The 57,671-nt window shown below is 51.0% G+C and carries 48 protein-coding genes, 1 tRNA gene, 1 pseudogene and 1 riboswitch; of the genes and pseudogenes, 17 read left to right on the top strand and 33 right to left on the bottom strand.

Going from position 1 to position 57,671, the window contains the following annotated elements:
- Positions 1 to 448 precede the first annotated feature (448 nt).
- The 10 genes from JK198_RS07870 to prfC all read right to left on the bottom strand — a co-directional run bounded on the left by JK198_RS07870 (position 449) and on the right by prfC (position 11,070).
- A tRNA-Phe gene (locus JK198_RS07870) sits at positions 449 to 524 on the bottom strand.
- Positions 525 to 686: 162 nt separating this feature from the next.
- Positions 687 to 2,624, bottom strand: coding sequence for a penicillin-binding protein 2 (mrdA, locus tag JK198_RS07865; RefSeq protein WP_212710343.1), 1,938 nt, complete (start codon positions 2,622 to 2,624; stop codon positions 687 to 689).
- Between the two features lie 184 nt (positions 2,625 to 2,808).
- On the bottom strand, positions 2,809 to 3,528 hold the full coding sequence (deoD, locus tag JK198_RS07860; protein ID WP_212710342.1) for a purine-nucleoside phosphorylase: 720 nt from the start codon (positions 3,526 to 3,528) through the stop codon (positions 2,809 to 2,811).
- A gap of 68 nt (positions 3,529 to 3,596) precedes the next feature.
- Positions 3,597 to 4,820, bottom strand: coding sequence for a phosphopentomutase (gene deoB / locus JK198_RS07855; protein ID WP_212709434.1), 1,224 nt, complete (start codon positions 4,818 to 4,820; stop codon positions 3,597 to 3,599).
- 59 nt (positions 4,821 to 4,879) lie between these two features.
- Complete coding sequence (deoA, locus tag JK198_RS07850) at positions 4,880 to 6,199, bottom strand: thymidine phosphorylase (RefSeq protein ID WP_212710368.1); 1,320 nt, start codon at positions 6,197 to 6,199, stop codon at positions 4,880 to 4,882.
- 37 nt (positions 6,200 to 6,236) lie between these two features.
- Positions 6,237 to 7,016 carry a deoxyribose-phosphate aldolase gene (gene deoC / locus JK198_RS07845; RefSeq protein ID WP_212709435.1) on the bottom strand — a complete coding sequence of 260 codons (780 nt, stop codon included), beginning with the start codon at positions 7,014 to 7,016 and terminating at the stop codon, positions 6,237 to 6,239.
- Between the two features lie 245 nt (positions 7,017 to 7,261).
- On the bottom strand, positions 7,262 to 8,050 hold the full coding sequence (locus JK198_RS07840; protein WP_249213119.1) for a TatD family hydrolase: 789 nt from the start codon (positions 8,048 to 8,050) through the stop codon (positions 7,262 to 7,264).
- A 122-nt stretch (positions 8,051 to 8,172) separates the two neighbouring features.
- Positions 8,173 to 8,334 carry a DUF1328 domain-containing protein gene (locus JK198_RS07835; protein ID WP_212709437.1) on the bottom strand — a complete coding sequence of 54 codons (162 nt, stop codon included), beginning with the start codon at positions 8,332 to 8,334 and terminating at the stop codon, positions 8,173 to 8,175.
- 122 nt (positions 8,335 to 8,456) lie between these two features.
- On the bottom strand, positions 8,457 to 9,050 hold the full coding sequence (gene osmY / locus JK198_RS07830; RefSeq protein WP_212709438.1) for a molecular chaperone OsmY: 594 nt from the start codon (positions 9,048 to 9,050) through the stop codon (positions 8,457 to 8,459).
- Between the two features lie 430 nt (positions 9,051 to 9,480).
- A complete protein-coding gene (gene prfC / locus JK198_RS07825) occupies positions 9,481 to 11,070 on the bottom strand; it encodes a peptide chain release factor 3 (protein ID WP_212709439.1) in 1,590 nt (529 codons plus the stop codon).
- Between the two features lie 519 nt (positions 11,071 to 11,589).
- Here prfC and ftnA point away from each other — a divergent pair.
- Both ftnA and JK198_RS07815 read left to right on the top strand, forming a co-directional pair.
- The gene (gene ftnA / locus JK198_RS07820; RefSeq protein WP_212709440.1) at positions 11,590 to 12,102 is read left to right on the top strand and encodes a non-heme ferritin; all 513 of its coding nucleotides are present in this window, start codon (positions 11,590 to 11,592) and stop codon (positions 12,100 to 12,102) included.
- A 258-nt stretch (positions 12,103 to 12,360) separates the two neighbouring features.
- Positions 12,361 to 12,843, top strand: coding sequence for a YlaC family protein (locus JK198_RS07815; protein ID WP_212709441.1), 483 nt, complete (start codon positions 12,361 to 12,363; stop codon positions 12,841 to 12,843).
- A 5-nt stretch (positions 12,844 to 12,848) separates the two neighbouring features.
- Here the strand turns inward: JK198_RS07815 and JK198_RS07810 are convergent, their stop codons facing one another.
- The 5 genes from JK198_RS07810 to exbB all read right to left on the bottom strand — a co-directional run bounded on the left by JK198_RS07810 (position 12,849) and on the right by exbB (position 19,514).
- Entirely contained in the window at positions 12,849 to 14,246 is a 1,398-nt protein-coding gene (locus JK198_RS07810; RefSeq protein ID WP_212710340.1) for a PLP-dependent aminotransferase family protein, read from the bottom strand.
- A gap of 65 nt (positions 14,247 to 14,311) precedes the next feature.
- On the bottom strand, positions 14,312 to 16,429 hold the full coding sequence (locus tag JK198_RS07805) for a bifunctional diguanylate cyclase/phosphodiesterase (RefSeq protein WP_212710339.1): 2,118 nt from the start codon (positions 16,427 to 16,429) through the stop codon (positions 14,312 to 14,314).
- Between the two features lie 385 nt (positions 16,430 to 16,814).
- Positions 16,815 to 18,137, bottom strand: coding sequence for an MFS transporter (locus tag JK198_RS07800; RefSeq protein WP_212708521.1), 1,323 nt, complete (start codon positions 18,135 to 18,137; stop codon positions 16,815 to 16,817).
- A gap of 223 nt (positions 18,138 to 18,360) precedes the next feature.
- Positions 18,361 to 18,783, bottom strand: coding sequence for a TonB system transport protein ExbD (exbD, locus tag JK198_RS07795; protein WP_212708522.1), 423 nt, complete (start codon positions 18,781 to 18,783; stop codon positions 18,361 to 18,363).
- A 5-nt stretch (positions 18,784 to 18,788) separates the two neighbouring features.
- On the bottom strand, positions 18,789 to 19,514 hold the full coding sequence (gene exbB, locus JK198_RS07790) for a tol-pal system-associated acyl-CoA thioesterase (protein ID WP_212708582.1): 726 nt from the start codon (positions 19,512 to 19,514) through the stop codon (positions 18,789 to 18,791).
- 292 nt (positions 19,515 to 19,806) lie between these two features.
- On the opposite strand from exbB, the gene metC reads away from it, so the two are divergent.
- The 3 genes from metC to dkgA all read left to right on the top strand — a co-directional run bounded on the left by metC (position 19,807) and on the right by dkgA (position 22,741).
- Positions 19,807 to 21,018, top strand: coding sequence for a cystathionine beta-lyase (gene metC / locus JK198_RS07785; RefSeq protein ID WP_249213118.1), 1,212 nt, complete (start codon positions 19,807 to 19,809; stop codon positions 21,016 to 21,018).
- A 75-nt stretch (positions 21,019 to 21,093) separates the two neighbouring features.
- The gene (locus JK198_RS07780; RefSeq protein ID WP_212708524.1) at positions 21,094 to 21,756 is read left to right on the top strand and encodes a DedA family protein; all 663 of its coding nucleotides are present in this window, start codon (positions 21,094 to 21,096) and stop codon (positions 21,754 to 21,756) included.
- A 154-nt stretch (positions 21,757 to 21,910) separates the two neighbouring features.
- The gene (dkgA, locus tag JK198_RS07775) at positions 21,911 to 22,741 is read left to right on the top strand and encodes a 2,5-didehydrogluconate reductase DkgA (RefSeq protein WP_212708525.1); all 831 of its coding nucleotides are present in this window, start codon (positions 21,911 to 21,913) and stop codon (positions 22,739 to 22,741) included.
- A gap of 34 nt (positions 22,742 to 22,775) precedes the next feature.
- On the opposite strand, the gene JK198_RS07770 is transcribed toward dkgA, so the two are convergent.
- The 4 genes from JK198_RS07770 to parC all read right to left on the bottom strand — a co-directional run bounded on the left by JK198_RS07770 (position 22,776) and on the right by parC (position 28,213).
- Positions 22,776 to 23,300, bottom strand: a complete 525-nt coding sequence (locus tag JK198_RS07770) for a GNAT family N-acetyltransferase (RefSeq protein WP_212710338.1) — start codon at positions 23,298 to 23,300, stop codon at positions 22,776 to 22,778.
- 228 nt (positions 23,301 to 23,528) lie between these two features.
- Positions 23,529 to 24,950 carry a cell division protein FtsP gene (ftsP, locus tag JK198_RS07765; RefSeq protein WP_212708528.1) on the bottom strand — a complete coding sequence of 474 codons (1,422 nt, stop codon included), beginning with the start codon at positions 24,948 to 24,950 and terminating at the stop codon, positions 23,529 to 23,531.
- A 94-nt stretch (positions 24,951 to 25,044) separates the two neighbouring features.
- Positions 25,045 to 25,776, bottom strand: a complete 732-nt coding sequence (locus JK198_RS07760) for a 1-acylglycerol-3-phosphate O-acyltransferase (RefSeq protein ID WP_212708529.1) — start codon at positions 25,774 to 25,776, stop codon at positions 25,045 to 25,047.
- A gap of 160 nt (positions 25,777 to 25,936) precedes the next feature.
- Positions 25,937 to 28,213 (bottom strand): DNA topoisomerase IV subunit A, encoded by a 2,277-nt coding sequence (gene parC / locus JK198_RS07755; RefSeq protein ID WP_212710337.1) that lies wholly within the window; start codon positions 28,211 to 28,213, stop codon positions 25,937 to 25,939.
- 355 nt (positions 28,214 to 28,568) lie between these two features.
- Here parC and JK198_RS07750 point away from each other — a divergent pair, with 355 nt between their 5' ends.
- Positions 28,569 to 29,150, top strand: a complete 582-nt coding sequence (locus JK198_RS07750; RefSeq protein ID WP_212708531.1) for an NAD(P)H-dependent oxidoreductase — start codon at positions 28,569 to 28,571, stop codon at positions 29,148 to 29,150.
- Here the strand turns inward: JK198_RS07750 and JK198_RS07745 are convergent.
- The gene (locus tag JK198_RS07745) at positions 29,147 to 30,073 is read right to left on the bottom strand and encodes a LysR substrate-binding domain-containing protein (RefSeq protein WP_212708532.1); all 927 of its coding nucleotides are present in this window, start codon (positions 30,071 to 30,073) and stop codon (positions 29,147 to 29,149) included. The two genes, JK198_RS07750 and JK198_RS07745, sit on opposite strands and share 4 nt — an antisense overlap.
- Before the next feature lie 241 nt (positions 30,074 to 30,314).
- Between JK198_RS07745 and JK198_RS07740 the strand changes: the two are divergent.
- A pseudogene (locus JK198_RS07740) lies at positions 30,315 to 31,235 on the top strand (DMT family transporter).
- 82 nt (positions 31,236 to 31,317) lie between these two features.
- Here JK198_RS07740 and parE read toward each other — a convergent pair.
- Genes parE through nudF form a run of 5 tightly spaced genes read right to left on the bottom strand, consistent with a single transcriptional unit; the run spans position 31,318 to position 35,761 of the window.
- Positions 31,318 to 33,213, bottom strand: a complete 1,896-nt coding sequence (gene parE / locus JK198_RS07735) for a DNA topoisomerase IV subunit B (protein ID WP_212710336.1) — start codon at positions 33,211 to 33,213, stop codon at positions 31,318 to 31,320.
- Positions 33,214 to 33,259: 46 nt separating this feature from the next.
- Positions 33,260 to 33,841, bottom strand: a complete 582-nt coding sequence (yqiA, locus tag JK198_RS07730; protein WP_212710335.1) for an esterase YqiA — start codon at positions 33,839 to 33,841, stop codon at positions 33,260 to 33,262.
- Positions 33,842 to 33,844: 3 nt separating this feature from the next.
- Positions 33,845 to 34,672 (bottom strand): 3',5'-cyclic-AMP phosphodiesterase, encoded by an 828-nt coding sequence (gene cpdA / locus JK198_RS07725; RefSeq protein ID WP_212708536.1) that lies wholly within the window; start codon positions 34,670 to 34,672, stop codon positions 33,845 to 33,847.
- A gap of 31 nt (positions 34,673 to 34,703) precedes the next feature.
- On the bottom strand, positions 34,704 to 35,129 hold the full coding sequence (locus JK198_RS07720; protein ID WP_212708537.1) for a DUF1249 family protein: 426 nt from the start codon (positions 35,127 to 35,129) through the stop codon (positions 34,704 to 34,706).
- Complete coding sequence (gene nudF, locus JK198_RS07715; protein ID WP_212708538.1) at positions 35,126 to 35,761, bottom strand: ADP-ribose diphosphatase; 636 nt, start codon at positions 35,759 to 35,761, stop codon at positions 35,126 to 35,128. The genes JK198_RS07720 and nudF overlap by 4 nt, the downstream gene beginning before the upstream one ends.
- 222 nt (positions 35,762 to 35,983) lie before the next feature.
- On the opposite strand from nudF, the gene tolC reads away from it, so the two are divergent.
- The 3 genes from tolC to JK198_RS07700 all read left to right on the top strand — a co-directional run bounded on the left by tolC (position 35,984) and on the right by JK198_RS07700 (position 39,436).
- Positions 35,984 to 37,456, top strand: coding sequence for an outer membrane channel protein TolC (gene tolC, locus JK198_RS07710; protein WP_212708539.1), 1,473 nt, complete (start codon positions 35,984 to 35,986; stop codon positions 37,454 to 37,456).
- Between the two features lie 136 nt (positions 37,457 to 37,592).
- A complete protein-coding gene (locus JK198_RS07705) occupies positions 37,593 to 38,267 on the top strand; it encodes a DUF1190 family protein (protein ID WP_212708540.1) in 675 nt (224 codons plus the stop codon).
- Positions 38,268 to 38,275: 8 nt separating this feature from the next.
- On the top strand, positions 38,276 to 39,436 hold the full coding sequence (locus JK198_RS07700; RefSeq protein WP_212708541.1) for a glutathionylspermidine synthase family protein: 1,161 nt from the start codon (positions 38,276 to 38,278) through the stop codon (positions 39,434 to 39,436).
- 42 nt (positions 39,437 to 39,478) lie between these two features.
- Here JK198_RS07700 and ygiD read toward each other — a convergent pair whose 3' ends face one another.
- A complete protein-coding gene (ygiD, locus tag JK198_RS07695; protein WP_212710334.1) occupies positions 39,479 to 40,267 on the bottom strand; it encodes a 4,5-DOPA dioxygenase extradiol in 789 nt (262 codons plus the stop codon).
- Positions 40,268 to 40,460: 193 nt separating this feature from the next.
- A complete protein-coding gene (gene ribB / locus JK198_RS07690) occupies positions 40,461 to 41,117 on the bottom strand; it encodes a 3,4-dihydroxy-2-butanone-4-phosphate synthase (RefSeq protein WP_212708543.1) in 657 nt (218 codons plus the stop codon).
- A gap of 105 nt (positions 41,118 to 41,222) precedes the next feature.
- Positions 41,223 to 41,371, bottom strand: a riboswitch (FMN riboswitch).
- Between the two features lie 183 nt (positions 41,372 to 41,554).
- Between ribB and JK198_RS07685 the strand changes: the two genes are divergently transcribed.
- Positions 41,555 to 41,839, top strand: coding sequence for an accessory factor UbiK family protein (locus JK198_RS07685; RefSeq protein ID WP_212708544.1), 285 nt, complete (start codon positions 41,555 to 41,557; stop codon positions 41,837 to 41,839).
- Positions 41,840 to 41,886: 47 nt separating this feature from the next.
- Here the strand turns inward: JK198_RS07685 and hldE are convergent, their stop codons facing one another.
- The 3 genes from hldE to JK198_RS07670 form a co-directional block, all read right to left on the bottom strand.
- A complete protein-coding gene (gene hldE / locus JK198_RS07680) occupies positions 41,887 to 43,317 on the bottom strand; it encodes a bifunctional D-glycero-beta-D-manno-heptose-7-phosphate kinase/D-glycero-beta-D-manno-heptose 1-phosphate adenylyltransferase HldE (RefSeq protein ID WP_212708545.1) in 1,431 nt (476 codons plus the stop codon).
- Between the two features lie 164 nt (positions 43,318 to 43,481).
- Positions 43,482 to 46,271 carry a bifunctional [glutamate--ammonia ligase]-adenylyl-L-tyrosine phosphorylase/[glutamate--ammonia-ligase] adenylyltransferase gene (gene glnE / locus JK198_RS07675; protein ID WP_249213284.1) on the bottom strand — a complete coding sequence of 930 codons (2,790 nt, stop codon included), beginning with the start codon at positions 46,269 to 46,271 and terminating at the stop codon, positions 43,482 to 43,484.
- Between the two features lie 89 nt (positions 46,272 to 46,360).
- Complete coding sequence (locus JK198_RS07670; protein ID WP_212710333.1) at positions 46,361 to 47,677, bottom strand: inorganic triphosphatase; 1,317 nt, start codon at positions 47,675 to 47,677, stop codon at positions 46,361 to 46,363.
- Positions 47,678 to 47,877: 200 nt separating this feature from the next.
- On the opposite strand from JK198_RS07670, the gene JK198_RS07665 reads away from it, so the two are divergent.
- On the top strand, positions 47,878 to 48,501 hold the full coding sequence (locus JK198_RS07665; protein WP_212708548.1) for a TIGR04211 family SH3 domain-containing protein: 624 nt from the start codon (positions 47,878 to 47,880) through the stop codon (positions 48,499 to 48,501).
- A gap of 102 nt (positions 48,502 to 48,603) precedes the next feature.
- Positions 48,604 to 49,821: a multifunctional CCA addition/repair protein gene (locus tag JK198_RS07660; protein ID WP_212710332.1), complete on the top strand. Its 1,218-nt coding sequence runs from the start codon at positions 48,604 to 48,606 to the stop codon at positions 49,819 to 49,821.
- 74 nt (positions 49,822 to 49,895) lie between these two features.
- On the opposite strand, the gene bacA is transcribed toward JK198_RS07660, so the two are convergent.
- Together bacA and folB are read right to left on the bottom strand one after the other, a co-directional pair.
- A complete protein-coding gene (bacA, locus tag JK198_RS07655) occupies positions 49,896 to 50,714 on the bottom strand; it encodes an undecaprenyl-diphosphate phosphatase (RefSeq protein ID WP_212710331.1) in 819 nt (272 codons plus the stop codon).
- Positions 50,715 to 50,926: 212 nt separating this feature from the next.
- Positions 50,927 to 51,286, bottom strand: coding sequence for a bifunctional dihydroneopterin aldolase/7,8-dihydroneopterin epimerase (gene folB / locus JK198_RS07650; protein WP_212708551.1), 360 nt, complete (start codon positions 51,284 to 51,286; stop codon positions 50,927 to 50,929).
- Between the two features lie 103 nt (positions 51,287 to 51,389).
- On the opposite strand from folB, the gene plsY reads away from it, so the two are divergent.
- Complete coding sequence (gene plsY / locus JK198_RS07645; RefSeq protein ID WP_212708583.1) at positions 51,390 to 52,007, top strand: glycerol-3-phosphate 1-O-acyltransferase PlsY; 618 nt, start codon at positions 51,390 to 51,392, stop codon at positions 52,005 to 52,007.
- A 32-nt stretch (positions 52,008 to 52,039) separates the two neighbouring features.
- Here plsY and tsaD read toward each other — a convergent pair whose 3' ends face one another.
- A complete protein-coding gene (tsaD, locus tag JK198_RS07640) occupies positions 52,040 to 53,059 on the bottom strand; it encodes a tRNA (adenosine(37)-N6)-threonylcarbamoyltransferase complex transferase subunit TsaD (RefSeq protein ID WP_212708552.1) in 1,020 nt (339 codons plus the stop codon).
- A 282-nt stretch (positions 53,060 to 53,341) separates the two neighbouring features.
- Here tsaD and rpsU point away from each other — a divergent pair, with 282 nt between their 5' ends.
- From rpsU to rpoD, 3 genes are all read left to right on the top strand, one after another.
- Positions 53,342 to 53,557 (top strand): 30S ribosomal protein S21, encoded by a 216-nt coding sequence (gene rpsU / locus JK198_RS07635; protein WP_001144069.1) that lies wholly within the window; start codon positions 53,342 to 53,344, stop codon positions 53,555 to 53,557.
- Positions 53,558 to 53,673: 116 nt separating this feature from the next.
- Positions 53,674 to 55,419, top strand: a complete 1,746-nt coding sequence (gene dnaG, locus JK198_RS07630; protein WP_212708553.1) for a DNA primase — start codon at positions 53,674 to 53,676, stop codon at positions 55,417 to 55,419.
- A 275-nt stretch (positions 55,420 to 55,694) separates the two neighbouring features.
- On the top strand, positions 55,695 to 57,536 hold the full coding sequence (gene rpoD / locus JK198_RS07625) for an RNA polymerase sigma factor RpoD (protein WP_212708554.1): 1,842 nt from the start codon (positions 55,695 to 55,697) through the stop codon (positions 57,534 to 57,536).
- Positions 57,537 to 57,671: the final 135 nt, after the last annotated feature.

The following is a 57,671-nucleotide window of genomic DNA, read 5'->3' as shown; positions in this document are numbered from 1 at the left end:
TGACTTTGCGGTCGGCGTTTTTTTATCTGCGGAAAATCAGTTATTAATTGAATCAATACGGGGCACGGTTCAGGAACCGGAGTACCCGCTTCCGCCAGCTTAAGAATGGCGATGATCTGGCTGTCAGTAAAACGTGATCATTGAGATCCGCTACCCTTCCGGTCATAGAAATCCCCCCTGAATTCAGGTGAGTAGAAAATGCTGCTTATAAAAATACCGGTTTTTCGGGCGGATTACCATGTACCGGAACTGTCAGGAAAAGACCGGAGGCGCTTCAGACAGGAAGCCTGGGAAATCAGTAACCAGCCAGAAAGAGGCGACAAACGAGGTAAAACACATCAGAGAGCAGGGCTAAGGGTAACACCTGAAGTACCCCGGGGAAGGACCATAAACAGACCATACTGCAGAAACGACAAAGCCCCGCATTTCTGCGAGGCTTTTGAAATAGTGGTGCCCGAACTCGGAATCGAACCAAGGACACGGGGATTTTCAATCCCCTGCTCTACCGACTGAGCTATTCGGGCAACGAGGCGCATTAAACCCTAATCCCTGTTCTGCGTCAATCAGTTTTCATGAAAATCACGCTGACTGATTGTTTTTACGGCAAAATTTCGTCATTCGATTTATTACTGAACAATCTGACTGATATAGCAGCCGCCCCTTCCTGAGCGTACTGCTCTGCCCTGTTATTGATCGGTGGTCACTGCTCCCGCTGCAACGCCGCCGTTATCCGGGATATCCTGAGGTATCGTTCCTTTATCTCCGCCCGGTATCAGCGACGCGGTCTGAGGCAACAGAATATGATCAAGAATCTGACGCATCAGCGGCGCGGCTGTTACTCCGTTAACCCCGCCGTTTTCCAGAATCAGTGCTACCGCTACCTTAGGATCTTTAAAAGGAGCAAAGGCAGTATAGAAGATATGGTCACGCAAACGTACCGGAATCATTTTGGCGTTGTACACCTGGTTTTGTTTCAGGCTGAAGACCTGAGAGGTTCCGCTTTTCGCCGCAATACCGTAAGGCGCAGTATGGAAATAACGATACCCGGTACCATTCGGGGCATTCGCCATCCCGAACATCGCATGGCGCACCAGCGACCAGTAAGGGGAATCCGGGCTGCCGATCTGAGGAGACTGTGCCGGTGGCTGGTACAGTTGCTCACTGTTCCCTTGCTGTTCTTTAAGTAACAAATGCGGAGTAAGTACCTTACCGTTATTAAGCAGTGCCACCAGCGCTTTTACCATCTGTATTGGCGTCGCAATCCAGTAGCCCTGACCGATACCGACAGAGATTGTATCGCCCTGATACCAGGCTTTTTTATGCACCTGTTGCTTCCATTCGCGGCTGGGCAGCAGACCTTTATATTCTTCATGTAAATCAATACCCGTCAGCTTGCCATAGCCAAACTGGCTAAGCATATGATGGATTCTGTCGATACCCATCATATAAGCGACCTGGTAAAAGAAGGTATCCGCTGACTCTTCAATAGCTTTGGTCACATTCAGCATACCGTGGCCGGTTTTTTTCCAGTCACGATAGCGACGATCAGTGCCCGGCAACGTCCAGGTCGGAGCGCCGAAGAAGGTGGTCTGTGGCGTAATGACTCCGTTAAGCAGCGCTGACATCGCCATATAAGGTTTCACTGTCGACGCCGGCGGGTAAAGCCCCTGGGTAACACGGTTAATCAGGGGTAAATCTTTGTTCTGCAGTAATGTCTCATACGCTTTATAACTGATCCCTTTAACAAACGGGTTAGGGTCATAGCTGGGGGCTGAAACCATTGCCAGTACGGCTCCGTCATGGGGGTCTTCAACCAGCACCGCCGCACGCTGTCCCACCAGCAGGCTTTCAATATATTGTTGTAATGGCAGATCCAGCGTCAGCCAGACATTTTTACCCGCCACTGGCGGTTGCTCACTTAATACTCGTACAATACGGCCGTGATTATCGACTTCTACTTCCTGATAACCCGTTTGTCCGTGTAAAACAGACTCATAATAACTTTCAATCCCCTGCTTACCGATATTGTGGTCGGCCGCATAGTTCTCAGAAATACCTTCAGCATTCAGCCGCTTAAAATCACTGTCGTTAATCTTAGACACATAACCGACCACATGGGCCAGAGCGGCTCCGTAGGGATATTGGCGGTCCTGATAGGAGTCAATACTGACTCCCGGAAAACGATACTCATCCACAGAGAAACGGGCGATCTGTTCTTCCGTCAGTTCATCTTTAACAATGATAGGCTTATAACGGCTGGTGAGTTTCAGACGATGCCAGAAATCCGTTTGCTCATCCTGCGTCAGACCGATCAATGGCGTCAGGGCGGCGATTGTCGCTTTCAGATTAGTGATTTTATAAGGGATGATCGTCAGGTCATACTGGGTAATATTTTTCACCAGTGGCGTGCCGTTACGATCATAGATAATCCCGCGGGTGGGCGCGATGGGGATCATTTTAATGTCATTATCATTGGACCGGGTCTGATAATAACCGTGTTCTTTGATCTGCAAACGATAAAGGTTATACGTCAGAATGCCAAAGCACACTGCCACCAAACCAAAAGCCGTTATTGCGCGACGTATAAACAGTTTTTCTTCAATTTCGAAATTACGCAGATTCATTACATAACATAGTTTGCAGAGAGGAGGATCGTTAACTGACGCCTATCATAGAGAGATAGACAGACAGTGCCAGTACCAAGTTGATCCGGAAGAGACTAAAGTGTGTCATTTGTTGAAAAGTGTAACAGAAGATAAGCAACGCGAAAAAACAGCCGTGACTTTTCCGCGTTATCAGGGGCAGCTATTATGCCCGATCACCGGCCAGAACAGATTCCAGTGCAATATTGATCATATCATTAAACGTAGTCTGACGTTCTTCGGCAGTGGTTTGTTCACCGGAGCGGATATGGTCAGACACAGTGCAGATAGCCAGTGCTTTCACGCCGAACTCTGCCGCAACACCATAAATACCGGCAGCTTCCATTTCTACACCGAGGATGCCATATTTTTCCATAACATCAAACATCTGCGGGTCCGGGCTGTAGAACAGGTCGGCGGAGAAAATATTACCGACGCGGGCATCAATCCCCAGATTTTTAGCCGCATCAACCGCATTACGTACCAGCTCAAAGTCTGCAATTGCTGCGAAATCGTGATCTTTAAAACGCATACGGTTTACTTTTGAATCGGTACAGGCACCCATCCCGATAACCACATCACGCAATTTGACATCAGAGCGCACCGCCCCACATGACCCGACACGAATAATGGTTTTTACACCAAAATCGGTGATCAGTTCTTTCGCGTAAATGGAGCAGGAAGGGATCCCCATACCGTGACCCATGACCGAAATTTTACGGCCCTTATAGGTACCGGTATAACCGAGCATACCGCGCACATTGTTCACTTCACGGGCATCCTGCAAAAAGTTTTCCGCGATATATTTAGCACGTAACGGGTCACCGGGCATTAAAACGACATCTGCGAAATCACCGGGTTCAGCATTAATATGAGGTGTTGCCATGTTATTTTTCCTCTCAAACATGTCATTGTCTGCCGCAGTGGCAGACAGTGAAAAATCAGGCATGCTTTTTACAGCATGTTACGCCCGTAATCCATAGCAGAAAGCCCGAAATATGATGCAATGGTCTGGCCAATATCAGCAAAGGTATCACGCTGACCCAGCGGACCAGGGGTTACCTGCGGACCATAAATCAGGACAGGAATATGTTCGCGGGTATGATCGGTACCATGCCAGGTCGGATCACAGCCGTGATCGGCGGTCAGAATCAGCATATCGCCCTGTTTTACCTGTGCCATCAGTTCCGGTAAACGACGGTCAAATAATTCCAGACCGGCGGCATATCCTGCCACATCACGGCGATGACCCCAGCTGGAATCAAAATCCACAAAGTTAGTAAAGACGATCGCATTATCCGGGGCCTGCTGCATTTCGATCAGCGTGGCGTCAAACAGTGCATCCAGCCCGGTTGCTTTCACTTTTTTGGTGATCCCCTGCTGGGCATAAATATCCGCAATTTTACCGACCGAAATCACCTGACCATTCTTTTCTTCTACCAGCTTCTGCAGGATGGTGGCTGAAGGGGGTTCAACCGCCAGATCGTGCCGGTTACCGGTACGGACAAATTCGCCGGCTTTCTGCCCGGTGAACGGACGGGCAATCACTCGACCAATGTTATACCCCCCTTCGGTAAGCTCTTTACGTGCGATTTCACAGAGCTCGTATAAACGTTCAAGGCCAAAGGTTTCTTCATGGCAGGCAATCTGGAAAACCGAATCAGCAGAGGTATAAAAGATAGGTTTACCGCTGCGCATATGCTCTTCGCCCAGCTGGTCGAGGATCACTGTACCTGAAGAATGACAGTTGCCGAGGTATCCGGGCAGTCCGGCTTTTTCTACCAGCGTATCCAGCAGCGATTGCGGGAAACTGTTTTTTTCATCAGAAAAATAGCCCCAGTCAAATAACACCGGGACTCCGGCAATTTCCCAGTGCCCTGAGGGGGTATCTTTACCGGAAGAGAGTTCACTGGCGCAACCATAAGCACCAATAATATGCGCACTGGCATCCATTCCGGCAGGGATTTTACCGGTGGATAATTCCGCCGCTTTTGCCAGCCCCAGCGCAGTCAGGTTAGGCAAATGTAAAGGCCCTTGCCGTCCTTGGTTCGCCCGCCCTTCACTGCAGGCCTGTGCAATATGACCCAGCGTATCTGAGCCCGTATCACCAAATTTATTCGCATCAGCGCTGGCGCCGATCCCGAAGGAGTCCAGAACCATAATAAATACACGTTTCATGCTCGCCTCCTGTAGATTCTATTGAGTGAAAAACACTGATCAGATCAGTATGCGACTAATTAACCGATTCTGCGATAGATTAACGGTATTTCTTTCGGTGGCTGCTCTGTCACAGTAATCGCAGCCTCCAGGTCAATCGCAGCCTGTTGCCAGCTGTTTTCGTCAGCAGCATGTATTATCGCCAGCGGGGTGTGAGTATCCGTCTGCTGGCCCAGCACACTTATCCCGGTAAAACCGACCCCGTAATCAATGCTGTCGCTGCTGCGCTGCCGCCCTCCGCCCATCCTGACAATTGCCATCCCTGCCGCACGCGTGTCCATCGCGCCGATATAGCCAGTACGCCGGGAGTAAAGAGGACGCACCACCGGCGCAGCCGGCAGATAACGATCATAGTGTTCGACAAAATCAGTCGGTCCAGATTGTTGAGCCACCATCTGGCCGAAAACTTCTGCCGCACGGCCATTATCCAGTACCTGCATTAAACGCTGTTTTGCCTGAGATTCATCGGCAGATAAACCGCTGCTGACCAGCATTTCACTGCACAATGCCAGAGTCACTTCCAGCAGACGCGGATGGCGGTAATCCCCGCGCAGGAAACGTACTGCTTCACGAACTTCGGTAGCATTACCCGCCGAAGATGCCAGTACCTGACTCATATCGGTCAGTAGCGCCGTGGTTTTGCATCCGGCACCATTAGCCACCCCTACAATGGCACTGGCCAGCAGTGCTGACTGAGCATAGTCCGGCATAAACGCACCACTGCCCACTTTCACATCCATGACCAGCGCATCCAGCCCTTCTGCCAGCTTTTTCGCCAGAACAGAAGCCGTGATCAGCGGTATTGAATCCACGGTGGCCGTAATATCCCGGGTCGCATAAAAACGCTGATCCGCCGGGGCCAGTGAACGGGTCTGCCCGATGATGGCAACACCGGTTTCACGGATGATCTGCCGGAAGCGCTGATCATCCGGAAAAATATCAATACCGGGAATGGCCTCCAGTTTATCCAGGGTACCGCCGGTATGCCCGAGCCCTCTTCCGGAAATCATAGGAACGTAACCACCACAGGCAGCAACCATCGGCCCGAGCATCAGTGATGTCACATCACCGACGCCCCCGGTGGAGTGCTTATCAACCACCGGTCCGTTTAACTGTAAATCCTGCCAGTCGAGTACCGTCCCGGAATCACGCATTGCCATCGTCAGAGCCACCCGCTCCCCTAAACTCATATCACGGAACCAGACGGCCATCGCCAACGCAGCTATCTGTCCCTCAGTGACTGACTGGTCGGTAACCCCGCGGATAAAGCAGGTAATTTCCTCATCAGTCAGGCAATGACCATCACGTTTCTTACGGATAATTTCCTGTGGCAGTAACATAATTGTCTCCCGGCAATATTCGGCCTGTCGCTGGCAGTCAGTACCCTGATACTGCGTCCGTAACATCAGCACCGCAGGTCTTCAGCAGGCTGTTCAGTAATCCCGATGCACCAAAACGGAAATGTCGTGAATCGGCCCAGTTATCACCGAGAATATCTGCTGCCAGCGCCAGATAAGCTGCCGCATCTTCGGTGGTACGTACTCCGCCCGCCGGTTTAAAACCGACACTGGCAGCAACGCCTTTATCACGGATCACTTCCAGCATAATGGCTGCACTTTCCAGAGTCGCGTTAACGGCTACTTTACCGGTCGAGGTTTTAATAAAATCGGCACCGGCATCAATCGCAATCTCTGAAGCCTGACGTATCAACGCCGGTTGCTGTAACTCACCACTCTCGATAATGACTTTCAGCAGTACACTGGCTTCTGTACACAGCTGTTTGCAGGCGCTGACTAGCTCAAATCCGCATTGGGTGTCTCCGGCTTTCAGTGTCCGCCATGGAAACACCACATCCACTTCATCGGCCCCGTACGCAATCGCCGCGCGGGTTTCTGCTACCGCAATAGCGATATCATCGTTGCCATGAGGAAAATTGGTCACAGTCGCGATACGCACCAGAGGCGTCCCCTGTTCACGTAAGACTTTGCGGGCCAGGGGGATAAAACGCGGGTAGATACACACGGCGGCGGTCTGCCCTGCCGGTGAATTAGCCTGCCGGCACAGGGCCGTGACTTTTTCATCCGTATCATCATCATTCAGGGTGGTGAGATCCATCAGCCCTATCGCCTTACGTGCGATGCTGGTCATATCAGTCATGGAGAATTCCTCTGGAAGTTACCGGTAATTGGTAATATTTTCACAATTACTCGCTGCTTAATGTTCATATTCTAACAAAGCGTATCAGCAATAATTGCGGTGCGGATCAAGAAATCACTGCCTCTGCGGTTAACATGCGACGATAACGCACAATATGCAGTGAGTACCGGGGGACTGAAGCACAATGGGCAGAGATTTATTGTTAAAGTAATAACATAAAGTATAGCGGGTATCTTTCGCCGCTGTCAGGATGCCGCCAGCCGCGGAAACAAACGCAGGCTGTTATTCCACAGCGTTTGCGCAATCTGTTCAGCAGGTTCAGAACGCAGCTCAGTCAGAACCCGCCAGACGGCAGCGATCTGTTCCGGCCGGTTAGGTTGCCCCTGAAATCCGTGTAATGGCATATCCGGTGCATCGGTTTCCAGCACCAGAGCGTGCAGGGGTAAAGCGGCAATAGTGTTGCGTGTCTTCGCCGCCCGCGGATAAGTAATAGTCCCGCCAACACCAATCCGGTAACCGAGTTTAACAAAAGCCATCGCCTGAGACAGGCTGCCGGAGAACCCGTGGATTACGCCGCTCGCCGGCAGCTTTGCCTGCCTGAGTAACCCCGCCAGCAGATCATGTGTCCGCCGTGAATGGAGGATCACCGGCAGATCATAGCGTTTTGCCAGACTCAGTTGTGCTTTCAGACGCGAGATTTGTTGTCCGCTGTATGCCGCCAGCTGCGGGGTAAAGTAATCCAGTCCGGTTTCACCGAGTGCGACCAGTTTCGCCGGCTGTTGTTGCAGCCACTGCTGTAACTGGTCAATATCATCATCACAATGTTGCTCCGTCCACACAGGATGCAGTCCCAGAGCGGCGTACAGCGGCTGATAACGACCGGCAAGCGCCATCACAGCAGAAAAACGTGCACTGCTGACGGCCGGGACAATAATTTTTTCGACTCCGGCCTGGCTGGCACGCTTCAGTTCTGCCGCTTCATGGTGCTCAAAAGGCGGAAAATCATAATGACAATGGGTGTCGATAAACTTCAACGACGTCTCCTCAGGGCACAATAATAACAATGGCAGGTGATTTACAGCTGGCAGGATAACCGTACTGCCGGCATCCTTGCCGGCTGCTATCATCGGTTGATGACAACAGATGCAACGCTGACTCAGAGTTTCTTACGCCCAGTGAACAGACTGATAAGAAACAGGATAATACCGACGATAAATACCACTTTTGCGGCCCATGCTGCGGTTCCGGCCAGTCCGCCAAAACCCAGTGCTGCAGCGATCAATGCGATAACCAGAAAGATAATTCCCCAACGAAACATAGTCATCTCCTTACTGTCATTAATAGATTCATCTTATAAATCGTTCTGAAGCGTGTTCAGAACCGGTCCTGCGGTGAAAATATTGTTGTTAATATCGCGGTTTCTCTGCAGCCATCACAGAATCAGTGGCTGACAGACAATTCGTTTTTTACTGCACTGACACCGGAAACCTTACGGGCTATCTCCGCCGCCAGCATTTTTTGCTGCCGGTCACTGACATTCCCCGTCAGCAATACTGCTCCGTGGGTTGTTGTCACGGAAATATGGCGCGCAGACACTCGCTTATCAGCCAGCAACCGGGCAACAATTTCACTGGTGGTCGCGGTATCACTGGCATAACTCTTCAGGTCAGTCTGCTGGTTCGGCTTAAGATGCAGATTAAGCTCTGTCTTCCGGACCCCTTTAACCGATTCTGCCAGCTGTTTTACCCGCGCCATTTGCCGGTGTGAAGCGACAAAACCATCGATGGATACCACACCCCGGTTAGTTGAAACCGACAGATTGGTACTGTTAATCTGCTTGTCATCCACCAGCGCCGTTTTGACTTTCGCGGTGATGGTGCTGTCATCCATAAACTTGTCTACGCGGTTAATCGCTCCCCCCTGCTGTTGTTCCGTCGGCGTCCGGGAATGTCCGGGGGAGTCTGCCGCATAAACACCGGGACTGCATAGCAGTGAAATCAATAACAGCCGGTAAATATAACTGTTGTTTTTCATATATTTTTCCTGAGTGGTCGCTGCATCCGGTACGCCCGATGACCTGTCCATGACAGGCTGTGACGGACCCCCTTTGGCGCCGCAACCACATAATATTAATAGTAGCTGAGTTTTACGGGTGTACTGATTTTTAGGATTTGACTTAAGTGACATCCGGCCTTTACAGCTTCGGTAATATCAGTACAGATCCATCACCAGACCAGGACAGAATAAACACTTTTAGTGGTCAGGCAGAAGCAGCACAATCCGGGAATAGTTTTCCGGTCTGGCAACGCAGAAAGAGAATACAGACAATGCACGCATCCGCAGAGATAACATCAGCGGTGATAAATACCGCCTCCCGGCAGAGATATCAGCTGACCGTCAGCTGACAGACAATTGTATAATACCGCCGGGCCCCGGCTAACGGGGCTCCGGCAGAGATTCCCGGTTAATGTTCGCGGGTTTTGCGGAAAGTGACTTCAGGATAACGTTCACTGGTGATATTCAGGTTAACCATGGTCGGGGCGATATAGGTAAGGTTGTCGCCGCCATCCAGCGCAAGGTTAATCTCGTTTTTGCGCTGAAACTCATCGAATTTTTTCACATCACTGCATTCCACCCAGCGGGCAGTAGAAACGTTAACCGATTCATAAATCGCTTCAACGTTATATTCACTTTTCAGGCGCGCCACTACCACATCAAACTGCAGTACACCGACTGCGCCGACGATCAGATCATTGTTCGCTATCGGACGGAAGACCTGTACAGCACCTTCTTCAGATAACTGAACCAGCCCTTTCAGTAACTGTTTTTGTTTTAACGGATCACGCAGACGAATACGACGGAACAGCTCCGGCGCAAAGTTAGGGATACCGGTAAACTTCATTTTCTCACCCTGAGTAAATGAGTCGCCGATCTGAATCGTGCCGTGATTGTGCAAACCGATAATATCGCCGGGCCAGGCTTCTTCAACGTGAGCACGGTCACCTGCCATAAAGGTCAGAGCATCAGAGATCACCACATCTTTCCCGGTACGCACCTGATACATCTTCATGCCTTTCTCATATCTGCCTGATACTACACGCAGGAAGGCCACCCGGTCGCGGTGTTTGGGATCCATATTGGCCTGAATTTTAAATACAAAGCCACTGAACTTCTGATCACTCGCCGCTACTTCGCGGGTATCCGTTTGACGGGGCATTGGCTGCGGTGCCCAGCTGACCAGACCATCCAGCATATGATTAACACCAAAGTTGCCCAGTGCCGTGCCGAAAAATACCGGGGTCAGCTGTCCGTCGAGAAAAGCCTGTTCTTCAAATTCGTGGGAGGCCCCTTTCACCAGCTCCAGCTCTTCACGTAGCTGGGCAGCCAGCTCGTCACCGATCGCTTCATCCAGCAACGGGTTATCCAGCCCTTTGATAATACGTTCCTGCTGGATGGTATGACCCTGGCCACTCTGATAAAGGTAAGTTTCATCTTTGTACAGATGATAAACCCCTTTGAATAGCTTACCGCAGCCGATAGGCCAGGTCACCGGCGCACAGGCAATCTTCAGCTCATTCTCAACTTCATCCATCACCTCCATAGGGTCACGAATATCACGGTCGAGTTTATTCATGAACGTCAGAATCGGCGTATCACGCAGCCGTGTGACTTCCATCAGCTTACGGGTACGATCTTCGACCCCTTTGGCCGCATCAATCACCATCAGACAGCAGTCGACAGCCGTCAGGGTACGATAAGTATCTTCAGAGAAGTCCTCATGTCCCGGGGTATCAAGCAGATTAACCAGTTTATCGCGGTAAGGGAATTGCATCACTGACGTGGTGATCGAGATCCCACGCTGTTTTTCCATTTCCATCCAGTCTGATTTTGCATGCTGACTGGAGCCGCGGCCTTTTACCGTCCCGGCGGTCTGGATCGCCTGTCCGAACAATAAAACTTTTTCTGTAATTGTGGTTTTACCCGCATCCGGATGCGAAATAATCGCAAATGTGCGGCGACGAGCCACTTCGTCTAAAAAGGGTGCTGTAGCCATGAACAGGTTCTTCACTGTTGGCGGAAAGGCATCGCAGTACTGCATTTCCGGAAAAATCACGCTGACCGGGAAGAGTTTCACCGGCTTTTCTTACGAAGATAACTGACCGGCAAGCGACTGCATCCGTCAATAATCCCGTACTCGCTGCAAAGAGGCTGCAATAAACATTTCTGCTAACCGCAAGACTCTGCCAGCACATGTTACATGAAACCGGACGTTTACGGTATGTCGGCCCGCAGAGTTTCCTGGCCGAAAGTGGCTGAATGATCCCCCGTCATCATCGGGTACAGTGATTTGTTACCCTGTCCGGGGAAAAAAGACCCACCCGGGACATTCTTCCGCTGAAAACAGATAGCAATGAGAAACAGTAGCATTACAGATACTAAATAATTCACATTATTAACTTAATGATTAATAAGGAAAAAACAACAGACCACAGCTTCACAAAACCCAAAAAGTGATGCATAATTGTTCACTATAATCTTACAAATCTTACTCTCTGTTTAAAAGGTCTCTGCTATGTTAACGCCTGATATGATTGCCCGCCTGAACGACCAACTGAATCTTGAGTTCTACTCAGCAAACTTATACCTGCAAATGAGCGCATGGTGTGCAGACAAAGGATTTGAGGGTGCTGCCTCATTCCTCAAAACTCATTCCCGTGAAGAAATGGATCATATGCAGCGTCTGTTCGACTACCTGAGCGATACCGGCGCATTGCCGGTTCTGGGTAATATTGAAGCACCGCCGGTCACTTTTGAATCACTGGCCGATGTTTTTTCACAGACTTACCAGCATGAACAATTAATTACCAGTAAAATTAATGAGCTGGCCCATGCCGCTATGACCACTCATGACTACTCTACTTTCCATTTCCTGCAATGGTATGTTGCCGAGCAGCATGAAGAAGAAAAAATCTTCAAAACGGTACTGGATAAACTGGGCATGCTGGAAAACAGCTCTAACGGCGCCTTCCTGCTGGATAAAGACTTAGGTCATATGAACAACGAAATCCATAATAAAAACGCCTGATTATCCATAAGGCAGAGGCTGTTCCTCTGCCTTTCTGTTCCGCTTCACAGCGCGAATAATCACCGGAAGCTGTGTGCTGATCTCCGGCCTTTACTGCATGATAATTTATTCTCCTTTGTGTCAGCCCCGCTACGTCTCACCTCGTTATTGGTTAACTAACATCAGCTAATGTTAACTGTTATAGTTTACCCCGGGGCATCTGTTTCTTTCTGACTGGTCAGTTATGTGATTAAGTGACAGCAAACTCGCGGAGGGCGTATGGACAAGATTAAACAGATACTGCAGCAGGAAATCGACCGTCTTAACCGGACCGAACAACGGGACAACCGGCCACGTTTCAGCTTTACTTTTTTGCGTAAACATCCGTGGCTGTGGTTAGTGATGTACCTCTGTTATGCCTTGTGCACTGCGCTGATCTTTTCGACAGAGATGCTGGGCTGGCCGGCGTTCTGGTTTGCTACCGCATTCGTACTGGGTATGAGCCTGCTGATGCTGATGGACATTAATCCGAAATACCGGTTTGAAGATATTGATACCCTTGACCTGCGAGTGTGCTATAACGGCGAATGGTACTATGTCCGCGCTGTTTCCGAACAATGTCTCAGGGCAATCAGCAACGATCCGGATATTCCTCAGCGGATAAAACAAGGCATTGCCCGGTTACAGGAGAAAAAAGGCGAAGTCGATTTTTACGATATTTATCATCTGACCTGGGGTCAGCGCCGTGCGGCAACGATCTGAAACACTCACTGACATAGCCGCGCAATCAAACGCCCCAGCACCTCCACTGCCAGTTCAGCCCGGTTATCCCAGGGCCAGGCTGCATTAAAGCGAAAGCAATGACGATATTGCTGTGTGGCGGAAAACAGTTCCCCCGGCGCAATACTGATATGTTCAGCCATCGCCTGGTGATACAGCAGAGTACAGTCGGTTGCCGGCGGTAATTCTACCCATAAAAAATAACCGCCATTATCAGCATATATCTTCGCCTGTGCCGGTAAAGCCCGTTTCAAAGCCTCAACGGCCAGCTTTTTACGCTGAGCAAGCTGCCGGCGTAAGCGTTTGAGGTGAAGATCATAATGCTGGCTTTGCAGAAAATCGGCTAATGCCAGCTGTATCGGTGTACTGACAGATAAAGTGCTCATCAGCTGTAACTGCTGAATGCGGATCCCATGACCACGACTGACTACCCAGCCGATACGGAATCCGGCGGCCAGATCTTTGGAAAAAGATCCACAATGCAGTACCGTCCCCTGCCGATCCCACGCCAGTGCCGGCAGAGGAGCCTGCTCTCCCTGCCATAAATTGGTGTACACATCATCTTCAATCAGGGCTACCTGGTTTTGTTCCAGTAACCTGACCAGTTGCTGTTTGCGCTCTGCAGTCAGAGTGTACCCCAGCGGATTCTGACAGTTTGTCATCAGCCAGCAGGCTTTTATCGGCCAGCGTTTTAATGCCTGCTGAAGTTTTTGTAAATCAATACCTTCACCGGGCAGCGCCGGAATTGCCAGCGCCTTTAGTCTGAGTCTCTCTATTGCCTGTAATGCACCATAAAAAGCCGGGCTTTCAATAATCACCCAGTCACCGGGTTCGGTCACCGCCTGCAGGCTGAGATTCAGCGCATCCATCGCGCCATTAGTGATCACAATATCATCAGGGGAGACAATAATGCCCTGGCGGGTATAACGTCTCGCCAGTACTTTCCGCAAATCGACATTACCCGGAGGCAGATTATCGACGGCATCCCCTGCCGATAAACGCCGGGAGACACTGGTCAGTGAACGCATCAGTTGCTGTAAGGGGAACAGGTCAGGGTCAGGAAAAGCGGAACCAAAAGGAACGACCTGCGGATCCCTGCTGGCCTGTAATACATCAAACACAAAACGGTTTGTCTCAGTCTGTTCACTCTGGACCACCGCCGCTGCCCCGTCAGACACCTGCGGAGCCACATAGTAACCGGACTGCGGACGGGAGATAATCCAGCCCTGACTTTCCAGCAACGCATAAGCATTCATCACTGTCATCAGGCTGACTTGTTGCTGTTCCGCCTGATGCCTTAATGACGGCAGTTTATCACCCGACTGCCAGATCCCTGCATTAATTTGCTGCTGTAATTGCTGTGCAATTTGCTGAAATTTACTCACATTACCCCGGGGATAATCGGTCTGACGTGTACCTGTATAACAGGTCTGCCGCCAGAGAAAACAGGTCAGGCACTGACTTTTTGTGAACCCGTTTCCGGGCAGGCTGGCGACATCGCTGATGCATTACAATGCAGCGGAATATCAGCGAATGTCAGCTGTTCAGGTGGAACAGGACGACTGAAATAGAACCCCTGCAGAGTATCACATCCCAGCCGGGTTAACTGCTGCTGCTGCTGTTCGGTCTCCACACCTTCTGCCACAATATTCAGGTTCATACTTTTGGCTAATTCAATCATCATCGCCAGTAACCGGGTATCAGCCGCAGGCTTATTCATTTCCCGGACAAAAGTGCGGTCAATTTTAAGTTCACTGGCCGGCATACTTTGCAGGTATAACAGACTTGAGTAGCCGCTACCAAAGTCATCAATCGACACCTTAATCCCGTGCTCTTTCAGTGCTGCCAGGATACGAATAGTTTCTGCGGGCGAGCGCATCGCTGTGGTCTCACTAATTTCCAGGAGCAGTTTATCCGCAGGAATATTATTGACTGCCAGCGCATTCAGCACCACCGACAGCAGCGTTTGCTGTTCAAATTGTAAAGCTGAGAGATTCACCGACACAGAGAGTGCCGTTTTCCCCTGAGCATGCCAGCACCCGAGCTGGCGACAGGCTTCATTGATCACCCACTCTCCCAGCGGGATAATCAGCCCGCTGGTTTCGGCGACCGGCAGAAATTTCTCCGGAGGAAGTAACCCGCGGGCCGGATGCTGCCAGCGTATCAGCGCTTCATAACCGACAGTATGACCATGACGGGCATCGTTTTTTGGCTGGTAGAACAGGCGCAGCTCATTATGATGCAGCGCCCGCCATAGCTCGTTTTTCAGTTCCAGACGGGTTTTGCCGGGCGGCGTCATATTTGCCCGGTAGATACTGTAGCCATTACGGCCATTATTTTTGGTATGGTACATCGCAACATCTGCGTTAAAGATTATCTCCCGGCCTTGTGTTCCATGTTGCGGATACCGGGCAATACCAATACTGAGAGAAACCATCAGTTCATATTCACATATCAGAAACGGCTGGCCGATTGCCCTGACCATCAGGGCAGCAATATTCCCGTCATCACGGGTCGTCGTTGCCGGGGCCAGTAAAATAAACTCATCTCCCCCCACCCGCGCCAGTACATGCTCTGGCCCGATAATATTTTTCAGGCGTCCGGCGACCGCCTTTAACAAGCGGTCCCCCGTATGATGCCCGTAAGCATCATTCACCATTTTAAAACCATCCAGATCAAGGAACATCAGTGAAAATTCCGCCCCTCCGGCAGAGGTTTTCGCAATACACAGCTCCAGTTGCTCTTCAAGAAAAGCCCGGTTAGGTAATAAGGTCAGGGGATCATGCATCGCCAGTTTCTGCAACTCCTGGTTAGCAACACACAGTTTTCTCGCCAGCCGGGTAGTTTTGATTTGCGAGTCAACCATGCAGAGCAACAAACTGCTTCCCGGCACAATGAGTGCAGACAGGAATACCCACACGGCCAGAGCGGTCTGCTTAATCCCCCCGCCAGTAACGTAGCTTCCCTGCGGGAAACTGGCCGCCTGCATGCCAATACAGTGCACCACGGTAATTGCCGTACCCATGACCAGTGCAGCCTGCAACCGGCGGATCAACAGGCCATTTTCGATATTTTGCAGGCGAAATGCCAGCCACAGTGCCACACCAGACGCAATATAGGCCACCAGTACCGATACCATGACCAGCCCGTAATGCCATTCAATTCCCGGTTGTACCAGCAGGCTATACATGCCGATATAATGCATTCCCGCGATACCGCTTCCCAGCCAGACAGCCCCGCGGATGATATCCAGCCATCCCGGCTGACGGCGACCAATAACCCGGGATAGTCCGGCAATAGAAGCGGCAATCACAATAAAGAGTGACACCACGATGTAGCCGGGTCTGTAGTGCATAGACATGGGAAAAATCATCGCCAGCACCCCGGTAAAGTGCATTGACCAGACACCAACCCCCATCGCAATACCGGCTACCGCCAGCCATAATTTAGGTTTCCATCCGCGGGAACTGGTCACTCGCCCCGCCGCATCCAGGGCAGTAAACGAAGAGATCAGGGCAATAATCAGAGAAGTTAACAGCAGCCATTTATTCCAGGATACATCCAGCATAGTGACTCCCGTTGCCTTGGATGAATAAGTGAAGGTGAAAATAACAGGGACAAAAAGATGCTGTCATTTTCATTTACGGCATACCGGCCATCACGCGGATATAAGTAGCGTAATTTATTGATTAACCTGCTCAGGCACTGTCAGGTAATATTGTGATGGTGGAAATACACTTATGGCGTGCGATAACGAATGTTGCACATTGAAAACTGCCAGATAAATTTCTGTCGGCACATATATTACGACAGATAATCCTGCCCTAACAAACTTTAATCAATCTTATATGATAAATATCCATCAGGATAAGAACAGGCAGCTGACCGGCCGCCGTAACGCCTGCAACCCTGTATCAGTGAGAAATAGCCACTCATCCATGAATGGCCCGGCTCTACAGATGGCGCAGTACTCCGGTATTTTTTTTCTGCTGATAACGACGGAGCAGATAACCAATACATAAGGTGCCGGCTAATCCGCAACACCCGGCAAACGTCAGCCAGGCACCCGGCATCGATTTATCCCCGCTGATATGAATAAGATAACTGGAGACCGCCGGGGTAAAGCCACCGAATAACGCCGTTGCCAGGCTGTATGCCAGAGAAAAACCGGCGGCACGGACCTCTGCAGGCATAACCTCAGCCAGGTACACCACCATCGACCCGTTATAGCTGGCATATAAAAATGACAGCCACAGCTCAGCTGTCAGTAAATGGCTGAATGAAGGGGCTGCAACCATCCATTTCAGTACCGGCCAGGCAGTTAGCATCGTCAGTAGTGTAAAGATAATCAGTAACGGACGACGTCCGACACGATCCGATACCGTTCCCATGACCGGTAACCAGAACAGATTAGAAATACCGATCAGCAAGGTAACCACAAAACTCTGAGGGTCCGTCATCATCAAGGCGGTTTTACCAAAGGTCGGGGTAAATGCGGTGATCATATAAAACATCACGGTAGTGGTGACAACCATCAGCATACCCGCCACAACCAGGGCCCAGTTACTGGCCACCGAACGCATAATATCGATCATCCCCGGACGATGTTTACGCTGTTTAAAACTCTCCGTTTCTTCAAGCATACGGCGAATATAAAAAAGGAAGGGCACAATCAGGCATCCGACCACAAACGGTATACGCCACCCCCAGTCCGTCACTTGTCCCTTATCCAGCCATTGATTGAGCATCAGTCCCAGTAATGCTGCAAAAATCACTGATAACTGCTGACTCGCCGATTGCCAGCTGACATAAAATCCCTTACGGCCTGGCGGTGCAATTTCTGATAAATAGACCGAAACACCGCCCAGTTCCACCCCGGCGGAAAAGCCCTGCAATAAACGCCCGGCCAGAATAATCAGGGGAGCCGCGGCCCCCAGGGTCTGGTATCCGGGCGTCAGAGCGATAGTCAGTGTGCCCATAGCCATCAATATCAGCGTCAGTAACAGCCCTTTACGACGCCCGTGATGATCAATGTAAGCCCCGAGAATAATCGCGCCCAGCGGGCGCATTAAGAAACCGGCGCCGAAGGTCATCAGTGTCAGCATCAGCGAAGAATAAGGGTCAGAACCGGGGAAAAAGGTTTTGGCGATAGCCGTCGCGTAATAGCCAAATACCATAAAGTCATACATTTCCAGGAAGTTACCGCTGGTTACCCGGAAAATAGTTTTAGCCGCGTGTTTTTTTACTGCCGGAGAAGGGGTTACAGATAGATTCATTGCTGTTGCCTGCCTTTATTATTTTAATCGGTCACACCGGTTTACCCCGAATATCAGAGGAAAGATGTGATAGCAGTCATCTTTATACTTTACATAAGAATACAAATAAGTAACAAAATAAAAACAAAAAGTGTACTACGGCAGTAAAGTCTTCTGCTGAAAGTGCAAAAAAAAGGGCATATCCTGATGGATACACCCTTATGTGCGCTGAATATATCAGTGATCAGTGTGTGGTACTCTCCAGCCCCATCAGGCCGATTTTCAGGTACCCGGCAGCGCGCAGTTCATCCATGACACTCATCAGAGTGGCATAATCCACATCTTTATCGGCCTGGAAAAAGATAGTGGTTTCTTTATTACTGCCTGTCAGTCCGTCAATAGCCGAAATCAGTTGCTCTTTAGTCACCTCATCATTACCAACGTATAACTGTTTGTCAGCTTTAATGCTCAGGTAAACCGGTTTATCGGGACGAGGCTGCGGTGCACTGGTTGATGCCGGCAGGTTCACTTTTACATCGACGGTCGCCAAAGGCGCGGCCACCATAAAAATGATCAGCAGTACTAACATAACGTCAATAAATGGCGTCACGTTAATTTCACTCATTTCACCATCGCTTTCTAAATCATCGTTCAGACGCATAGCCATAACAATTAACTCACCCGCAGTTTATGGGCAGATGTGTGCGGCAGATCCTGTGAACCATTTTGCCTGGCCAGATCCAGATCACGGCTTTGCAGCAGCAGTACCTGAGCAGCTGTATCACCTAATGATGCTTTATAGCCGGCAATCATCCGTGCGAATACGTTATAAATCACAACCGCAGGGATCGCAGCAACCAGCCCGATGGCTGTTGCCAGCAGGGCTTCAGCAATCCCCGGTGCAACCACCGCCAGGTTAGTCGTTTGTGTTTTCGCAATACCGATAAAACTGTTCATAATGCCCCAGACGGTACCGAACAGACCGATAAACGGGGCGACAGAACCAATCGTTGCCAGAAAACCGTTACCCCGTGAGGCATAACGTCCGATGGCTGCAACTTTTCGTTCCAGACGAAAACCGGTCCGATCTTTAATGCCGTCTCTGTCTTCTGCACCCGCCGAGAGTTGGCGTTCATCCAGCGCTTCGGCAATCAGGTGGCGACAATGGCTGCTGGCAGTAAATTTTTCAGATACAGTTACTGCCTGCTGTAAGGTGCTGACGTCTTTCAGGGCTTTTTGCTCTGCTTTAAGCCGGCGTCTTGCTGAGCTGAGTTCAGTAAACTTGCCGAAAAAAATGGCCCAGGTAACCACGGAAGCCAGCAATAAGCCAATCATGACAATTTTTACTACGATATCAGCATGCTGGTACATGCCTAAAACGGACAGATCCGTTTGCATAAAATCATTAGTTACCACGTACGCCACCCCATCTTAACGAGTAATATCTTGCAATCCCGCGATGATACCAAACCACAGCTTTATTGATAGTAGTTATCATTAGTATTTACAAAATATTCCATTGACAGCAGAGAGATACTGCCCGTCTGAGGGAAGATCATCCCGCCAGAGTACTGTCATTTATTATGAGTCAATTTGTCATTCTGTGAAGGGTTTTTCAGTTCATACTCTGGCCTGAATGATATTTCATGTTAACTTGTCATGCAGGACTCTTTTGGCAGAGCAGGAACCAATGACAGATAAAAAAACAGATAAAAAACTGGAAACCAGTCTGATCAGTGCTGGCAGAAAAAAACGTTATACGGCGGGCGCAGTAAATAGTGTCATTCAGCGTGCTTCTTCACTGGTCTTTGATACGGTTGCCGAAAAAAAACGGGCGACCGCAGGACGCACCCGCGGAGAGCTGTTTTATGGACGGCGTGGTACCCTGACCCACTTTTCGTTACAGGATGCTATGACCGAACTGGAAAATGGTGCCGGTTGTGCGTTATACCCTTGCGGGGCCGCGGCGGTAACCAATGCCATTCTGGCGTTTGTCGAAAGCGGTGATCACGTGCTGATGAGCGGTTCAGTTTATGAACCTACCCGCGATTTTTGCAATGTCATACTGCGCAAGCTCAATGTATCAACAACTTTTTTCCCCCACACTTGTGGCAGTGAAATAACCCAATGGGTCCGTCCGGATACCCGTATCGTATTTCTGGAATCCCCGGCGTCGATCACCATGGAAGTTCAGGATATCCCGGCAATAGTCGCCGCTATCCGGCAGCAGGCGCCCGATGCCATTATTATGATGGATAATACCTGGGCTGCCGGAGTGCTTTTCAATGCGCTCGATTTCGGTATTGATATTTCTATTCAGGCGGGCACGAAATACCTGATAGGCCACTCAGATGCGATGGTGGGGACCGCGGTCGCTAATGCCCGTTGCTGGGATACTCTGCGGGAAAACTCATATCTGATGGGGCAAATGGTGGATGCCGATACTGCCTATATGACATCGCGCGGCTTACGGACTCTGGCAGTGAGGCTCCGCCAGCATGAAGAAAGCAGTATTAAAGTTGCCGAATGGCTGGCAGGACGCGAAGAGGTCTGGCGGGTTAATCATCCGGCATTGCCCCAGTCACCGGGCCACCATTTCTGGAAACGTGATTTTTCCGGCAGCAGCGGCCTGTTTTCATTTATTTTGCGTCGCCAGCTGTCGCGTGAAGCTCTGGCTGATTTCCTGGATAACTTCCGGCATTTCAGTATGGCGTACTCCTGGGGCGGTTATGAATCGCTGATTCTGGCGAATCAGCCACAGGAAATTGCCGCAATCCGTCCGCAGGGAGAACCCCTGTTACCCGGTACGCTGGTACGTCTGCATATAGGTCTGGAAAATGTGGATGATTTAATCGGTGATTTAACTGATGGCTTTGACCGGCTGGCACGCCATCCGGAATAATACTGATAGGGTTATGCTGTCTTCCGGGACTGTATTGCATTACGGCCTGACCACAGTCAGGTAACAGGATAATAAATGAGTGTTCTACATGAGATAATCCGGGCGTTATGGCACCAGGATTTCGCTGTACTGGCGGATCCACAGGTGATCTGGGTTGTCTACGCGGTTATGTTCTGCATGCTATTTCTGGAAAATGGGTTATTACCGGCGGCATTTTTACCCGGCGACAGCCTGCTACTGCTGGCCGGGGCAATGATTGCCAAAGGCGTTATGAGTTTTATCCCTGCCCTGCTGATACTGACCTGTGCCGCCAGCCTCGGATTCTGGGCTGGCTATTTACAAGGGCGCTGGCTGGGGAACACCCGGCTGGTTCAGGGGTGGCTGAAACACCTTCCGGAAAAATACCATCAGCGGGCCTGGCAGATGTTTAACCGTCATGGGCTGGTCGCTCTGCTGGCCGGCAGGTTTCTGGCATTTATACGCACTATTCTGCCAACGATGGCCGGGATTTCCGGATTAGGCCACCTCCGCTTTCAGTTGTTTAACTGGTTAAGTGGCCTGCTGTGGGTTTTGTTGCTGGTCGCGCTGGGATATGGCATCAGCCATGTTCCTTTTATTAAACAGCATGAAGATCAGATGATGGCAGTATTAATGCTGCTGCCATTGCTGCTGCTGGCCGGTGGTTTATGCGGCAGCCTGATTTTCCTGTGGAAAAAAAAGCGCCACACCTCAGCCTGACCCCTGCACATCAGGCCGTTTTCGGCCTGATGTGCCCTCCCTCACTCCGGCCAGACGGCGGCTATCCTTTCCCGGTGCCCGCCACCAAGATCAGTACTACACTTACCCTTATTTAGCATAACCTGACGAATTTTTTGCTACGGAGGAAACTAATATGTCCGGACAACCTTTCATCAAATTACACGATGGCCGGCTGATGCCACAACTGGGACTGGGTGTATGGCAGGCAACGGTCGATCAAACCCGCCAGGCCGTGAGCTATGCACTGAAAACCGGCTATCGCTCTATTGATACTGCCGCTATTTATCAAAATGAAGCAGGGGTCGGCCAGGCCATTCAGGACTCTGATATTCCCCGTGAAGAACTGTTTATTACCACCAAACTCTGGAATACAGACCAACTCCATGCCGCGGAAGCCCTGCAAACCAGCCTGCAAAAACTACAGCTTGATTATATTGACCTGTATCTTCTTCACTGGCCCTGCCCGCAAAATAATCACTATATTGCCGCCTGGCAGCAGCTAATTGAATTACAGCAGCAGGGACTGATCAAAAGTATCGGGGTATGTAATTTTCAGCAGCAACATCTGCAGGCCATTATCCGTGAGACAGGCGTAACCCCTGTTATTAACCAGATTGAACTGCATCCGCTGTTTCAGCAACGCCCGCTGCATGCCTGGAACGGGTTGCACCATATTCAGACTGAGTCCTGGAGCCCGCTGGCACAAGGCGGAAAAGGGGTTTTCGACCAGCCGCAGATCCGCGCGCTGGCAGAAAAATATGCAAAGACTCCCGCACAAATCGTTATCCGCTGGCATATTGATAACGGCCTGGTAGTGATACCAAAATCTGTCACTGATACACGTATCGCAGAAAACTTTGCGGTATTTGATTTCAGACTGGAAAAAGAAGAGTTAACGGCTCTGGCAGCGCTTGATGCCGGCCAGCGTCTCGGCCCGGATCCGGATAATTTTAATAAAGTCTGATAAACGCAGGCCAGGGAACGGCCTGCCGTGTCCACTACCGTCCCTGCGCCAGTACAGACAAATCATCACCAAAGAGACGATGATAATTCATCCCTTCGATGACCTGCCCGCCAGCAGCCTGATAAAAAGCCTGCACTTTTTTATCCGTTGCCGAAGATAACCAGTCCAGTCGGTAGCACTCTTGCTCGCAGGCTTGCCGGGCAATAAACTGCATCAGCAGTTTGCCGATCCCCTGCCGCCGGTATGCCGCCGAAACAAATAATTCCTTAATAAACATTTGTCCGCTAAAACGCGGGGCCGGATACATGACAGAGACACAGGCAAAAGCAACAACGTTCCTCTGTAACGTCACTTTATATACTGCGGTGCCGGAGCGAGGAGCCAACACCCGGTGTTGCAAATAACCTGTCATTTCTTCTTTATTTATCACAACACCCGGGTAATGCCAGCAATTCATTTCAATAAAAATATCGGCCAGTTCCTGATATTCATCCGCCTGGCATACGGTGACCTGCGGTCGCGCTTCCGGTTGTGAAGGGGCTAACTGAACAGTTGTCATCGCTACTCCATCCGTTAATCAGGGCTATGTCCTTCCATAGGCGGTGTATCAGCATATTACTTTTTTCAGGGCTGATCATTTTCTCTGTCCCCCCGCTCACTGAGCCCGAATGTTTATACAGTGCGGACAGCGACTGACTATCTGTAAAAACGCCCGTCGATGCCCCCGGAGGTACAGCATTATCCCTGAGACAATTTCATCTTCCCGATAAACAGAGGCAAAGTACCGCTAATTTATCGCCTGCTGTACCATCAGCTGACCTGCGCAACCACCATCCGCCAGCTCAAGATTCTGGCTGTAGTAAACAAACGGAAAATGTTCCGACGAGCTGCAGGGGAACGTCACCAGTAACTCGACGCTGCCATCCACCCAGACGGTATCCTTCCAGCCCCGATCTTCGGCCATTGGCAGTGCACCATTCACACTGCGTATCAGAAACATGGCCCCCTGAATATGAAATGCCTGTGGCTTGTCGGCCTGTACCGTCCAGCGTTCAGTACTGCCCTGGCGCACCACCGTATCAATTCGCAGGGTATCCCGGGCGACGCCATTGATCCCCGCCGGAGAGTTTTCTAAGGTTATCTGACGGCTGGCAGTCACATTACCTGCTTGTGACATCGCTGCCAGAACGGTCGGCAAACCATCGGTGACCAGCGGTAATAAGCCGGTAGGACGCAGGGTCAGCACCAGAGTCGAGGTGAGTACGGAGGATGGCTGGAAAATACCCTTAATACGTTCCATAAAGGTCGCAGGGGTACCGGCGGTGATAGAAACATCATTTCCCTGGGATAAGTCGACCAGTACTTCACGGCGCTCGCCGGGGGCCAGAGACAACTGGCGGACGGTCACAGGCGCGGGTAAAAAACCCTGATCACCGGCAATCACGGTGAATGGACGATCATCGCTGAGTTGTAGCTGGTAACGACGGGCATTGGAAGCGTTTAGCAACCGTAACCGCACCCAGCCACGGGACACATTCACGTACGGACTGCGGATACCGTTGGTCAGCAGAATATCGCCGTAAAATCCCTGCTCAGCCCCGCTGTCATACACCGGGGAGCCGAAGTTATCCAGTCGCTTATCCTGAATAATCAGCGGAAAGTCATCAACACCATAGTGCTTAGGCAGTGCCAGTGACTTGCTGTTATCGTCTTCAATCAGCCACATTCCGGCCAGACCGTTATAGACATGAGGTGCCATATGGCGGGGGGTATCTGCATGATACCAGCAGGTCGCAGCGGGCTGACGCACCGGCAGGACAGGCGCCCAGTCAACATTCGGTGAAATCTGCCGCGGTGCGCCACCATTTAATGCACCCTGTACCTGCAAGCCACTGACGGTCATTGATACCGGTTCCGGCAGACGGTTACTGTAAATCAGCTTAACATCATCACCGTTATGTACCCGCACGGTAGGGCCCAGGTAAATACCATTAAACCCCCATACGGGGGCTTTGGTTGTTCCGTTAAACGCCCAGTGACTGGCTTGCATAGTCAGAAACAGTGGCTGGCCACGACGTGACTCCAGCAGCGGTGGTACCGGCAGTGCATTTTCACCGGCATCAGCCGCCAGAGCTGCACGTGGCAGTACCGTGCTGCCGAGCGCTGCACCGGCAGATAACTGAAGAAACTGACGTCTGTTAAAAGACATATACTCCTGACCTTATACTGATAACACCACCGGTGTTAGTTCACGACAAACCATCAACGTTATCCGCCAGACCATACCGACTGCGGCGATACTGTTATTTTTCCTGCGTGCGGCGGGCCACTTCTTTATTCAGTTCATCAAGGCGCGCAGACATCAGTTCACGGCAGTGGGTCGCCAGCTTACGAGCCGACTGACCTTCAAACTGTTTGATATCTACCGGAGGTAACATTTCAACAATCACCAGCCCGTTGCGCCAGCGATTGAGTTTTATCTTATTATGGGTATCAGAGATCACAATTGGGATCACCGGAACACCGGCCGCCAGCGCAGCATGAAATGCACCGGTTTTAAACGGAAGCAGCCCGCGTCCGCGGCTGCGGGTACCTTCAGGAAACATCCAGAACGAGATCCGTTTCTTTTTAAACTGAGACACCACATCGTTGATCGTATCATGGGCCTTGGTCCGGTTATCGCGGTCGATCAGCAAATTCCCGGTCAGCCAGTATAACTGTCCGAAGAACGGGACCCAGGCCAGGCTTTTTTTCCCTACAGTGACCGTCGGTGGCTGCACCATATTTGCTGCCGTTACCATATCGTAATTGTTCTGATGGTTTGCGATATAAATGGCATTACCGAAGTTTTCCGCACCTTCGGGTTTACGCAGCTCAACACGGATACCAAATACTTTATTCAGGCGGCCAAAGGCATGCGCGAAAGTCGCGACATGGCGCGGGTTCCTTGGTGAGAAACAACACCATAAACAGCCAAACACACAGACAATAACCGAATAGATAATAACGATAAGAGCGCGCAAAATTAACAGCATAACAACCTCTTAATAGCAGCCTGCTTTACTTCTTTCGCTAAAAAGCAGACAGAACATTCACTGCCGGTGCTATCACACCGCAGTGATCATCAGAACAACAATAAACAGCCAGCAAGTATAACGGTTTTTTTAGCCGCCGCGTTACCTGCCGGCAGCGTTCTCAGTCCGTCGCTGCTGCGGTATTGTTATCCGCAGCAGGTGTTTCAATATCAACACGATCAATGCGCTGCAACCCGCGTGGTAACAAAGTACCGCGCCGTCCGCGCTCGGTTCTGAATTTTTGTAAATCATCTTCACGCAGTGTGAGTTTTCGCTTACCGACATGTAATGTCACCACACTCAGTGGCGGCAGTAATAACAGCCAGACGACTTTATCGGTGCCGGCAGCGGCTTCAGCGGCCGGAATGGAGATAATCTTGTTACCCTTACCTTTCGATAACTGAGGCAGGTCTTTCACCGGGAACATAAGCATTCGTCCGGCAGCCGTAATCACCATCAACCGATCTTCATCGTTATTAACCGCCAGTGGCGTCATGACTCTGGCATTTTTCGGTAACGAAAGCATAGCCTTACCGGCACGATTACGCGACTGTAAATCGTTAAAGGTACAGATAAAACCGTATCCGGCGTCAGAGGCCATCAGTAACCGTTGATCGTCCGCTTCCATCAGTACATGTTCGACGACTGCTCCCGGCGGCGGGGTCAGTTTCCCGGTCAGGGGTTCCCCCTGGCCACGGGCCGAAGGCAGACTGTTCGGATCTAAGGTATAACTGCGGCCGGCGGAGTCCAGAAACGACACCGGCAGATTGCTTTTGCCTTTGGCGGATGCAAGGTAGCTGTCACCGGCCTTATAACTGAGTCCGGCAGGATCAATATCATGCCCTTTGGCACTGCGTACCCAACCCATTTGTGATAACACCACGGTCACAGGTTCAGAAGGTACCAAATCTGTTTCGCTGATCGCTTTTGCTTCGCTACGTTCACGTAACGGTGAACGGCGATCATCACCATAGGTTTTACTGTCCGCCTGCAATTCTTTCTTCAGCAGAGTATCCATTTTCCGTCCGGAAGCCAGTAATGCCTGTAGCTCATCACGTTCTTTGGCCAGCGCATCCTGCTCGGTGCGGATTTTCATATCTTCCAGTCTGGCAAGATGACGCAATTTCAGTTCAAGGATCGCTTCAGCCTGAGTATCGCTGATAGAAAAACGTGACATCAGCAATGCTTTTGGCTGGTCTTCGCTGCGAATAATTTCAATCACTTCATCTATATTCAGGAAAGCAGTCAGCAGCCCTTCAAGAATATGCAGACGGTTCAGCACCTTATCCAGCCGGAAGTTTAAACGTTTACGTACCGTATCACGACGATAGACCAGCCATTCACTGAGGATTTCCAGCAAATTTTTTACCGCAGGACGGTTATCCAGGCCGATCATATTCAGGTTAATACGATAACTTTTTTCCAGATCCGTGGTGGCAAACAGGTGATTCATCAGCGGTTCAGCGTCAACCCGGTTGGAACGCGGCACAATCACTAGCCGGGTCGGATTTTCGTGATCAGACTCATCACGCAGATCCTCTACCATAGGCAGTTTTTTATTACGCATCTGGGCGGCGATCTGTTCCATCACCCGCGCACCGGATACCTGATGAGGCAGCGCAGTGATAATCAGTTCACCGTCTTCTTTTTTCCATACGGCACGCTGCCGCACACTGCCACGCCCGCTGGCATAGATTTTTCGGATCTCACTGCGCGGGGTAATAATTTCCGCGTCTGTCGGGAAATCCGGGCCCTGAACAATATCCAGCAATTGATCCAGGGTGGTTGCTGGCTTATCAATCAGTGTTATGGCAGCATCGGCAACTTCACGTAAATTGTGTGGCGGAATATCCGTTGCCATCCCGACGGCAATTCCGGTCGTACCGTTTAACAGAATATTCGGTAAGCGGGCAGGCAGCATTTTCGGCTCCTGCAGCGTCCCGTCAAAGTTAGCGACATAATCGACAGTGCCCTGTCCCAGCTCACCAAGTAACAGCTCGGCATATTTTGATAAGCGGGATTCCGTATAACGCATGGCAGCAAAGGATTTCGGATCATCCGGCGCACCCCAGTTTCCCTGGCCATCCACCAGCGGATAACGGTAAGAGAAAGGCTGCGCCATTAATACCATCGCTTCATAGCAGGCACTGTCACCGTGCGGATGATATTTACCCAGAACATCACCGACCGTACGGGCCGATTTCTTAAATTTTGCGCTGGCATTTAATCCCAGCTCAGACATTGCATAAATAATACGCCGCTGAACCGGTTTTAAGCCGTCCCCGATATAGGGTAATGCCCTGTCCATGATCACGTACATGGAGTAGTTCAGATAGGCATTTTCGGTAAATTTGTGCAATGCAAGACGTTCTGCACCGTCCCGGGTCATGTCACTCATTGTTAATCAATCCTCACTTCGCGGCCAGCCAGACACTCGTCGGTGGCGGTTATCTGGCGGGGATAGTACCTTATTCGCCGTAGTTAGTCACAGGGGCGTTACGCGGCTACCAAGCCTTGTGCCGCGAATGAGGGTTAAAACATCAGTCGTACTCATCTCTGAATACCGGCCACAGGATCAGGCATTACTTTTTGTATTTTTTCCCGGCAGATCTTCAGGGGGTTACTGACCTGCGGATCTGTGACGGCATCCACCGATTATTGCAGTCTCTGCAAAAGTATTATGCTCAGCCAACCATTTTTTTTTATCTGCCGGCAGTTAACAATATACAGAGACCAGTTAAGAGGAAAAAACGATGAGTAACATCCTGATTATTGACGGAGGCACCACATTTGGTCATTCCGCCGGACGCCTGAACCACACGCTCAGTGAGCAGGGCGCCGCGGAACTACGTCGTCTGGGCCACGAGGTATCGGTTACCCGTGTCGATCAGCCGTACTATATTGAGGCCGAGATCGAGAAATTTGTCCGCAATGATGTGGTGATCCTGCAAATGCCCGGCTGGTGGATGGGAGAGCCCTGGACCGTGAAAAAATATATCGATGAAGTGTTCACCTATGGTCATGGCCGCTTATATGCCAGTGACGGCCGTACCCGTGCAGACAGTGAAAAGAAATATGGTTCCGGCGGATTACTGCAGGGGAAAAAATATATGCTGTCACTGACCTGGAATGCGCCGTTACAGGCCTTTACCGATCCACAGCAGTTCTTTGAGGGCAGTGGCGTGGACGGTGTCTATCTTCATACCCATAAAGCATTCCAGTTTCTGGGGATGAGTGGCCTGCCAACCTTTATCTGTAATGATGTAATTAAAGATCCTCAGGTGCCGCTGTATATTGAAAATTACCAACAGCACCTGCAGCAAATATTCGGTTAATGCTTACCGGGATATCCCGGTGCCAGTAACAGGCCGTGTTCTGTCACGGCCTGTTGCAGATAATCGAGGAAACAGCGAATACGAACCGCCAGTGCCGTGTTGCGGTAATACACCGCATGTACCGGCAATAACATACTCTGAATTTCCTGCCCGAGAATCGGTACCAGTTTGCCTTCGTTCACCGCTGCTGCCGATGCAAAGTCAGATAACCGGGCAATCCCCTGGCCGGCTATCGCCAGTTGTAAGATTGTCTCACCACTCGATGCCCGCAGCGTCGGGGTTATCTGCATAAATTCCTGGCGGGCATTAAACAGCGGCCAGTGGTTATGTACCAGAGGCTGAGTGAAACCCAGCGTACGATGGACGGAAAGCTGCTCACTGTGTTCAGGCGTTCCGTAACGCTGCAGATAGCCGGGGCTGGCAAACAAACGTAACGGACTGTAGCCCAGAATCCGGGCATGGATCCCGGAGTCGGGCAGGGTTCCCATGCGGATCGCAATATCTGTCTGTTGTTCCAGCAGATCAATCGGCAAATCATCGGTCGTCAGTTCCGGCTCAATCTGCGGATAGCGCCCGAGGAATTCTCCGAGTAAGGGGACGATAATATGCTGCATAAACGAAGGTGCCGTATTGATACGCAGCCGGCCTGAGGGCGTTTCCCGGCGTACAGCCAGCTCCTCTTCTGCTGAGGCCATTGCGGCCAGGATTTTCCTGGCTCGTTGTAAAAACAGGCTGCCCTCCGGGGTCAGGGCCATCCGCCGCGTGGTGCGCTGCATCAGTGTGGTATCCAGCTTATTTTCCAGCCGGCTGAGTGAACGACTGACCGAAGATACGGTCATCGTCAGTTGATCTGCCGCCGCGGTAATCGACCCGCTATCCACTACCGCTATCCAGATGCGCATATCTTCAAGTGTGACTTTCATTATTCTTTTCCGGCAACGCCTGAGCGTATCAGGTAATCACCGCCAGTGTGCCACCTGCCAGCAGCCTGATACCAGCAAGGCCGCACAAAATACCTGTTTATCATGGTCACTATAATAATTTGTAAAAAAACAGCGACAAAAAAGAAGCAAATTTTATTCTATCTTCTATACACTTCTGCTTTTCACTGAGTCTTATGCATCAGAATCCGCCGTTCCATTCTTAACACTCTTTAGGGGACTAATGAATACATCTCGTCAGGGAATTTATCTGGTATTACTCGCGGCAACCCTCTGGGGAAGCTCAGGTGTTGCTGCCCAATACTTATTCGAAAATTATCTGTTCAGTGCCGGTGGCATAACCATGATCCGCCTGATTGCCGCAGGGTTATTGCTCAGTATACTGGGTGTTCTGCAAGGGAATCACCCTTTAGCAATGTTCCGGCAACGCCAGGCCCTGTTGAAACTTATTATTTTCAGCCTGTTCGGAACCCTGATGGTACAGCTGTCTTTTCTGATGACTATCGAGAAAACTAACGCCGCAACTGCGACAGTTTTGCAATAATTTCTGGCACCGGTTGTGCTGGTGCTATACAACATGATAGCCAGAAAACGTTTACCCGGAGCCGTTATTTGTCTCGCAGTACTGACATCACTGGCCGGCACTCTGCTGATGGCAACCCACGGGCACCTGACGTCATTGCAACTTTCGGTCACAGGGCTGGTATGGGGGCTGATTTCTGCCTGTGCCGCGGCTTTTAACTCCTCCTACTCCTCGGGACTGATCCGCCAGTTTGGTACCCTGCCGGTGGTCGGGATAAGTATGTTAATTGCCGGATGTTCGTTAATGCCCTTTTATCTGCCGGGTCTGAATTTACACCAGCTGGATACTGCCGGCTGGTCGGCAATGGGTTTCCTGGTACTGATCGGCACCGCATTAACTTTTAGTTTATTTCTTAAAGGTGCCTTTCTGACCGGTAGCCAGAACGCCAGCGTACTGAGTTGCGCGGAACCTCTCAGCAGTGCCTTGCTGTCGGTATTACTGTTAGGAGTCTCTTTCGGGATAGCTGAATGGACAGGGTCGTTACTGATCATGCTGTCGGTGGTATTTATTACCCTGGCACCCGATCCTGAACGTTCCAAAAGGAAGTTAACTTCTTTGTAACTGTTATCACCGGCCAGTCGGTGCCGCTGAGCCGGCTGACCGGGTGCAACAAATATCCGGCAGGCTGTCTGCCGGAAAATAATCAGACCTCGATATCCACTTTATCGCCGCGTTCCTGCAGCCAGTTACGACGATCTTCAGCGCGTTTTTTTGCCAGCAGCATATCCATCACTTTCAGGGTGTCGTCAACATCGTCGTCATCGACTGTCAGTTGTACCAGACGGCGGGTATTGGGATCGAGAGTGGTTTCCCTTAACTGCATCGGGTTCATCTCACCCAGCCCTTTAAAGCGCTGCACATTAACTTTGCCGCGTTTACGTTTCAGTTGTTCTAAAACTCCGGCTTTTTCATCTTCATCCAGAGCGTAATAGACTTCTTTTCCGAGATCGATACGGTAAAGAGGCGGCATCGCGACATACACATGTCCCCCTTTCACCAGTGCACGGAAATGGCGGACAAACAGTGCACATAGCAGGGTCGCGATATGCAGTCCGTCGGAGTCTGCATCGGCCAGGATACAGATTTTACCGTAGCGCAACAGGCTAAGATCTTCACTGTCCGGATCGATACCAATAGCAACCGAAATATCATGTACTTCCTGAGAGGCAAGCACTTCATCAGAAGAGACTTCCCAGGTATTCAGTATCTTCCCTTTCAGCGGCATAATTGCCTGATACTCACGGTCACGGGCCTGTTTAGCCGAGCCACCCGCAGAGTCACCTTCCACCAGGAATAATTCGGTCCGGTTCAGATCCTGAGCGGTACAATCGGCCAGTTTTCCTGGCAGTGCCGGACCACTGGTAATTTTTTTACGTACTACTTTTTTTGCGGCTCGCATGCGCCGCTGAGCACTGGCGATGGCCATTTCAGCCAGCTGTTCAGCCAGCTGAACATTCTGGTTCAGCCACAGACTAAAAGCATCTTTTACCACGGCCGAGACAAAAGCCGCTGTCTGTCGCGAGGAGAGACGTTCTTTGGTCTGTCCGGCAAACTGAGGATCCTGCATTTTTACCGATAATACATAGGCACAACGATCCCAGATATCTTCTGCAGACAATTTGACGCCGCGGGGCAGAATATTGCGGTATTCACAGAAGGTGCGCATCGCATCCAGCAGGCCCTGACGCAGACCATTAACATGAGTCCCGCCCTGCATGGTCGGGATCAGGTTGACATAACTTTCAGTCAGTAACTCTCCCCCTTCCGGCAGCCACAACAGTGCCCAGTCTGCCGCTTCGGTCTCTCCGGAGAAGCTGCCGACGAATGGCTGTTCCGGTAAAGTTACCAGTCCGTCGACCGCTTCTTTCAGATAGTCGGTCAGTCCGTCCTGGTAGCACCAGCGCTGTTCAGTGTTGTTACTTTTATCACGGAAAATAATTTCCACGCCGGGACAGAGGACAGCTTTTGCTTTCAGCAGATGTGCCAGACGTGATACAGAAAAGCGCGGGCTGTCGAAAAATGAGGCATCGGGCCAGAAACGCACCCGGGTACCACTATTACGCCGGCCCACGGTACCGGTAACCCGTAAATCTTCTACTTTTTCACCGTTCTCAAAAGCCATTTCATAGACTTCACCACCACGGCGAACGGCAACATCCACCCGCGTTGACAGGGCGTTCACTACCGAAATCCCCACCCCGTGCAATCCGCCGGAGAACTGGTAGTTTTTGTTGGAAAACTTTCCTCCCGCATGCAGACGACAGAAAATCAGTTCGATAGCCGGAACCCCTTCTTCAGGGTGAATATCGACCGGCATTCCCCGTCCATCATCAATCACTTCCAGTGACTGATCGGCATGCAAAATTACTTCAACACGTTTGGCATGTCCGGCCAGTGCTTCATCGATACTGTTATCGATTACTTCCTGCCCAAGATGGTTAGGACGCGTGGTATCCGTATACATGCCGGGCCGCCGACGGACAGGCTCAAGCCCGGTCAGTACCTCAATAGCATCCGCGTTATAACTTGATTGAGTCATCGTTCTCTTTTCGTTTGTTCTTGAATTTGCTCAGACAGCAGTGAGACTAGTCGCCGGCGATAGCCAGGAAATCAATCAGCTGTTGAAAGTATCGGTTAAATCCGGTGAAGGCATGATCCCCGCCCGCTTCGACGGTTTGCCGGCAGGCGGCGTAGTATTGCAGGGCCTGACGATAGTCAAGAACCTCATCTCCGGTCTGTAATAACAACCAGATCAGGTCCGGTGATATCAGGGAATCAATATACATAGCCTTCAGATCATAGATATGGCGAGACTCTAACACATAATGCTGACCGGTGTACGGGTTCCGGTTTTCACCCAGAAAGTCTTCCAGTAGTTCAAAAGGCCGGGTCGCAGGATTTATCACAACGGCCGGCAGCGTAAAGCGTTGTGACAGCCAGGTGGCGTAATAGCCCCCGAGTGAAGAACCAACAATTCCCAACGGCTGGCCGGCATAATCTGTCACCAGCGTTTCCAGCATTGCTGCGGCCTGGTCCGGACAGTCAGGTAACTGCGGGATAATCATCGTTATATGTGGGTAATGCCGCTGCATCCACTGTAGCAACTGCGTGGCTTTTGCCGAGTGCGGAGAACTGTTAAAACCGTGCAAATAGAGCAGAGTGGACATTAATTAATACCCTTCAGATTCCAGATCAGGAAGAAACTCCGTGGTATCCAGCCGGCACACCGCTGTCTCAAGAGTGCCGTCCGGCATTAACGTCAGCCAGCGCCAGCCGGGCGCGAGTGCATCAATCGTAAACCCTGAGCAGTGCGGTTTAAACTGAACACAGGTGGAAGGCGTCGCCAGTACTCTGCGCCCCTGCCATAATTCATCCATTTCCTGATGAATATGACCACACAGCAAGGTCGCTGCCCGCGGGTACTTTTGCAGAATACTGTCCAGCTGATGAGAATTACGTAAGTTGTGTTGGTCGAGCCAGGCACAGCCAGAAGGCACAGGATGATGATGTAACAAGATAACCGTATCCCGTTCAGCAGCGGTTGCCAGCGCATTTTCCAGCCACTCCAGCTGAAACTCACTGAGCATACCGTGGGGGACACCATAAACCTGGCTGTCGAGTAACAATATCTGCCAGCGTTCCCCAAGCAGTACCCGTTTGGACTGACTGATACCGGCCTTTGCCAGAGTCTCATACATTGCCGGCTGGAAATCATGGTTCCCCGGCAGCCAGACACAGGGGGCCGGTAGACGCAGAATACCTTCGGCAAAGTGCTGATAGGCTTCTGCGGAGTGATCCTGCGACAAATCGCCGGTAGCAATAATCAGATCATATTGCTCCTGTCCTGCAATCACCGCATCCAGTACTGCCTGATAACCCGACCAGGTGTTCACACCAAGCAGTGATTCATCTTTTCCCTTAAACAAATGCGTATCGGTTATTTGCAGTACTTTAATCCGCGCGGTATCGGCAATCCCGGGTATTAACACACTATCCAAGGCAAATCCTTAGTGAGCACACCATTATTCTTTAATATACGGCTTCGGCCATTGCGCCATAAATAAGGCAATAACGCAGCCATTCGGCAAGAAACTGGTTTATCTGATGCTTTTCGTCACGCTGATGTAATTTTTTATTCGGATAATCATAGCGTGCTTTAAAACGATAGATCTGTTGCGTCGAACACACTTCCGCAACCATCGCATCATGATAAAGTCTGACAGACATCGCAGGCAGACTCCAGTAACTTACTGCAGGTGCTATCTGACTGATATTAACGACAGTGGTATAACGTGTTGATTCTTCTATTGTCAGACGATATCTGGCCCCCTTAATCTGGTAGGTGATAGTCTCGCCCTGTCGATCATTGCGGGGTAACAGACGCCGCAACTGAGCATAGTTAGTCTCATTAAGACGCATCATTTGCGGAAAATCGGGGGTATAACGTTGTTTCATGTGGTTTTCCATTGGTCTTTAAGTCGTTTGTGGTGCAGTTCAAGCCATTGCACAGCAATCACTGAAGCTGCATTATCAATAATCCCCTCTTCAACCCAGCGGTAAGCCTGCTCCCGGCTGACCACCCGGACAAGAATATCCTCATTCTCTTCCTCCAGCCCGTGACATCCTTTTGCCTGGCTGGCATCCACTTCCCCGACCATCACCGCAATACGTTCGCTGGTTCCCCCGGGACTCGACAGATAATTTAACACAGGTTCGATCCGGCCTACGGCTAATCCTGTTTCTTCCCGGGCTTCGCGCCGTGCAACCTCTTCATCTGACTCTCCCGGCTTGATCATACCCGCCACCATTTCCAGCAGCCATGGCGTTGCAGAGTTCTCATAGGCAGGGATACGTATCTGCTCGATCATAACCAGCTGGTCACGTGAAACATCATAGAGCATTAATACTACCGCATTGCCGCGTTCCAGCACTTCCCGTTCTACCACGCGGCTCATTTCACCGCTGAACAAACGATGGCGAAACCGGTACTTAATTAATGAAAAAAAACCTTTATAGACACTTTCCCTTGTAATAATTTCTACATCGCTGCGCCCGAAAATAACAGGTGATGATTTTTGACCCGGCATCGCTTCACTCCTGACAAGGTATAATGACAAGCTGACGTAAAGTTATATACTGCAATTGTGACATCAGATGGTGGAGAATTTCGGCTATTATTTCGCGTGTTCTGACGCAGATGGCACGTTCAGCCAACTTAACATGCCATCGTACTCTGATAGAATCGCTGATTATTTTTTGGCTCCCGACAGCACCATTTATGCAATTTCGCTGCAATACAAGGAATGCAAATGAAAAAATTGCTCCCAGTTATCATTAGCCTGAGTTTTGCCGGCTTTTCACAACTTAGCCAGGCCGAAGATTTGCTCCAGGTGTATCAACAGGCCCGTACTTCGAATCCGGACCTGCGCAGTGCTGCCGCCGATCGTGATGCCGCGTTTGAAAAAATCAATGAATCACGCAGCCCGCTGTTACCTCAGTTAGGTCTGGGCGGAGATTACGCTTTCAATAGCGGTTACCGGGATAACAGCGGTATTCATTCAAATACCACCAGCGCATCGTTACAGCTTACCCAGACAATCTTTGATATGTCTAAATGGCGCGCCCTGACATTACAGGAAAAAACAGCAGGTATTCAGGATGTTACCTATCAGGTAGCGCAACAGGAACTGATTCTGAATACTGCAACTGCCTATTTTAATGTACTGAATGCGATTGATACCCTGTCTTATACTGAAGCACAGAAACAGTCTATCTATCGTGAATTAGATCAGACCACCCAGCGTTTTAATGTCGGTCTGGTAGCGATTACTGACGTACAAAACGCCCGGGCGCAATACGATACGGTGCTGGCAAGTGAAGTCACAGCTCGTAATAATCTTGATAATATGGTCGAGAAATTACGTCAGGTGACAGGTAATGATTACAATGCACTGGCTTCCGTCAATACGGAACGCTTCAGAACCGAAAAACCGGAAAACGTTAATTCACTGCTGAAACAAGCCGACAATCATAACCTGTCATTGTTGTCTGCCCGTCTGTCGCAGGATTTAGCTCGCGAACAAATTAAATATGCTGAAACCGGACATATGCCAACCCTTGGTCTGACGGCATCGACCGGCTTATCCAACAGCAAATATGGCGGCAGCCGTGCTCATACTACCAGTTCTAACCAGGATTCCATTTCCGGGTCTAACCAGATTGGTCTGAGCTTGTCTATTCCGTTATATAGCGGTGGCTCTGTGACCTCTCAGGTCAAACAAGCGGAATTCAGCTTTGTCAGCGCCAGCGAGAAACTGGAAAGCGCACACCGTTCTGCGGTTCAGACTGTCCGGTCATCGTTTAACAACGTGAATGCATCAATCAGCAGCATCAATGCTTATAAACAGGCAGTGGTTTCGGCGAAAAGTTCCCTCGATGCCATGGAAGCCGGCTACCAGGTCGGCACCAGGACTATCGTTGATGTACTGGATGCAACCACCACCCTGTACAATGCACGCCAGCAATTGGCAGATGCACGTTATAGCTACCTGATTAATCAGCTGAATATTAAATATGCATTAGGTACCCTGAATGAGCAGGATCTCGGCGCCTTAAACGCTCAGCTCGGCCCGGAAGTACCAACCTCTCCGGATATTGTTGCTCCGGAAAATCCGCAGCAGGTTGCGGAAGCCGATGGCAATAACGCTCCGGTAACAGCAACACCGGCAGCAGAAAGGAAACCAGCCACCCCGCGTCACAGTGGTAACCCTTTCCGTCAGTAGTCTGTATTTGCCGGGGATCCTCGCCCCGGCAAACGTATAACAACGTAAAGATCCCCTCAGCATCAGCCTCCCAGCTTCATTTTTAACCGCCCTTCCCCTATCCTTAGGCCTGACCTTTGGGCTATGGAAAAATAAAATGAAACGGACAAAAAATATCCGCCATGCAGCATTCCGTAAAAGCTGGCAGGCGCGTCATCTGACGCCGGTCGCAGTCGCTATTTCGGCAGTTTTTATGCTTAGCGGCTGCGAACAAAAAGATGAAAATGTCTCTATGTATATGAATGCCGATCAATGCAGTAAAGCAAACCCCGGCCAGCAGGCACAGTGTGATTCGGCTTATAATAATGCGGTGAAAGAAGCAGCCCGCACAGCACCAAAGTATGCCAGCCGTGAAGACTGCGTGGCGGAGTTCGGCGAAAATCAGTGCCAGAAGGCACCGGCACAGGCATCAACCGCAGCAGAGCCTCAGCAAAGTGGCAGTTTCTGGATGCCACTGATGGCAGGTTATATGATGGGACGGATGATGGGCGGCGGTATGTCTCAGCCACTGTTTACACCGCGTAATGCCGCCAGCCCAGCCAACGGCCAATTTGTTGATGCCTCAGGAAAATCTTATGGGCCTGCCACCGGCGGCCGTACCGCGACAGTGCCAAAAAGTGCGATGGCCCCCAAACCGGCCACCACATCGACCATTACCCGTGGTGGTTTTGGTGAGTCGGTTGCCCGCCAGAATACAATGCAGCGTAATGCTGCCAGCCCGGCCAGCCGCAGCCCTGCCACAACGCGCAGTACCCGTTCTTTCGGAGGATAAACTGTATTATGCAACGCCTGCCCATAACTGAACGTCCGGACTGGCGCAGTAAAGCCGAAGAGTATGGTTTTAATTTTCACACCCTGTACGGAGAACCTTACTGGAGTGAAGATGCCTATTACCGCTTTACCCTGCCACAGGTCGAATATCTGGAAGACGTCACCGCTGAATTGCACCAGATGTGCTTACAGGCCGCAGAGCGCGTCATCGCCAGTGAACAGTTACTGGATAAGTTCCGGATCCCGAAACATGTCCGTGATTTTGTCCGCGAGTCCTGGCACAACCGGCAACCGTCACTTTACTCACGACTGGATCTCGCCTGGGGCGGCAGCGGTGATGCTAAGTTACTGGAAAATAACGCAGACACTCCCACTTCCTTATATGAAGCGGCTTTTTTTCAGTGGATCTGGCTGGAGGATCAAATGGCTGCCGGGCAGCTACCGGCAGGCAGTGATCAGTTTAACAGTCTTCAGGAAAAACTGATCGACCGATTCCGTCAGCTACAGCAACATTCTGGCTTCAATAGCCTGCATCTGAGTTGCTGCCAGCACAGCAGCGAAGATCGGGCCACAGTTCAGTATTTACAGGACTGTGCCAGTGAGGCCGGGCTGCCAAACGAATTTCTGTATATTGATGATATCGGCCTCGGTGAAAAAGGGCAGTTTACTGATCTTCAGGATCAGGTGATCAGTAATCTGTTCAAACTCTACCCCTGGGAATTTATGTTCAGGGAATCTTTCTCAATGAAACTGGCCGATGCCGGGGTTCGCTGGCTGGAACCGGCATGGAAAAGCATTATCTCAAATAAAGCCATCCTGCCATTACTCTGGGAAATGTTTCCCGGCCACCCTAATCTGTTGCCGGCATGGTTTTCCGAAGATAACCCGCCGTTGCCGGAGAAATATGTTATTAAACCGCTATTTTCCCGCGAAGGCTCGAATATCCGGATTATCGATCAGGGCCGTGAGATAGCCAGTGCCGACGGGCCTTACGGTGAAGAAGGCACCATTATCCAGCAATATCATCCGTTACCCGAGTTTGACGGTAATCATACGGTGATTGGCAGCTGGCTAATCGATGACCAGCCTGCCGGTATAGGACTGCGTGAAGATAAGCAACTGATTACCCAGGACCTGTCACGCTTCTATCCGCACTGTTTTACCGGCTGAAACAGCTATCAGGGGCGCGTTTGCTGCCCCTGGTTTTATCATTCATGAGTCAGCCAGCACCGACAACATACTCAGTGACCCCATTTCAATACCATCGACCGGTATTGAAATTTTATCGCCCGGTAATACCGCCCCCAGCACATACAACAAGGGCAGATAGTGTTCAGGGGAAGGATTAGACAACACCGCGCCCTCATGTTGCATAAAGTTAACTAACGGATGCTGTGCCCTGTCGCCCTGCCAGTGCAGATTTTCCCGCACAAAATTATTAAATGATTCAGCCCAGGGATAAGCCCCGGATCCGCCTTCCCAGCGTACTTTACGCAGGTTATGCACCACATTACCGCTGGCCACAATCATGACGCCCTGTTCACGCAGGGCGGCCAGTTTCTGACCGAGAGCAAAGTGATATTCGGCTGGCTGAGTCCCGTCAATACTGAGCTGCACAACCGGAATGGATGCGTCCGGATACATTTTTATCAGTACTCCCCATGACCCGTGGTCCAGTCCCCATTCCTGATCCAGCGTTACCGGCACCGGCGCTAATAATTCGGCAACCTGTGCCGCAAGGGCCGGTGAACCCGGCGCCGGGTAACGGGTATCAAATAATGCCTGAGGGAATCCACCGAAGTCATGGATCGTCCGTGGCTCCGCCATTGCAGTTACCGCCGTTCCACGGGTATACCAGTGAGCAGAAATGGCAACAATGGCGGTCGGTCGTGGTAATGCTTCCCCCAGCGCCTGCCAGCATTGAGTATAACGATTATCTTCCAGCACATTCATCGGGCTGCCATGGCCGAGGAATACAGCCGGCATACGTGAACCTGTCATAAATAAACTCCGCAAATCAGCTTTCTAATGCATACCAACATACGCTTTTTTATCAGGAACACACGCGGGGGATAATGATGATCATATTCAGAGAATTTGAATGAAATAATACGAAGAACAATCAATTGGTTATAATAAAAAAGCTGACACTCCGGTCAGCTTTTTTGATGGTATGCTACTGCAGTACAGGGTCTCAGACTGCCTGACGATTATCGTGTTGCTGCCGCCATGCAATCAGATCTTCGATAGTCACTACCGGCATATCATGCTGTTTCGCAAAAGCGATCGCTTCCGGTGCCCGCGCCATCGTACCGTCATCATTGGTCAGTTCACAAAGTACACCCATCGGTTTAAAACCGGCCAGACGCACCAGATCAATAGTTGCTTCTGTGTGTCCGCCACGGGTCAGTACACCGCCTTCACGGGCACGCAACGGGAAGACATGGCCGGGACGATTCAAATCGGAAGGCTGTGCATCGTCCGCAATGGCAGCACCTATAGTTGTGATACGATCCCTGGCCGATACACCGGTCGTTACGCCCTGAACCGCTTCAATGGTTACTGTAAAGCCGGTACCATAAGCACTGGTATTGTTTTCTACCATCATCGGCAGATCAAGCTGACGACGACGCTGTTCGGTCATGCACAGACATACAATGCCACTGCCATGACGGATGGTCAGCGCCATCTGCTCCACGGTCATGGTTTCGGCTGCGAAGATCATATCTGCTTCGTTTTCACGATCTTCATCGTCCAGCACCATCACCCCGCGTCGTTCACGCAGTGCGGAAAATGCACGTTCCACACGCTGTTCAGGCGTGCCAAATTCAGAAAGAAGTGTCTGATTCATGGTAAAAACCCTTTAGTTATAAATGTTACCAGAACCAGGGCAGCTTAGGAGGAATGTCAGCAAGACAAAAAATAACGGTAAGAACCGGTCAGGTCCGTCAGATATCGTTACCCTCTCCCATCCGGACTATAACCGTCGGCCCCGGAATTACACCGGATCTGCTGACCTTCAGCCACAGGCTGAAGCGCTCGCGGGCTTTCAGTGAAAACTGATTTACCGCCGGTGGGGAGTTTCGCCCCGCCCTGAGAATAAGCAAATTCACTATATCCCCTATTGTAAAAAACGGCAATCACCGGACGGCTAAAAGTTATTAACCATTACTGCGGTTTAATTTATAGGTTTCCCGTTGACGGCTGAGGGATTACACTTGTCTTATTCAGGAGGCGGCCAGCGGCGGCGCCTCATTCGCTTCAGGGCGACCACCACAGGAATCTGTCATGATTGATGCTAAGAAAATTGAACAACTCGCCCGCCAGGTACAGGATGCGATGCCACAAGGGATCCGCAATTTAGGCGGTGACGTCGAGAAGAAAATCCGTCAGGTACTACAGGCCCAGCTTGGCCGTATGGATTTGGTTAACCGCGAAGAGTTTGATGTGCAGACTCAGGTATTGCTGCGCACCCGTGAAAAACTGGCAGCGCTGGAGCTCCGGCTGAATGCCCTGGAAGCAGCAGCTTCGGTACCGGCCACAGAACAAAAACCGTCAGAGACTGACGCCTAGTACAGAGATACGGGGACCTGTGGTCCCCGTATCTTGTTGCTGAACGATCAGGACTGACGGCTGGTAATGGTCCTGATGATATTGGTTGTCGAGATACCGTCTTCAAAATTAAGAATACGCACCTCTCCGCCGTTCGCCACAACCTCTTTTCCCCCGGCAACATCTTCCGGCTTATAGTCACCGCCTTTGACCAGCAAATCCGGTAAAATTTCGCCGATCAGACGCTGCGGAGTATCTTCTTCAAAGGAAACCACCCAGTCTACAGCTTCCAGTGCCCCCAGAACCGTCATGCGGTTAATCAGCGGATTCACCGGACGACTGCTTCCTTTCAGACGGCGGGTCGAAGCATCACTGTTCACCGCAACAATCAGCCGGTCGCCGAGGTTACGGGCATTTGCCAGATAAGAAACATGACCGGCATGCAGAATGTCGAATACGCCGTTCGTCATGACGACTTTTTCACCACGGGCACGGGCCTGTTCGACCACAGACTTCAGTTGCTGCTCATTCATCACACCAAAGCCGCTGTCCGGACGGGCATGAATTGCATTTTCCAGCTCAACAGGACTGACTGTCGAAGTACCCAGTTTTCCGACGACCACGCCGGCACCGGCATTCGCCAGGAAACAGGCATCTTCCAGAGAGCAACCGGCTGCCAGCGATGCTGCCAGCACCCCTATCACCGTATCTCCGGCTCCGGTAACATCATAAACTTCCTGTGCCAGGGTCGGTAAATGCACAGGATCTTTCCCTGGTTGTAATAAGGTCATACCATGTTCTGAACGGGTGACCAGTAAAGCGGATAATTCATAATCCGCCACCAGCGCCATCCCCCGCTCAATGATATCATCGACATTACGGCATTTACCGGCCACAGCTTCGAATTCGGACAGATTAGGTGTCAGCAGTGTGGCGCCGCGATAGCGCTCAAAATCAGTGCCTTTCGGGTCAATCAATACAGGAACCCCGGCATCGCGGGCAAGACGGATCAGCGTCTGTACATCAGATAAGGCACCTTTGGCATAATCGGAAAGCACCACTGCTCCGACTTTACCGACGGTTTCCCGCATCCGCTGATTAATCGGCTCAGGGTCAATATTTTCAAACCCTTCTTCAAAATCGAGACGAATTAACTGCTGATTACGCGACAGAATACGTAATTTAGTGATCGTCGGATGCGTGCTTACCGGGACAAAATTACACCCGACATGCACTTTTTCCAGGGTGCGGGACAGGGTGGCTGCAGCGTCATCGGCACCGGTTAACCCGATAATTTGTGAAGCCGTTCCGAGCGCGGCAATGTTCATTGCGACGTTGGCCGCACCGCCAGGCCGCTCTTCTATCGTTTCTACTTTAACCACAGGTACCGGGGCTTCAGGAGATATTCGTTGTGTCGGTCCATACCAGTAACGATCTAACATAACGTCACCAATCACCAATACACCCGCACGGCCAAAATCAGGCAGCGTTACTTTCATTCCAGAGACTCCAGAGCGTGTAAACCAGACTAAAAAATTTTGCCGATAATAACATAAACACCCGCAGGTAGCTGTTATCTGCAAACCAAATCGGCGGGCCGGGTTACCTGCCCTGAAAATAAATCTTAACTATGGCAACAGACAGACGGAAAAGTTGCGCTGCTTTATACGGGTGACTGTGCCAGCCAGTGATGCCAGCTCTGGCTGACTGTCTGCCGTTGTACTGAGTATAAATCCGCAGCAACCGCAGCAGGCAGAGATTGCAATGCCAGCTGGTGCAAGGCATCCCGTAAAGTGACATAGGTGGCCGTCAATTGTGCCGCTTCTTCTTCCTGCATAATACCGGCAGCGGCCATCGCCTCAAAGATCCGCACATTATCCGGCCAGCGGGCCAGTTCAGGCTGACGGGATGCATGACTGAGCACCAGATACTGGGCGATAAATTCAATATCAGTGATACCGCCACTGTCAGCCTTAATGTCCCAGCGCCCCTTATGTTTATTCCCCAGATGCTGACGCATTTTTTCGCGCATTTCCCGGACTTCTTTTTGCAGTGTTTGTGCCTGTCTTGGCAGACAGAGAATATCACGACGGATAGCGTTAAAACGCTCCGCCAGGGCCGGTTCACCAAAGACAATCCGTGCCCGCACCAGGGCCTGATGTTCCCAGGTCCAGGCCTCTTCACGCTGATACTGGTGGAATGCACTGAAAGTACTGACCAGCATCCCAGCCGCACCTGACGGACGAAGTCTGGCATCCACTTCATATAAAATACCGGAGGCAGTACGGGTGCTGAACAGATGCATAATGCGCTGTGTCAGACGCAGATAAAACTGGCGACTGTCGATGCTACGTGGCCCGTCAGTCGAAGAATCTTCGGGGCAATCATGCAAAAAAACCAGGTCAAGATCTGAGCTGTACCCCAGTTCCAGCCCACCCAGTTTGCCATACCCCACGACTGCAAAACCGTACTGCTGCGGATCACTCAGATGGCAGGGCCGCCCGTAACGGGCAACCATCATATTCCATGCCTGGCGGACCACCATTTCCAGAATAGCTTCCGCCAGCCAGGTCAGATGATCACTGACTTTCATCACCGGCAGCGTTCTGGCTATATCAGCTGCAGCAATATGTAACTGCTGAGTTTGCTTAAACTGACGTAATGCTTCCAGTTGTTGTTCTTCATCATCTGCCGGAATACGCATCAGGTACTGGCGTAACTCATCACGGTAAGCATCGATAGCCGGCGGATGATACAGGGTGGCAGGATCCAGCAACTCATCCAGCAACAACGGGTAACGAGCCAGCTGATCCGCGACCATTGGTGAAGCAGCACACAGCCGGATCAGATGCGACAATGCACCGGGATACTCTGTCAGCAGTTCCAGATAAGTGCTGCGGGTAAGCACGCCGCTCAGTAGCGGAATCAAACGGTGCAGCGTTTCATCGGCCTGCGGGCCGCCACAGAGCTCAGCCAGCAAACGGGGCATCAGCTGATCGAGAGCCTGCCGGCCACGCGGCCCGATAGTCCGGCGCGCGACGTCCTGCCGGAAATCATGCAACTGTTTCAGCAGCCGCTGCCGCTGTTGATCATCAAGTCCGGGTGTCAGGGGCTGTAATTCCCCGGCATGATAATCCCCGAGCCACAATTCACTGTAATCACTCAGTTCACTCTGTTCTGCGGCCCCCGGGACATCCTCCCCGATTAATTCATCGAAAATAGTACGCACATTTTCCATATGCTGAGCCAGGGTAGTACACAGGCCAGACCAGTCCTGTTCACCCATCGCCCATGACAGCCGTTGCCGGTACAGAGTATCGGAAGGCAGGGTCTGGGTTTGCTGATCATTAATACTTTGCAACAGGTTTTCCAGCCGCCGCAGCCAGAGATAGGCATCGCTTAACCGGGTCACTTGCTGGCCGGGCAGCAAGCCCAGACTGGCGACAGAATCAAGCGCTGCCAGCCAGGAACGTTGCTGAAGTGAACGCTCACGTCCGCCACGGATTAGCTGAAATACCTGAACGATAAATTCACATTCGCGGATCCCTCCGGCACCGAGTTTAATATTATCGGTCAGGCCACGACGACGTACTTCGCGGGCAATCATCCCTTTCATGGTACGTAATGACTGGATCACACTAAAATCAATATAACGCCGGTAGACAAAAGGCCGCAGCATCTGCTGCAGTTCCTGATATCCCTCATTATCCGACTGTCCCAGGATACGAGCCTTTACCATGGCGTAACGTTCCCAGTCACGCCCCTGCTCCTGGTAATAATCCTCCAGTGCAGCAAAACTCATCACCAGCGGCCCGCTGTCGCCAAAAGGCCGAAGGCGCATATCCACCCGATAGACAAAACCTTCCGGCGTTTGCTGATCCAGCAGTTTAATCAGCCGCTGTCCCATACGGGTAAAAAACAGGGTGTTATCCAGTTGCCGCCTTCCGCCGCGGGTGGTTCCCGCGGCAGGCCAGGCGAAGATTAAATCAATATCCGAAGAGAAGTTCAGTTCACGGCCACCCAGCTTCCCCATACCCAGAATATATAATGGCTGTTCGACACCTTCATGGCTGCAGGGGGTTCCCCATTCGAGACAGCATTGCCGGTAAACCCAGTCACGTGCGGCAATAATTAATACTTCCGCCAGTTCGCTCAGCTGTAACAGGCTTTGCCGGGTCGTCGCCACCGACAGCGATTGCATCCAGGCGATTCTGACCATCATATAACGTCGGAAATGACGTAAGGCCTGCATAACTGCAGCCTCACTGTCGGCACCTTCCAGCCACTCAGCCAGCCATAACCGATACTGTTGCCATTCATCAGGTGCGGGCGGATATTGTTGCAGTCGCCGCCACCAGTCCGGATGCTGCAGCAGGCTTTCTGCTACAAAATCACTGAATGCCAGAACGGCGCACGCATCTTCGCCCGGAGGCAACAATGGAAAACCGGGCATTTCTGCCACTTTCCTGTATTGCTCCTGCATCAGTAAAGGTAACGGCAACATACTATATTCCCTGTGATATCTGATGAAATGGTCTGATGTTATTCGCTGACTTTGCCCGGTTCATTACCGTTAAGCCAGAACGCTGCCTGGCGATGCAATGAACGCAGCGTCCACGGCAGGTCATGATAACGTTCCTGATGAATTTGCTGTAATACCTGCCACCATGGCGCCAGCCACTCATCGACGGCTGTCAGCGGATAGGCTCCGCATAACAGGCAAACCGCCAGTATCTGCCGGTGAATACGCTGAGCTTTATCCTGATACCCTGCAGGCTGACTAACTTCAGCCGTGGTGCCTTTTAGTTCCGCCACCACCCGGCCCAGCATCACGTCACAAAAACGTTTAAAAGAGCCCTGCAGTTTTTTACGGTGTTTCTCTTCCAGTACGGCTTTCCACGGTTGCTCGGTCAGCCAGTGAGTCAGTGCTAACTGGGTTTCTGCCGAGGCAGCAGAGAAACAGAGCTCCTCAGCAGGGCTGTCAACCGCTGACTGCGCCAGGGTCAGCAATAATTCACGTAACCGGCCAGTGGCTTTACGGGGGATCATGCTGCCAAACAGGGTAAACACTTCCCGGATACCTAACAGTATCTCCCGCACCCGCACGCCGGCCTCTTTGTTACCTTCCAGCCATAACTCTTCATGGTATTGCCATTCATTCAGCAATACAGACAACATCGTTTGCAGGCCCTGTTCACAGGTCAGTTTTTTCTCTGCCTGCACCCGCGGGAACGGACGGACATTTTTCGGCAGATTTCCCTGAGCCAGATGATAGCCCCTGGCCGCTTTACTCAGACTGCCGGGCCGCAGTCCGCCGCCGGCAATTAACTCAAAGGCAAATGCCATCAGTGCCTGACGTGTACCTTTTTTCAGCTCCAGCTCCACTTCAAACAGCGGAGTCTGCAACTCTCCGGCAATGACAGCGCCCTGGTCAAAAGCCACTTCAATTTCACTGTCACCACAACTCACCAGCCATTTCTCACGGACAAAATCCGTACGGAACAAGGGCTGCAGTCGCTGTTGGAGTTCCGTAACATCAATACCTTCCGGCCAGACACTTTCCGGCAATAAGCGAATATCCAGAGTGTCGTCAGCTAAGCTGACATTAAATTCCGGACGCTGATGTAATCCGCCAATCGTCTGGCCGCTGGTTTTCAGCGTCATTTCATAGTGCTGATTGATACCGCGGATCCGTAACCCCATATCCCAGCGGCGTAACTGATTATCAGGCGTTTCAAAATAGATATTTGCCAAAGCCTGAGGCGCAGAGTGCTGGTGAGGCCAGCCATTAAGACGGTCTGCCAGTTGTGAGGCAGCCAGCGGACTGGCAATGAACTTTAGTTCTGTTTCGATGGTCATAGAATCTCTGAATGTCACAATTACTATCAATAAACCGTTAAATTACTCCGCTTCCAGAGTAATCCAGTAAAGACGCACTGTCTTTGATTTGTTAGGCTTTAGCATCGCCGAGAACAGGAAAGTTCTCATTTATCTCTATACAGCCCCTCTCCAGACTGTGGCATTAAATTTACCCATATACTATGCAAAAACGACGTCTAATGAATAAACTTACACGCACTGGCCTTTTTTTCCTGGCTTTCAGTAGTATAGCCCCTGCGGTTCATGCTGATACTACCCGTTACATTTCCGATGAACTGTCAACCTGGGTACGCAGTGGTCCCGGTGACCAGTATCGCCTGGTCGGTAAACTGAATGCCGGTGAACAAGTAACACTGCTGCAGTCCAGCCCGGACACTAAGTATGCTGAAATCCGCGACTCCCAGGGCCGTACTAACTGGATCCCCCTGTCTCAGCTGAGTGAAACCCCCAGTCTGCGTACTCAGGTACCGCAGTTGCAACAACAGGTAAAAGATCTCACTGATAAGCTGGCGAATATTGATACCAGCTGGAATCAGCGTACTGCCGATATGCAGAAAAAGGTAGCGGGCAGTGACGGAGCAATTAACACACTGAAACAGGAAAATCAGAACCTGAAGAATGCACTGATTGTGGCACAGAAAAAAGTCGATGCCGCTAATGTTCAGTTGGATGACAAGCAACGTGCGATTATCATGCAATGGTTTATGTATGGCGGTGGTGTAATGGGACTGGGGCTATTAATCGGTCTGTTACTGCCACGTATGATGCCACGCCGTAAAAGTAACGATCGCTGGATGCGCTGACTGCTGGCCGGGACGTCCCGGAATTTACTGTTCTGTACAGCCGCTTCCGCCAGCTAATCTCAGCCGTATGCGGGAACGACGGAGAAACACAGGAGTGATACAGTGAAAACATATCTGGTCGGTGGTGCCGTCCGCGATGCCATGCTTAATCTGCCGGTCAAAGATCGGGACTGGGTGGTGGTCGGTGCCACGCCGCAGGCGCTGCTGTCTGAAGGCTATCAGCAGGCTGGCCGGGATTTCCCGGTTTTTTTACATCCCGACAGTCATGAAGAGTATGCCCTTGCCCGCACCGAGAAAAAAGCCGGCCACGGCTATACGGGATTTACGACCTGTTTCTCCCCGGATGTCACCCTGAAAGAAGATTTGCAGCGGCGCGACCTGACGATTAACGCCATGGCTCAGGACAACCACGGGGAAATCATTGACCCCTGGCACGGCCAGCGGGATCTGCAGCAGCGTCTGTTGCGCCATGTTTCTCCGGCCTTTGTTGATGACCCGCTGCGGGTATTGCGGGTCGCCCGATTCGCCGCCCGTTTTGCCGACCTGGGATTTACGATTGCAGAAGAGACCATGGCGCTGATGACACAACTCTCCGGCAGCGGAGAATTGCAACATCTGACCGCCGAACGGGTCTGGAAAGAAACAGAAAAAGCCCTGACTGTCCGGCAACCGGAAGTGTATTTCCGGGTGTTACGCCAGTGCGGTGCTCTGAAAATATTATTTCCGGAGCTGGATAATCTGTTCGGGGTCCCTGCGCCGGTCAAATGGCATCCGGAAATCGATACCGGTATCCATAGTCTGATGACACTGGCTATGGCTGCCAGACTGACAGAAGACCCGGCCATCCGTTTTTCTGCCCTGTTTCATGATGCCGGTAAAGCACTGACGCCGGAAGCACTGCTGCCGTCTCATCCCGGCCACGGCATTGCCGGTTTACCGCTAGTAACCGCCCTGTGCCTGCGTCTGAAAGTGCCTAATCACTTCCGCGATCTGGCATTAGTCATCACCGAGTTTCATGATGTGATTCATACCGTCCAGCGTCAGCCGGCAGAGAACATTATCCGTCTGTTTGACCGGATTGATGTATGGCGGAAACCGGAGCGGCTTGAACAACTGACGATTGCCAGCGAAGCAGATGCCCGCGGACGTAAAGGGCTGACGGAGCAGCAATATCCACAGGCGATGTTTATCAGAGAGTTATATAATCTGGCTGCCGCAGTTCCCGTCACCGACATCGTCAGAGCGGGTTTTAAAGGCCCCGATATTCGTCATGAGCTGACCCGGCGACGTATTCAGGCCATTCGCCCTTCCTGTCCATAAATATCAGCTCAGTGGTGCAACGCAGCCATACACGCCGTACAGGGACGGTAATCGGTCCCCGTACGGCTGCGCTGTCAGGTAAAAATAAAATAGACTACTGCTGCAAGAATAAAGCGATAGATAGCAAACGGCACAAACGAAATGCGTTTTATCAGTTCAAGGAAAACTTTAATTGCCACCAATGCCACCAGAAAAGCGACGATAAACCCGGTAGCAAACATAGGTATATCACTCAGGGTCAGGAAACCCAGGCTCTTGTAGAGATCCAGCGCTGTTGCTCCCATCATCATCGGCACCGCCAGCAGAAACGAAAATTCGGACGCCGCAAAGCGGCTGATCCCCATCAGCATCCCTCCGGAAATGGTCGCTCCTGAGCGTGAAAAACCCGGCCATAAGGCCAGACACTGGAAACAGCCAATCATAAACGCCTGCCGGTAAGTGATATCATCCAGGCCAACGGACTTCGGTTGTTTTGGTTTAAAGTACTCGGCCAGTAACAGCAGAATGCCACCGGCGATTAAGGCATACATCACATTCAGCGGTGTAAACAGGGACTTTATCCGGTCATGTAATATCAATCCCAGCACTACCGCGGGGATCATCCCCAGCAGAATATGGATCAGTGTCAGGTGTCCGTTTCCCCTGCCCTGGTGGGGGACTTTACCGAAATGAATCCCTACCAGGCCAAATAACCGGCGCCAGAACATAACCACCACCGCCAGAATAGACCCCAACTGAATAACCACTTCAAAAGTATCCGCAGTTTTACCCTCGAATCCCAGTAAGTAGCCGACAATAATCATATGACCGGTCGAAGAAACTGGTAAAAACTCAGTCAGCCCCTCAACCATCCCCAGAATAGCCGCGATCAACAGGTGATGCATATCCGCCATCAAAATACCCTCTCCAAATCCACCCGATAAAAACACCACAATTGCTCATCCGGACACGGACGACATCCGTCAGTCGTTATATCGTCTGCGGGGCTGTGGCCGGTCTGTTGCGTACAACAGATAATCCCGGTCAGCAAGCACCCGGACGTAAAGACAATTAATACTCTGGTCGGGTTTCATTTTGATGGCAATTATTTAATACCAGTTACTGGTTATTTAGGAATAACGCCACGTTCGATACGTACACCGACCTGACTCGCCTGAGCCACTGCCCCCGGCTTACTCACCTTTATTCTGACGCCTTCCAGAGCAAAACGACGGATCAGTAACTCAGCAACTTCTTCTGCCACCCGTTCTACCAGCGCAAAACGCTGTCCCTGTAAGTGCTGTAATACCGCATCAGAGACATCTGCATAACTCAGACAATCTGCCACATCGTCACTCTTTGCCGCCTGCCGGTTATCCCAGGCCATCTCAATATCCAGTAACAATTTCTGCCGGATTGTCTGTTCCCAGTCATAGGCGCCGATGGTGGTAAATACTGTCAGTTGTTCAATAAAGACTATATCCATGATGCTACTCTCTGTGTTTTTACGGTTATCAGATACCACTTCCGCTGCTTTATGCGTATTATCCAGTCAGCAACCCAAACAACGGACAGGTATGGACGGTATTATGACAGTAATCGCGGCGGGTATGATCCTTTTTGCGTATCTTTGCGGCTCCGTTTCCGGCGCAATATTGCTGTGCAAAATCTGCGGTTATCCGGATCCACGTACCCGGGGTTCCGGTAATCCGGGGGCGACCAATATTTTGCGCGTCGGCGGAAAACTGGCAGCCGTTGCTGTATTACTGTTTGATGTATTTAAAGGGATGTTACCGGTGTGGCTGGCGTACACACTGCATGTTTCGCCCTTTTATCTCGGCCTGACGGCGATCGCTGCCTGCCTCGGTCATATTTATCCGTTGTTTTTCAATTTTCAGGGCGGGAAAGGCGTGGCAACCGCTCTCGGCGCCATAGCACCGATCGGCTGGGACTTGACAGGACTGATGATGGGGACATGGATATTGACGGTATTACTCAGTGGTTATTCATCGCTGGGGGCAATTATCAGTGCCCTGATAGCCCCGTTTTATGTGTGGTGGTTCAAGCCGCAATTCACGTTTCCGGTCTCAATGCTTTCCTGTCTGATCCTGCTGCGACATCATGACAATATCCAGCGGTTATGGCGCGGACGGGAGCATCGCTTGTGGAAACGTCGCTCCCGGCATCGCTCCTCAGACCAGCAGTAAACCAGCCATTATCTGCGGCTGGTCTGACACTGTCACTGAGCCAGCGGAGGTAATTCCGATAACGGCCAGCGCGGACGTACAGTAATCCCTAAATCGCTGTCAAAGCCGCCTTTAAAACGCACCATACCTGCATAGGCAATCATTGCCCCGTTGTCCGTACAAAATGCCGGGCGCGCATAGAACACTTCGCCTCCCCGCTGCTGCATCATCTCTGCCATCCGCGCACGTAACGTCTTATTGGCGCTGACGCCGCCGGCAATCACCAGTTTGCTGAATCCGGTCTGCTGCAACGCGCGTTTACATTTGATCATTAACGTATCCACTACCGCATCTTCAAAAGCCCGCGCGATATCTGCTCTGGTCTGTGCATCGTCATCATGTTTACGGATAGTATTAGCCGCAAAGGTTTTCAGGCCGGAAAAACTGAAATCCAGCCCCGGACGATCGGTCATCGGTCGAGGGAAAGTAAAACGCCCGGCTTCGCCTTCAGCTGCCATTCGGGATAATAAAGGACCGCCCGGGTAATCCAGCCCCAGTAATTTTGCAGTCTTATCAAATGCCTCACCGGCCGCGTCATCAATTGACTCCCCCAGCAGCTGGTACTCTCCGATACCAGTGACACTGATTAACTGGGTATGTCCCCCGGAAACCAGCAATGCCACAAACGGAAATTCCGGTGGGTTATCTTCCAGCATCGGTGCCAGTAAGTGCCCTTCCATATGGTGGACAGGAATTGCCGGCACCTGCCATGCAAGTGCCAGGGAACGCCCGATGGTTGCTCCGACCATCAAAGCACCGACCAGTCCCGGGCCAGCGGTATAGGCGACAGCATCAATATCTTTACCGCTTAATCCGGCCTCAGCCAGTGCTGCACGGATTAAAGGCACCGTTTTACGGACATGATCGCGCGATGCCAGCTCCGGCACAACACCACCGTAATCGGCATGTAAGCTGACCTGGCTATACAACTGGTTAGCCAGCAGACCGGATTCATCGTCATAAATTGCAATTCCGGTTTCATCGCAAGACGTTTCAATACCCAAAACTCGCATCACACTCACCTCTGATTTCGCCGCGGGAGTGTACCACAGCTAATAATTCTGGCCTACGCCGCAGGATTTCATTAAAAAGATTTTTTACCGGCCAAAGAATAGGCTATACTCCGCGGTCTGAAAAAAACCGGCAACCACAGCGCCGTTAAGCGCTTTGTTGGTTTGAAATTGTTCATGGTGCTTTACAAGCCAGCTACCGCTGGAGTAAAATACTGCACCATTTTGAAATAAGCTGGCGCTGCAGCCAGCTGCACAAATCGAATTTATCGAGGTGAGAGTTACATGCCGGTAATTAAAGTACGTGAAAACGAGCCTTTCGACGTAGCACTGCGTCGCTTCAAGCGTTCCTGTGAAAAAGCAGGCGTTCTGGCTGAAGTTCGTCGTCGTGAGTTTTATGAAAAACCAACGACCGAACGTAAGCGCGCTAAAGCGTCTGCTGTTAAGCGTCACGCCAAGAAACTGGCTCGCGAAAACGCACGCCGCACTCGTCTGTACTAATTTGTCCGGGAGCCCGCTCCCCCGCGTGTTAAACGCAGACTGAGTAAAGTGAAAGGCCGTGCTTTCCGAAAGGAAGCGCGGCTTGTTGTCGTTTATAAGCTAAAGATCCGGAGTCTATGGCTGGGAAAATACCGCGTATATTTATCAATGACTTGCTTGCACGCACGGACATCGTGGACCTTATTGATGCCCGCGTTAAGCTGAAAAAGCAAGGCAAGAATTATCACGCCTGTTGCCCTTTCCATAACGAAAAAACGCCGTCTTTTACTGTGAACGGTGACAAACAGTTTTACCACTGCTTCGGCTGTGGTGCCCATGGTAACGCTATCGATTTTCTGATGAACTTTGACCGTCTGGAGTTTGTCGAAACTATCGAAGAGCTGGCAACCATGAACGGGCTGGAAGTTCCCTACGAAAGCGGTAGCGGCGACACCCCGATGGAACGACATCAGCGCCAGAGCCTGTATCAGCTGATGGACGGACTGAACCAGTTTTATCAGACATCGTTAACACAACCACAGGCTGAACCGGCCCGGCAATATATTCACAGCCGCGGACTGAGTCAGCAGGTGACAGAAAACTTTGCCATTGGTTATGCCCCTCCCGGCTGGGACAACGTCCTCAAACGTTTTGGCAAAAATCAGGATGACAAACAGTCCCTGATTGATGCCGGTATGCTGGTAACCAATGACAACGGCCGGAGTTACGACCGTTTTCGCGACCGGGTCATGTTTCCTATCCGCGATAAACGCGGCAGAGTGATCGGGTTTGGTGGCCGGGTATTGGGTAACGATACCCCAAAATACCTGAACTCTCCTGAAACATCGATTTTTCATAAAGGACGTCAGTTATACGGACTTTATGAGGTGACCAGGGCCCACAACCAGCCAGCGAAACTGTTGGTGGTTGAAGGTTATATGGACGTTGTGGCACTGGCACAGTTTGGTATCGATTATGCGGTTGCCTCACTAGGCACCTCAACAACCAGTGAACATATCCAGCTGCTGTTCAGAAACACCGACACGGTTATTTGTTGTTATGACGGTGACAGAGCAGGACGCGATGCGGCATGGCGGGCACTGGAAACGGCCCTGCCCTATATTACCGATGGCCGTCAGTTACGTTTTATGTTCCTGCCGGACGGTGAAGACCCGGACACGCTGGTACGCAAAGAGGGCAAGCAAGCCTTTGAACAGCGGATGGAACAGGCCGTTCCCCTGTCAGACTTTATGTTTGATAACCTGCTGCCGCAGGTCGACCTGAGTACCCGTGACGGGAAAGCCCGTCTGAGTACTCTGGCACTGCCACTGATTAGCCAGATCCCGGGCGAAACACTGCGTATTTATTTACGCCAGGCTCTGGGCAACAAACTGGGGATCCTTGATGACCGCCAGCTGGAAAAATTACTGCCGGCGCGGGCTGACACCAGACCGGCTGTCGCATCACCGGTCATGAAAAAAACCACCATGCGTATTCTGGTGGCGTTATTACTGCAAAATCCGGCCCTGGCAGAAAAAGTGCCTTCTCTTGAAGGATTACAGGAAACAGGGATCGCCGGACTGCCGTTGTTTGCTGAGCTGGTACAGTACTGTAAAGCGCACCCTGGTCTGACCACTGCCCAGTTACTGGAAAACTATCGCGATACAAAAATGGCTCAGTCCCTTGAAAGTCTGGCGATCTGGAACCACATGATAGTTGATGACGAAGCTGACGCGGTGTTCAGTGATTCGTTAGCCAGTATTTACGATTCTGCCCTGGAACAACGGCTTGAACAGCTGATTGCCAGGGATCGAACTCAGGGATTGAACAGTGAACAGCGGCGTGAGTTACAGTCACTACTGACCGCGCTGGCGAAAAAATAAGATTAAGGTGACCGGCGGCAGTACGGCCCGGTGACCCCAGGTTACAAATGTAAATCCTGACGAAAAATGCGCCAGTTTCTACAGAGAGTGCCGGGTTCCGGTATAATGAAACCCGAATGATGACAAAAAGATTACCCGCGGCTTAATTGCCGATTACTGAGGGCAGATGCCCATTGCTGCGATGAAGGCCGCAGCCACTGAAACGCCTTTACTGTTATTTGCCGGCTACCCCCGGCAAACACCAATCTCATTAACAGAAGTGTGGATACCGTCTTATGGAGCAAAACCCGCAGTCACAGCTGAAGCTACTTGTCACCCGTGGTAAGGAGCAAGGCTATCTGACCTATGCTGAGGTCAATGACCATCTGCCGGAAGATATTGTCGACTCCGATCAGATTGAAGACATCATTCAGATGATCAACGACATGGGTATTCAGGTCGTTGAAGAAGCGCCTGATGCCGATGATCTGATGCTGAATGAAAACAGTTCCGATACTGATGAAGATGCAGCAGAAGCCGCCGCGCAGGTGCTGTCCAGCGTGGAATCTGAAATTGGCCGGACCACTGATCCTGTCCGCATGTATATGCGTGAAATGGGGACGGTAGAACTGCTGACCCGTGAAGGCGAAATTGATATTGCCAAGCGCATTGAAGATGGTATCAACCAGGTTCAGTGCTCGGTCGCAGAATACCCGGAAGCCATCACTTATCTGCTGGAACAGTACGACAGAGTCGAAGCCGGAGAAGCACGTCTCTCCGATATCATTACCGGTTTTGTCGATCCGAATGCCGAAGAAGATATGGCACCGACAGCAACCCACGTCGGGTCTGAATTGTCTGAAGAAGATCGTGATGATGACGACGAAGATGACGACGAAGATGACGACAGTTCAGATGACGATAACTCTATCGATCCTGAACTGGCCCGTGAAAAATTTGCTGAATTACGCACCCAGTACGAAATCACCCGTACGGTGATTAAAAGTAAAAGTCGCAGTCATGCTGATGCGATTGCAGAAATCCAGAATCTTTCTGAAGTGTTTAAGCAATTCCGCTTAGTACCGAAACAGTTTGATTATCTGGTTAACAACATGCGCCAGATGATGGATCGTGTCCGTGGTCAGGAACGTGCCATTATGAGGCTGTGTGTTGAAATCTGCAAAATGCCGAAGAAAAACTTCATCACCCTGTTCACCGGCAACGAAACGAATAACAGCTGGTTTAAAGCAGCCCTGGCACTGAAAAAACCATGGTCTGAAAAACTGCAGGACGTCGAAGAAGATGTCGAACGCGGTCTGCATAAGCTGTCCATGGTGGAAGAAGAAACCGGACTGACCATCGAGCAGGTTAAAGATATCAACCGCCGTATGTCTATCGGTGAAGCAAAAGCCCGCCGTGCGAAGAAAGAGATGGTGGAAGCTAACCTTCGTCTGGTTATTTCGATTGCGAAAAAATACACCAACCGTGGTCTGCAGTTCCTGGATCTGATTCAGGAAGGTAACATCGGTCTGATGAAAGCCGTTGATAAGTTTGAATATCGTCGCGGTTACAAGTTCTCGACCTATGCAACCTGGTGGATCCGTCAGGCAATCACCCGTTCAATTGCAGACCAGGCCAGAACTATCCGTATTCCGGTGCATATGATCGAAACCATCAACAAACTGAACCGTATTTCGCGTCAGATGTTGCAGGAAATGGGGCGTGAGCCGTCACCGGAAGAACTGGCAGAGCGGATGCTGATGCCGGAAGATAAAATCCGTAAGGTGCTGAAAATCGCTAAAGAGCCGATCTCGATGGAAACACCGATCGGTGATGATGAAGATTCACATCTCGGCGACTTTATCGAAGATACCACTCTGGAACTGCCGCTGGATTCTGCGACTTCAGAAAGCCTGCGCTCAGCGACCCACGATGTCCTGGCCGGACTGACTGCCCGTGAAGCGAAAGTACTGCGGATGCGTTTTGGTATCGATATGAATACCGACCATACACTGGAAGAAGTCGGTAAACAGTTTGACGTGACCCGTGAACGTATCCGTCAGATTGAAGCCAAAGCCCTGCGTAAATTACGTCATCCGAGCCGCTCAGAAGTACTGCGCAGCTTCCTGGATGACTGACAAACGTCTGCGGTACGCTAAATAACAGAAGCCTCATCTTACGGATGAGGCTTTTTTTTGGTTCATCGCGTTTTACCGGGGAACGCTGCTTTTATCTTCAGGAAGAAGTAGTCATTATCCCGGTATCCATATGCC

The organism is Tatumella sp. JGM91 (assembly GCF_018257575.1).
In the GTDB taxonomy this organism is placed as follows: Bacteria; Pseudomonadota; Gammaproteobacteria; order Enterobacterales; family Enterobacteriaceae; genus Tatumella; species Tatumella punctata.
This window is presented reverse-complemented; position numbering and strand designations above follow the sequence as displayed.

Coding starts and splice junctions, on each gene's coding strand:
- JK198_RS07745 (WP_212708532.1), bottom strand. CDS start 30,073: ATGAAAGTCACACTTGAAGATATGCGCATCTGGATAGCGGTAGTGGAT.
- JK198_RS07750 (WP_212708531.1), top strand. CDS start 28,569: ATGAGTAACATCCTGATTATTGACGGAGGCACCACATTTGGTCATTCC.
- JK198_RS07720 (WP_212708537.1), bottom strand. CDS start 35,129: ATGAAACAACGTTATACCCCCGATTTTCCGCAAATGATGCGTCTTAAT.
- JK198_RS07670 (WP_212710333.1), bottom strand. CDS start 47,677: ATGACCATCGAAACAGAACTAAAGTTCATTGCCAGTCCGCTGGCTGCC.
- JK198_RS07805 (WP_212710339.1), bottom strand. CDS start 16,429: ATGCTGGATGTATCCTGGAATAAATGGCTGCTGTTAACTTCTCTGATT.
- exbD (WP_212708522.1), bottom strand. CDS start 18,783: ATGGCTATGCGTCTGAACGATGATTTAGAAAGCGATGGTGAAATGAGT.
- ftsP (WP_212708528.1), bottom strand. CDS start 24,950: ATGTCTTTTAACAGACGTCAGTTTCTTCAGTTATCTGCCGGTGCAGCG.
- JK198_RS07665 (WP_212708548.1), top strand. CDS start 47,878: ATGAATAAACTTACACGCACTGGCCTTTTTTTCCTGGCTTTCAGTAGT.
- JK198_RS07770 (WP_212710338.1), bottom strand. CDS start 23,300: ATGACAACTGTTCAGTTAGCCCCTTCACAACCGGAAGCGCGACCGCAG.
- JK198_RS07835 (WP_212709437.1), bottom strand. CDS start 8,334: ATGTTTCGTTGGGGAATTATCTTTCTGGTTATCGCATTGATCGCTGCA.
- JK198_RS07700 (WP_212708541.1), top strand. CDS start 38,276: ATGCAACGCCTGCCCATAACTGAACGTCCGGACTGGCGCAGTAAAGCC.
- parC (WP_212710337.1), bottom strand. CDS start 28,213: ATGAGTGACATGACCCGGGACGGTGCAGAACGTCTTGCATTGCACAAA.
- deoD (WP_212710342.1), bottom strand. CDS start 3,528: ATGGCAACACCTCATATTAATGCTGAACCCGGTGATTTCGCAGATGTC.
- rpoD (WP_212708554.1), top strand. CDS start 55,695: ATGGAGCAAAACCCGCAGTCACAGCTGAAGCTACTTGTCACCCGTGGT.
- JK198_RS07705 (WP_212708540.1), top strand. CDS start 37,593: ATGAAACGGACAAAAAATATCCGCCATGCAGCATTCCGTAAAAGCTGG.
- tsaD (WP_212708552.1), bottom strand. CDS start 53,059: ATGCGAGTTTTGGGTATTGAAACGTCTTGCGATGAAACCGGAATTGCA.
- deoA (WP_212710368.1), bottom strand. CDS start 6,199: ATGTTACTGCCACAGGAAATTATCCGTAAGAAACGTGATGGTCATTGC.
- tolC (WP_212708539.1), top strand. CDS start 35,984: ATGAAAAAATTGCTCCCAGTTATCATTAGCCTGAGTTTTGCCGGCTTT.
- folB (WP_212708551.1), bottom strand. CDS start 51,286: ATGGATATAGTCTTTATTGAACAACTGACAGTATTTACCACCATCGGC.
- ribB (WP_212708543.1), bottom strand. CDS start 41,117: ATGAATCAGACACTTCTTTCTGAATTTGGCACGCCTGAACAGCGTGTG.
- bacA (WP_212710331.1), bottom strand. CDS start 50,714: ATGGCGGATATGCATCACCTGTTGATCGCGGCTATTCTGGGGATGGTT.
- mrdA (WP_212710343.1), bottom strand. CDS start 2,624: ATGAATCTGCGTAATTTCGAAATTGAAGAAAAACTGTTTATACGTCGC.
- ygiD (WP_212710334.1), bottom strand. CDS start 40,267: ATGACAGGTTCACGTATGCCGGCTGTATTCCTCGGCCATGGCAGCCCG.
- rpsU (WP_001144069.1), top strand. CDS start 53,342: ATGCCGGTAATTAAAGTACGTGAAAACGAGCCTTTCGACGTAGCACTG.
- glnE (WP_249213284.1), bottom strand. CDS start 46,271: ATGCCCGGTTTTCCATTGTTGCCTCCGGGCGAAGATGCGTGCGCCGTT.
- dkgA (WP_212708525.1), top strand. CDS start 21,911: ATGTCCGGACAACCTTTCATCAAATTACACGATGGCCGGCTGATGCCA.
- plsY (WP_212708583.1), top strand. CDS start 51,390: ATGACAGTAATCGCGGCGGGTATGATCCTTTTTGCGTATCTTTGCGGC.
- deoB (WP_212709434.1), bottom strand. CDS start 4,820: ATGAAACGTGTATTTATTATGGTTCTGGACTCCTTCGGGATCGGCGCC.
- metC (WP_249213118.1), top strand. CDS start 19,807: ATGACAGATAAAAAAACAGATAAAAAACTGGAAACCAGTCTGATCAGT.
- JK198_RS07800 (WP_212708521.1), bottom strand. CDS start 18,137: ATGAATCTATCTGTAACCCCTTCTCCGGCAGTAAAAAAACACGCGGCT.
- JK198_RS07685 (WP_212708544.1), top strand. CDS start 41,555: ATGATTGATGCTAAGAAAATTGAACAACTCGCCCGCCAGGTACAGGAT.
- prfC (WP_212709439.1), bottom strand. CDS start 11,070: ATGGCTACAGCACCCTTTTTAGACGAAGTGGCTCGTCGCCGCACATTT.
- dnaG (WP_212708553.1), top strand. CDS start 53,674: ATGGCTGGGAAAATACCGCGTATATTTATCAATGACTTGCTTGCACGC.
- exbB (WP_212708582.1), bottom strand. CDS start 19,514: ATGCAAACGGATCTGTCCGTTTTAGGCATGTACCAGCATGCTGATATC.
- parE (WP_212710336.1), bottom strand. CDS start 33,213: ATGACTCAATCAAGTTATAACGCGGATGCTATTGAGGTACTGACCGGG.
- ftnA (WP_212709440.1), top strand. CDS start 11,590: ATGTTAACGCCTGATATGATTGCCCGCCTGAACGACCAACTGAATCTT.
- JK198_RS07780 (WP_212708524.1), top strand. CDS start 21,094: ATGAGTGTTCTACATGAGATAATCCGGGCGTTATGGCACCAGGATTTC.
- hldE (WP_212708545.1), bottom strand. CDS start 43,317: ATGAAAGTAACGCTGCCTGATTTTGGCCGTGCGGGTGTATTGGTGATT.
- deoC (WP_212709435.1), bottom strand. CDS start 7,016: ATGACTGATATGACCAGCATCGCACGTAAGGCGATAGGGCTGATGGAT.
- osmY (WP_212709438.1), bottom strand. CDS start 9,050: ATGAAAAACAACAGTTATATTTACCGGCTGTTATTGATTTCACTGCTA.
- yqiA (WP_212710335.1), bottom strand. CDS start 33,841: ATGTCCACTCTGCTCTATTTGCACGGTTTTAACAGTTCTCCGCACTCG.
- JK198_RS07815 (WP_212709441.1), top strand. CDS start 12,361: ATGGACAAGATTAAACAGATACTGCAGCAGGAAATCGACCGTCTTAAC.
- nudF (WP_212708538.1), bottom strand. CDS start 35,761: ATGCCGGGTCAAAAATCATCACCTGTTATTTTCGGGCGCAGCGATGTA.
- JK198_RS07760 (WP_212708529.1), bottom strand. CDS start 25,776: ATGCTGTTAATTTTGCGCGCTCTTATCGTTATTATCTATTCGGTTATT.